Annotated in this window: 51 protein-coding genes and 1 pseudogene (2 of these 52 running past the window's edge); 20 read left to right on the top strand and 32 right to left on the bottom strand. The window is 74.8% G+C overall.

Annotated elements, in window-relative coordinates:
- The 3 genes from ACIF8T_RS09695 to ACIF8T_RS09705 all read left to right on the top strand — a co-directional run.
- Nucleotides 1-545: the 3' end of a tetratricopeptide repeat protein gene (locus ACIF8T_RS09695; protein ID WP_400032956.1), read on the top strand. The gene continues 1021 nt to the left of window position 1, outside the view; only the last 545 of its 1566 coding nucleotides appear in the window; its start codon lies beyond the left edge, outside the window; its stop codon occupies nucleotides 543-545.
- Entirely contained in the window at nucleotides 542-2026 is a 1485-nt protein-coding gene (locus ACIF8T_RS09700; protein WP_400032958.1) for a nickel transporter, read from the top strand. Before ACIF8T_RS09695 ends, ACIF8T_RS09700 begins: the two co-directional genes overlap by 4 nt.
- 88 nt (nucleotides 2027-2114) lie before the next feature.
- Complete coding sequence (locus tag ACIF8T_RS09705; RefSeq protein WP_400032960.1) at nucleotides 2115-3749, top strand: protein kinase; 1635 nt, start codon at nucleotides 2115-2117, stop codon at nucleotides 3747-3749.
- Between the two features lie 45 nt (nucleotides 3750-3794).
- Here ACIF8T_RS09705 and ACIF8T_RS09710 read toward each other — a convergent pair whose 3' ends face one another.
- Nucleotides 3795-4601, bottom strand: coding sequence for an SGNH/GDSL hydrolase family protein (locus ACIF8T_RS09710; protein ID WP_400032962.1), 807 nt, complete (start codon nucleotides 4599-4601; stop codon nucleotides 3795-3797).
- A 315-nt stretch (nucleotides 4602-4916) separates the two neighbouring features.
- Here ACIF8T_RS09710 and ACIF8T_RS09715 point away from each other — a divergent pair, with 315 nt between their 5' ends.
- From ACIF8T_RS09715 to ACIF8T_RS09740, 6 genes are all read left to right on the top strand, one after another.
- Nucleotides 4917-6122, top strand: a complete 1206-nt coding sequence (locus ACIF8T_RS09715; protein WP_400032964.1) for a S8 family peptidase — start codon at nucleotides 4917-4919, stop codon at nucleotides 6120-6122.
- A gap of 660 nt (nucleotides 6123-6782) precedes the next feature.
- A complete protein-coding gene (locus tag ACIF8T_RS09720) occupies nucleotides 6783-7634 on the top strand; it encodes a glycosyltransferase family 2 protein (RefSeq protein WP_400032966.1) in 852 nt (283 codons plus the stop codon).
- Complete coding sequence (locus tag ACIF8T_RS09725; protein WP_400032967.1) at nucleotides 7631-8662, top strand: glycosyltransferase family 2 protein; 1032 nt, start codon at nucleotides 7631-7633, stop codon at nucleotides 8660-8662. Before ACIF8T_RS09720 ends, ACIF8T_RS09725 begins: the two co-directional genes overlap by 4 nt.
- Nucleotides 8655-9452 carry a polysaccharide deacetylase family protein gene (locus ACIF8T_RS09730; RefSeq protein ID WP_400032969.1) on the top strand — a complete coding sequence of 266 codons (798 nt, stop codon included), beginning with the start codon at nucleotides 8655-8657 and terminating at the stop codon, nucleotides 9450-9452. The genes ACIF8T_RS09725 and ACIF8T_RS09730 overlap by 8 nt, the downstream gene beginning before the upstream one ends.
- Nucleotides 9453-9520: 68 nt before the next feature.
- The gene (locus tag ACIF8T_RS09735; protein WP_400032971.1) at nucleotides 9521-10615 is read left to right on the top strand and encodes a DUF5925 domain-containing protein; all 1095 of its coding nucleotides are present in this window, start codon (nucleotides 9521-9523) and stop codon (nucleotides 10613-10615) included.
- 30 nt (nucleotides 10616-10645) lie between these two features.
- Nucleotides 10646-11488 carry a DUF72 domain-containing protein gene (locus tag ACIF8T_RS09740; RefSeq protein WP_400032973.1) on the top strand — a complete coding sequence of 281 codons (843 nt, stop codon included), beginning with the start codon at nucleotides 10646-10648 and terminating at the stop codon, nucleotides 11486-11488.
- A 183-nt stretch (nucleotides 11489-11671) separates the two neighbouring features.
- Here the strand turns inward: ACIF8T_RS09740 and ACIF8T_RS09745 are convergent, their stop codons facing one another.
- Nucleotides 11672-12040 (bottom strand): GntR family transcriptional regulator, encoded by a 369-nt coding sequence (locus ACIF8T_RS09745; RefSeq protein ID WP_400032975.1) that lies wholly within the window; start codon nucleotides 12038-12040, stop codon nucleotides 11672-11674.
- 94 nt (nucleotides 12041-12134) lie between these two features.
- Here ACIF8T_RS09745 and ACIF8T_RS09750 point away from each other — a divergent pair, with 94 nt between their 5' ends.
- Both ACIF8T_RS09750 and ACIF8T_RS09755 read left to right on the top strand, forming a co-directional pair.
- On the top strand, nucleotides 12135-13064 hold the full coding sequence (locus tag ACIF8T_RS09750) for a GNAT family N-acetyltransferase (protein WP_400032977.1): 930 nt from the start codon (nucleotides 12135-12137) through the stop codon (nucleotides 13062-13064).
- The gene (locus ACIF8T_RS09755) at nucleotides 13045-13545 is read left to right on the top strand and encodes a DUF402 domain-containing protein (protein ID WP_400032979.1); all 501 of its coding nucleotides are present in this window, start codon (nucleotides 13045-13047) and stop codon (nucleotides 13543-13545) included. Before ACIF8T_RS09750 ends, ACIF8T_RS09755 begins: the two co-directional genes overlap by 20 nt.
- Nucleotides 13546-13549: 4 nt before the next feature.
- On the opposite strand, the gene ACIF8T_RS09760 is transcribed toward ACIF8T_RS09755, so the two are convergent.
- Nucleotides 13550-14167, bottom strand: coding sequence for a class I SAM-dependent methyltransferase (locus ACIF8T_RS09760; protein WP_400032981.1), 618 nt, complete (start codon nucleotides 14165-14167; stop codon nucleotides 13550-13552).
- A gap of 139 nt (nucleotides 14168-14306) precedes the next feature.
- Between ACIF8T_RS09760 and ACIF8T_RS09765 the strand changes: the two genes are divergently transcribed.
- Both ACIF8T_RS09765 and ACIF8T_RS09770 read left to right on the top strand, forming a co-directional pair.
- Entirely contained in the window at nucleotides 14307-14441 is a 135-nt protein-coding gene (locus tag ACIF8T_RS09765) for a hypothetical protein (protein WP_400032983.1), read from the top strand.
- Nucleotides 14442-14634: 193 nt separating this feature from the next.
- On the top strand, nucleotides 14635-15690 hold the full coding sequence (locus ACIF8T_RS09770) for a lytic polysaccharide monooxygenase (RefSeq protein ID WP_400032985.1): 1056 nt from the start codon (nucleotides 14635-14637) through the stop codon (nucleotides 15688-15690).
- Nucleotides 15691-16077: 387 nt separating this feature from the next.
- Here the strand turns inward: ACIF8T_RS09770 and ACIF8T_RS09775 are convergent.
- The 6 genes and pseudogenes from ACIF8T_RS09775 to ACIF8T_RS09800 all read right to left on the bottom strand — a co-directional run bounded on the left by ACIF8T_RS09775 (nucleotide 16078) and on the right by ACIF8T_RS09800 (nucleotide 25501).
- Nucleotides 16078-17252 (bottom strand): annotated as a pseudogene (locus ACIF8T_RS09775) (S1 family peptidase).
- Nucleotides 17253-17570: 318 nt separating this feature from the next.
- Nucleotides 17571-18476 carry a S1 family peptidase gene (locus tag ACIF8T_RS09780; protein WP_400032987.1) on the bottom strand — a complete coding sequence of 302 codons (906 nt, stop codon included), beginning with the start codon at nucleotides 18474-18476 and terminating at the stop codon, nucleotides 17571-17573.
- A gap of 954 nt (nucleotides 18477-19430) precedes the next feature.
- A complete protein-coding gene (locus tag ACIF8T_RS09785; protein WP_400032989.1) occupies nucleotides 19431-20741 on the bottom strand; it encodes an NtaA/DmoA family FMN-dependent monooxygenase in 1311 nt (436 codons plus the stop codon).
- Entirely contained in the window at nucleotides 20738-21880 is a 1143-nt protein-coding gene (locus tag ACIF8T_RS09790) for an LLM class flavin-dependent oxidoreductase (RefSeq protein ID WP_400032991.1), read from the bottom strand. Before ACIF8T_RS09790 ends, ACIF8T_RS09785 begins: the two co-directional genes overlap by 4 nt.
- A gap of 73 nt (nucleotides 21881-21953) precedes the next feature.
- Nucleotides 21954-23765 carry an FAD/NAD(P)-binding protein gene (locus tag ACIF8T_RS09795; protein WP_400032993.1) on the bottom strand — a complete coding sequence of 604 codons (1812 nt, stop codon included), beginning with the start codon at nucleotides 23763-23765 and terminating at the stop codon, nucleotides 21954-21956.
- Nucleotides 23766-24193: 428 nt separating this feature from the next.
- Nucleotides 24194-25501, bottom strand: coding sequence for a DUF5685 family protein (locus ACIF8T_RS09800; RefSeq protein WP_400032995.1), 1308 nt, complete (start codon nucleotides 25499-25501; stop codon nucleotides 24194-24196).
- A 291-nt stretch (nucleotides 25502-25792) separates the two neighbouring features.
- On the opposite strand from ACIF8T_RS09800, the gene ACIF8T_RS09805 reads away from it, so the two are divergent.
- Nucleotides 25793-26230, top strand: a complete 438-nt coding sequence (locus ACIF8T_RS09805) for a cell division protein SepF (RefSeq protein ID WP_400032997.1) — start codon at nucleotides 25793-25795, stop codon at nucleotides 26228-26230.
- A gap of 37 nt (nucleotides 26231-26267) precedes the next feature.
- On the opposite strand, the gene ACIF8T_RS09810 is transcribed toward ACIF8T_RS09805, so the two are convergent.
- On the bottom strand, nucleotides 26268-27458 hold the full coding sequence (locus tag ACIF8T_RS09810; RefSeq protein ID WP_400032999.1) for an acyl-CoA dehydrogenase family protein: 1191 nt from the start codon (nucleotides 27456-27458) through the stop codon (nucleotides 26268-26270).
- A gap of 117 nt (nucleotides 27459-27575) precedes the next feature.
- Complete coding sequence (locus tag ACIF8T_RS09815) at nucleotides 27576-29171, bottom strand: MFS transporter (protein WP_400033001.1); 1596 nt, start codon at nucleotides 29169-29171, stop codon at nucleotides 27576-27578.
- 261 nt (nucleotides 29172-29432) lie between these two features.
- Between ACIF8T_RS09815 and ACIF8T_RS09820 the strand changes: the two genes are divergently transcribed.
- Nucleotides 29433-30677, top strand: coding sequence for a hypothetical protein (locus tag ACIF8T_RS09820; protein WP_400033003.1), 1245 nt, complete (start codon nucleotides 29433-29435; stop codon nucleotides 30675-30677).
- A gap of 227 nt (nucleotides 30678-30904) precedes the next feature.
- Complete coding sequence (locus ACIF8T_RS09825; protein ID WP_400033005.1) at nucleotides 30905-31933, top strand: phosphatase PAP2 family protein; 1029 nt, start codon at nucleotides 30905-30907, stop codon at nucleotides 31931-31933.
- A gap of 85 nt (nucleotides 31934-32018) precedes the next feature.
- On the opposite strand, the gene ACIF8T_RS09830 is transcribed toward ACIF8T_RS09825, so the two are convergent.
- On the bottom strand, nucleotides 32019-32234 hold the full coding sequence (locus ACIF8T_RS09830) for an I78 family peptidase inhibitor (protein WP_400033007.1): 216 nt from the start codon (nucleotides 32232-32234) through the stop codon (nucleotides 32019-32021).
- Nucleotides 32235-32660: 426 nt separating this feature from the next.
- Between ACIF8T_RS09830 and ctaD the strand changes: the two genes are divergently transcribed.
- Nucleotides 32661-34352 (top strand): cytochrome c oxidase subunit I, encoded by a 1692-nt coding sequence (gene ctaD / locus ACIF8T_RS09835; RefSeq protein WP_400033009.1) that lies wholly within the window; start codon nucleotides 32661-32663, stop codon nucleotides 34350-34352.
- 57 nt (nucleotides 34353-34409) lie between these two features.
- Here the strand turns inward: ctaD and ACIF8T_RS09840 are convergent, their stop codons facing one another.
- The 3 genes from ACIF8T_RS09840 to ACIF8T_RS09850 form a co-directional block, all read right to left on the bottom strand.
- Nucleotides 34410-34943: a WYL domain-containing protein gene (locus ACIF8T_RS09840; RefSeq protein ID WP_400033011.1), complete on the bottom strand. Its 534-nt coding sequence runs from the start codon at nucleotides 34941-34943 to the stop codon at nucleotides 34410-34412.
- Between the two features lie 136 nt (nucleotides 34944-35079).
- Nucleotides 35080-35253, bottom strand: coding sequence for a hypothetical protein (locus tag ACIF8T_RS09845; RefSeq protein WP_400033013.1), 174 nt, complete (start codon nucleotides 35251-35253; stop codon nucleotides 35080-35082).
- 494 nt (nucleotides 35254-35747) lie between these two features.
- Nucleotides 35748-36422 carry a transglycosylase family protein gene (locus ACIF8T_RS09850; protein ID WP_400033015.1) on the bottom strand — a complete coding sequence of 225 codons (675 nt, stop codon included), beginning with the start codon at nucleotides 36420-36422 and terminating at the stop codon, nucleotides 35748-35750.
- A 540-nt stretch (nucleotides 36423-36962) separates the two neighbouring features.
- Between ACIF8T_RS09850 and ACIF8T_RS09855 the strand changes: the two genes are divergently transcribed.
- Together ACIF8T_RS09855 and ACIF8T_RS09860 are read left to right on the top strand one after the other, a co-directional pair.
- On the top strand, nucleotides 36963-37745 hold the full coding sequence (locus ACIF8T_RS09855; RefSeq protein ID WP_400033017.1) for a hypothetical protein: 783 nt from the start codon (nucleotides 36963-36965) through the stop codon (nucleotides 37743-37745).
- 135 nt (nucleotides 37746-37880) lie between these two features.
- A complete protein-coding gene (locus ACIF8T_RS09860) occupies nucleotides 37881-38375 on the top strand; it encodes a hypothetical protein (protein ID WP_400033019.1) in 495 nt (164 codons plus the stop codon).
- Nucleotides 38376-38437: 62 nt separating this feature from the next.
- Here ACIF8T_RS09860 and der read toward each other — a convergent pair whose 3' ends face one another.
- The 5 genes from der to aroH form a co-directional block, all read right to left on the bottom strand.
- Nucleotides 38438-39934, bottom strand: coding sequence for a ribosome biogenesis GTPase Der (gene der / locus ACIF8T_RS09865; RefSeq protein ID WP_400033021.1), 1497 nt, complete (start codon nucleotides 39932-39934; stop codon nucleotides 38438-38440).
- A gap of 111 nt (nucleotides 39935-40045) precedes the next feature.
- On the bottom strand, nucleotides 40046-40717 hold the full coding sequence (locus ACIF8T_RS09870) for a lysophospholipid acyltransferase family protein (RefSeq protein ID WP_400033023.1): 672 nt from the start codon (nucleotides 40715-40717) through the stop codon (nucleotides 40046-40048).
- A complete protein-coding gene (gene cmk, locus ACIF8T_RS09875; RefSeq protein WP_400033025.1) occupies nucleotides 40714-41376 on the bottom strand; it encodes a (d)CMP kinase in 663 nt (220 codons plus the stop codon). Before cmk ends, ACIF8T_RS09870 begins: the two co-directional genes overlap by 4 nt.
- A 324-nt stretch (nucleotides 41377-41700) precedes the next feature.
- Complete coding sequence (locus ACIF8T_RS09880; RefSeq protein WP_400033027.1) at nucleotides 41701-42786, bottom strand: prephenate dehydrogenase; 1086 nt, start codon at nucleotides 42784-42786, stop codon at nucleotides 41701-41703.
- Complete coding sequence (gene aroH / locus ACIF8T_RS09885; RefSeq protein ID WP_400033029.1) at nucleotides 42783-43145, bottom strand: chorismate mutase; 363 nt, start codon at nucleotides 43143-43145, stop codon at nucleotides 42783-42785. The genes ACIF8T_RS09880 and aroH overlap by 4 nt, the downstream gene beginning before the upstream one ends.
- 227 nt (nucleotides 43146-43372) lie before the next feature.
- On the opposite strand from aroH, the gene ACIF8T_RS09890 reads away from it, so the two are divergent.
- Nucleotides 43373-44149, top strand: coding sequence for a DNA polymerase beta superfamily protein (locus ACIF8T_RS09890; RefSeq protein WP_400033031.1), 777 nt, complete (start codon nucleotides 43373-43375; stop codon nucleotides 44147-44149).
- Here the strand turns inward: ACIF8T_RS09890 and ACIF8T_RS09895 are convergent.
- From ACIF8T_RS09895 to ACIF8T_RS09950, 12 genes are all read right to left on the bottom strand, one after another.
- Nucleotides 44075-44824 (bottom strand): DNA polymerase beta superfamily protein, encoded by a 750-nt coding sequence (locus ACIF8T_RS09895; RefSeq protein ID WP_400033033.1) that lies wholly within the window; start codon nucleotides 44822-44824, stop codon nucleotides 44075-44077. The two genes, ACIF8T_RS09890 and ACIF8T_RS09895, sit on opposite strands and share 75 nt — an antisense overlap.
- 3 nt (nucleotides 44825-44827) lie before the next feature.
- Entirely contained in the window at nucleotides 44828-45847 is a 1020-nt protein-coding gene (locus tag ACIF8T_RS09900) for an ADP-ribosylglycohydrolase family protein (protein WP_400033035.1), read from the bottom strand.
- Entirely contained in the window at nucleotides 45844-46563 is a 720-nt protein-coding gene (locus ACIF8T_RS09905; protein WP_400033037.1) for an NUDIX hydrolase, read from the bottom strand. Before ACIF8T_RS09905 ends, ACIF8T_RS09900 begins: the two co-directional genes overlap by 4 nt.
- A 62-nt stretch (nucleotides 46564-46625) precedes the next feature.
- Nucleotides 46626-47741: a pseudouridine synthase gene (locus ACIF8T_RS09910; protein WP_400033039.1), complete on the bottom strand. Its 1116-nt coding sequence runs from the start codon at nucleotides 47739-47741 to the stop codon at nucleotides 46626-46628.
- Entirely contained in the window at nucleotides 47741-48394 is a 654-nt protein-coding gene (scpB, locus tag ACIF8T_RS09915; RefSeq protein WP_400033041.1) for an SMC-Scp complex subunit ScpB, read from the bottom strand. Before scpB ends, ACIF8T_RS09910 begins: the two co-directional genes overlap by 1 nt.
- On the bottom strand, nucleotides 48391-49476 hold the full coding sequence (locus tag ACIF8T_RS09920; protein WP_400033043.1) for a segregation and condensation protein A: 1086 nt from the start codon (nucleotides 49474-49476) through the stop codon (nucleotides 48391-48393). The genes scpB and ACIF8T_RS09920 overlap by 4 nt, the downstream gene beginning before the upstream one ends.
- A gap of 18 nt (nucleotides 49477-49494) precedes the next feature.
- The gene (locus tag ACIF8T_RS09925; RefSeq protein ID WP_400033045.1) at nucleotides 49495-50049 is read right to left on the bottom strand and encodes a hypothetical protein; all 555 of its coding nucleotides are present in this window, start codon (nucleotides 50047-50049) and stop codon (nucleotides 49495-49497) included.
- A complete protein-coding gene (locus ACIF8T_RS09930; RefSeq protein WP_400033118.1) occupies nucleotides 50034-51026 on the bottom strand; it encodes a ParA family protein in 993 nt (330 codons plus the stop codon). Before ACIF8T_RS09930 ends, ACIF8T_RS09925 begins: the two co-directional genes overlap by 16 nt.
- A gap of 556 nt (nucleotides 51027-51582) precedes the next feature.
- On the bottom strand, nucleotides 51583-52707 hold the full coding sequence (gene ald / locus ACIF8T_RS09935; RefSeq protein WP_400033047.1) for an alanine dehydrogenase: 1125 nt from the start codon (nucleotides 52705-52707) through the stop codon (nucleotides 51583-51585).
- 136 nt (nucleotides 52708-52843) lie between these two features.
- Nucleotides 52844-54922, bottom strand: a complete 2079-nt coding sequence (locus tag ACIF8T_RS09940; protein WP_400033049.1) for a tetratricopeptide repeat protein — start codon at nucleotides 54920-54922, stop codon at nucleotides 52844-52846.
- Nucleotides 54923-55093: 171 nt separating this feature from the next.
- Complete coding sequence (locus tag ACIF8T_RS09945) at nucleotides 55094-55720, bottom strand: NUDIX domain-containing protein (RefSeq protein ID WP_400033051.1); 627 nt, start codon at nucleotides 55718-55720, stop codon at nucleotides 55094-55096.
- Between the two features lie 83 nt (nucleotides 55721-55803).
- Nucleotides 55804-56568: the 3' end of a CTP synthase gene (locus ACIF8T_RS09950; protein WP_400033053.1), read on the bottom strand. It continues 900 nt past the right edge of the window; the window shows 765 of its 1665 coding nt (coding positions 901-1665); its start codon lies off the right edge, out of view; it ends in the stop codon at nucleotides 55804-55806.

Here is a 56568-nt window from a genome sequence, read left to right on the forward strand (position 1 = left end):
GGGCCGCGAGCGGCGACCGCGACGCGGCCGTCGAGGACCTGGAGCGGATCGTCGCCCGTTCCCCGCTGCCCGGGCCGCTGGTCGCGCTCGGCGAGCTGTACGAGGCCCGGGGCGACCGGGCCCGGGCCCGCGACCAGTACGCCCTCGTCGGCGCGTGGACCGCGCTCGCCCGCGCCGGTGGGGTCGACGCCGACCTCGACACCGCCTTGGCCGCCGCCGACCACGGCGACGCCGAGGAGGCCCTGCGCGCGGCCCGCGCCGCGTGGGACCGGCGGCACAGCGTGCACACCGCCGACGCCCTGGCCTGGGCCCTGCACGCCGCCGGCCGCGACGAGGAGGCCCTGCCGTACGCCCGCCGGGCCACGGCCACCGGCTACCGCAACGCGGTGTTCCTCCACCACCGCGGCATGATCGCGCGCGCCGCCGGCCACCGCGCCGAGGCGCGTACCTTCCTCACGGCGGCGCTGGAACTGGACCCCGGCTTCTCGCCGCTGGGCGCGCGCGAGGCCCGTGCGGCGCTGAAGGACCTGGCGGCGTCCCGGTGAGCGCGCGCCGCCCGCTCGCCCGCGCCGCGGCCGTCCTCACGGCCGCCTGCGCGCTCGTGCTGCTCCCCGCCGTCCCCGCGGGCGCCCACCCGCTGGGCAACTTCACCGTCAACCGCTACGACGGCCTCGTCGCCGCGCCCGGCCGCCTCCGGGTCCACCACGTCGAGGACCTCGCCGAGATCCCGGCGACCCAGGCCCGGCCGGACATCGAGCGCCAGGGCATGGCCGCGTGGGCCCGGCAGCGGTGCGCGTCGGCCGCGCGGGACAGCGAGGTCACGGCCGACGGACGGCCGGCCGCGCTCGCCGTGGACCGCGCGCACGCGCGCGTGCGGCCCGGGCAGGCCGGGCTCGACACGCTCCGCGTGGAGTGCCGGCTGACCGCCGCCCTCCCGGACGACGGCCCGGTGGCCCTCGGCTTCCGGAGCGCCGGTGCCTCCTCCGGGCCGGGCTGGCGGGAGATCACCGCGCGCGGCGACCGGACGACGCTCACCGCGTCGGACGTGCCGGAGGAGTCGGTGTCGCGGGAACTGACCCGTTACCCGGCGGAGTTGCTGTCCTCCCCCGCCGACACCGCGTCCGCCGCGCTGCGCGTGCGCCCGGGCGGACCGGCCCTGGCGGAGGAGGGGACCGGCGCGCCCGCCGCGTCCGTGCTGCCGCGCGGCGCCGACCGCTGGACGCGCGCCCTGGACGGCCTGGTCGCCCGGCACGACCTCACCGCCGGCTTCGCCGCGCTCGCCCTGCTCGTCGCCGTCGGCCTGGGCGCGATGCACGCGCTCGCCCCGGGCCACGGCAAGACGCTGATGGCCGCGACCGCCGCCGCGCGGGGCGGCCGGGCCCGGCTGGGGGACGTCCTGCCGCTGGCCGCCTCGGTGACGGTGACGCACACCCTGGGCGTGGTCGCCCTCGGCCTCCTGGTCACGGCCGGTTCGGCCGCCGCGCCCTCGGTGATCGCCTGGCTCGGCGTCGCGAGCGGCGTCCTGGTGACCCTGGCGGGCGCGAGCCTCGTCCGCCGCGCCCTGCGCGACCGGGCCCGCCCGCACGCCCACGCCCACGGGCACGCCCACGGTCACATCCACGCCCACGCCCACGCCGTCGAGCACACCCACGGCGGGTCCACCCACACGCACCCCGCCGCCCCCACCCTCCGCGGCACGATCCTGCTCGGTTTCGCGGGCGGGCTGGTGCCCAGCCCGTCGGCCGTGGTGGTGCTGGTCGGCGCCGCCGCGCTCGGGCAGGCCTGGTTCGGGCTGCTGCTCGTGGTCGCGTACGGCGTGGGGCTGGCGCTGACCCTCACCGCGGCCGGGTACGCCGTCGTCAGGGCGGGCAGCGGCGTGGCGCGGCTGCTGGACCGGCGGCCCCGCCGGACGGCCGGGCCGGTGGCGGCGCTGGTGCGCAGGGCCGTGCCCCTCGGGTCGGCGTGCGTCGTCGTGGCCCTGGGGGCCGGACTGGTGTTCAAGGGGGTGGCATCCGCACTCGGCTGAGCCGCTTTCACGGGGAACTCTCCTGGGGAACTTTCCTGGGAGAGGGAGCGAACCCCGGAATTCGCCCGACTGCGCGGAAGGGGCGCCCGTGTCCGAGGAACCGGGCCGTGAGCGTGTGATCGCCGGTCGCTACCGGCTCCTGTCCCCGCTCGGCGAGGGCGGCATGGGCACGGTGTGGCGCGCCCGCGACGAGGTGCTGCGCCGCGAGGTCGCCGTCAAGGAGGTGCGCGCCCCGGCCGGACTGCCGGTCCACGACGTGGAGCGGATGTACGCCCGGCTGGAACGGGAGGCGTGGGCGGCGGCCCGGATCGCCCACCCCGGCGTCGTCACGGTGTACGACGTGGCCACCGACGGCGGGCGGCCCTGGATCGTCATGGAACTGGTCCGCGGCCTGTCCCTGGCCGAGGTCCTGGACGCCGAGGGCCCGTTGCCGCCGCGGCGCGCCGCGCGGGTCGGCGCGGAGGTGCTGGCCGCGCTGCGCGCCGCGCACGCCGCCGGGGTGCTGCACCGGGACGTGAAACCGGGCAACGTGCTCGTCGCGAACGACGGCCGGGTCGTGCTGACCGACTTCGGGATCGCCACGGTCGAGGGCAGCCCGGCGCTGACCATGACCGGCGAGGTCGTCGGCTCCCCCGAGTTCCTCGCGCCGGAGCGCGCGCTGGGGCGCACCCCCGGTCCCGAGTCGGACCTGTGGTCGCTCGGCGTGCTGCTGTACGCGGCCGTCGAGGGCGCCTCCCCGTTCCGCCGCAGCACGCCGCTGAGCACCCTGCACGCGATCGTCGACGAGGAGCTGCCGCCGCCGCGCCGGGCCGGTGCGCTCGCCCCGGTGATCGAGGGACTGCTGCGCAAGGACCCGGCCGAACGGCTGCCCGCCGGGCGGGCGGAGCGGGAGCTGCGGGCGGTCGGCGCGGGGGGCGCGCCCCGGGCGGACGGCGGCCGGGCGGTGCCGTGTCCGCCGGCGGTCACGGCCCGTCCGCGGCCGCCGGGCGCCTCCCCGGTGCCGGGCCCCGGCGGGCCGGCGCGGTCCGGGCCCGCCGCGGCGCCGGACACCGCGGCGTCCGGCGCACGGCCGGGGCGCGACCGGCGCACGGTCGCGGTGCTGCTCGCGGGGGTGGCCGCGCTGGCGGTGGCGGTGGGCGGGCTGACGTACGCGCTGCTGGACCGCGAGGACGGGAAGGGCGGGCAGGGCGGGCAGGAGGGCCGCGGCACCGCCGGGCAGGAGGCGGTGCTGTCGCCCTCGCCGGGCCGGGACGCGGGCACCGCGGACTCCGGGGAGCCGAAGCCGACGCCCGGCACGGGCGGTGCGGAGACGGGGAGCGGGGCCCCGGCGCCGCAGTCGGTGCGGGTGACCGTGACGGGGGCGCGCACGGAGTACTCCGGGAGCTGTCCGCTGCCGGAGGAGGAGGCGCCCGCTTTTACGGCGACGTTCACGGTGGGGAGGCTGCCCGCGGAGGTCAGCTACCGCTGGGTGACGCGGGACGGCTCGGTGGCCGGCCAGGGCTGGAGGACGCTGTCGTTCCCGGCGGGCGACGGCCGTACGCGGCAGGACACGGTGGTGCTGAGGACGTACGCGCAGACCGGGACGTTCGCGAGCGGGATCGGCGTCGAGGTGCGGGAGCCGGTGCGCACGGCGTCCGGCTCGGTGCCGTTCTCGGTGACGTGCGAGGGGGAGACCCCGGCGGACGGGGCCTCCCCCTCGGCTTCCGGTCCGGCGTCCGGCTGACCGGCCGCGGGGCCGGGGCCGGGCCGTTCCGGCCGGTGCGGACGGTCAGTCGTTGCTGTTGAGGACCGGCAGGTAGCCGCCCGACTGGCCGGCGGCGGTCGGGTGGTAGGAGTCGCCGATGCTGAGCCAGTTGACGCTGTGCAGCCAGGAGTTGCCGGAGCAGATCTCGTGGCCGGTGAAGGTCGGGCGCACGTCGCCCCAGACGAAGCCGTGGGCGGCGACGCGCCGGGCGATCGCGGTGTTCAGGTGGTCGGAGCCGTCGTTGATGGCCTTCCGCTTGGTTTCGGACATGCCGAGGCAGGTGGTGCCGAGCTGGTAGAAGCGGGGGTAGCCGAGGACGACGACGCGGGCGTTCGGGGCCTTGGAGCGGATCGCCGAGTAGACGCTGTCGAGCTTGCCGGGGAGCGTCGAGTCGATGTAGGCGCGGGCCGTGTTGATGCGGGAGATGCAGGCGCTGTCGGACTGGAGCACACAGGTCGTCATGACGTCGGCGAACCCGGCGTCGTTGCCGCCGATGGTGACGGAGACGAGCGTGGTGGCGGAGCTGAGCGGGGCGAGTTGATTCGCCAGAACATCACCCGTTCGGGCGCCCGAGCAGGCGGTGAAATTGAAGGACGAGGGGGCGTTCGCGGTGGCCCACAGCCGCGGGAAGGCCTTCGTGCTGCGCTTGCAGTCGCCGCTGGCGCTGTCGTAGCTGCCGGCGCCGACCCCCGAGGAGTAGGAGTCTCCGAGCGCCACGTACCCGCCTGCGGCGGCGAGTTGGGACGCTTGGGCGGTCGCGGCCCCCGTGAGGGCGGTGGCGGCGGTGAGGAACAGCGAGCTCAGGAAGAGCACAAGTCGGGAACGTCTCATGGAACCTCCCTTTAGCAGGATCTCTGCCGTAACCGTGGTACCAACTACGCGTGTTGACGGGAAGTGTTCATGCCAAGACTTTCGAGGGCGTCACGGGACGTGCCCGGCGCGTTCATCGCCCGTTCTGTTTCATGCCCATGACAGATTTGTTGACACGTGCTCAACTCCCTTGATCTACGCCCGTAGCCGGTCGAGTCTTTACTCCGGCCCGGGGCGGAACGCGACGCTCCCGACCGTGTGCGCGAGCCCGCGCGCATCCCCCACTCCGCGTGCGCCCCACCCGGGCGCGCGCCGCCTGAGGAGGACTCCCTCGTAATGGCACCACTGCGTAGCAAGAGATTCCGGTTCGCCGCCCTCACGTCCGCGGCGGCCGCCGCCCTCGTGGGCGGGCTCACCGCGCTGCCCGCCCAGGCGGCCCCCGCCGAGGGGACGGTGCTCGCCGCCGGCTCCCCCACCGCCGTCAAGGACAGCTACATCGTCACGCTCAAGAAGAGCGCGGGCCTCAAGGCGTCCTCGGCCGCCGGCAAGGACCTCGTCGAGGAGTACGGCGGCACGGTGCGCAAGACGTTCGGCACGGCGCTGAACGGCTACACGGCGACCCTCTCCGCGACCGAGGCGAAGCGGCTCGCCGCCGACCCGGCGGTGGCCTCCGTCGAGCAGAACCAGCGCGTGCGGCTCGCCGCCACCCAGTCCAGCGCGCCCTGGGGCCTGGACCGGATCGACCAGACCTCGCTCCCGCTCTCCGGCACCTACACCTATCCGGACACCGCGGGCAGCGGCGTGACCGTCTACGTCATCGACACCGGCGTGCGCATCACGCACCAGCAGATCAGCGGGCGGGCCTCCTACGGCTACGACGCCGTCGACGGCGACACCACCGCCTCCGACGGCAACGGCCACGGCACCCACGTGGCCACCACGGTCGCGGGCACGACGTACGGCGTCGCCAAGAAGGCGAAGATCGTGGCGGTGCGGGTGCTGGACAACAACGGCTCCGGCACCACGGCGGGCGTGATCGCCGGCATCGACTGGGTGACGAAGAACCACTCGGGCCCCTCGGTCGCCAACCTGTCGCTGGGCGGCGGCGCCTCCACGGCCCTGGACACGGCCGTGCGCACCTCCATAGCCAGCGGCGTGACGTACGCCGTCGCGGCGGGCAACAGCAACGCCAACGCCTCCTCGTACTCCCCGGCCCGGGTCACCGAGGCGATCACCGTGGGCGCCACCACCAGCACCGACGCCCGGGCGAGCTACTCGAACTACGGCTCGGTCCTGGACATCTTCGCGCCCGGCTCCTCCATCACGGCCGGCTGGCACACCGGCGACACCGCGACCAGCACCATCTCGGGCACGTCGATGGCGACCCCGCACGTGGCCGGCGCGGCCGCGGTCTACCTGGCGGGCCACACCTCCTCGACCCCGGCCCAGGTCGCCTCGGCCCTGGTCGCCGGCGCCACCACCGGCAAGGTGACCGGTCCGGGCACCGGCTCCCCGAACCGCCTGCTGAAGATCGTGCAGTGATCCCGGCGGCCCACTGACCGCGAACACCCGTTCCCCGGAGGCGTGTTGAGCCTCCGGGGAACGTCCGTCAAATCCCGGACGAATTTCGGCACCAGGGCCTTTCGGCCCTTGACGTCCCCTTTGCGCTGCGCCAGATTGAAGCCCGGCATCCGACGCTTCGGGGGGCAAAGTCGGCCATGCGGACCATCCGTGCGCACGAGGCGCTCGCCCCCACCCGGCCGGAACCGATCGGTCCGGCCCGAGGCGCGGTTGCGGACGCCCGCGTCACCGCCATCCTGGTGACCCGGGTGCGGCACGCAACGGCCAAACCGACAAAAACGTGAGACCTCATCAGGTCTTGCCATACGGGTTCAATCGTCAATACCGTCATACATCTCACTCGCACCGGTCCGTCAGTACGCGGCTCCAGGGGAGGGCTCAGGACCGCGACGGCCCGGCGCGGGGCGCGGTAGGGGGGTGCCGTGCTCGGTGACCGCACAGGTGACCGAGCCGTGCCGCGCGGCCGGCCGCCGTTCCGCGGACCGGCCAGTTCAGCCAGCTCATCCGGCGTACCGAGGTGCCGCCTCGGCGTGCCCGGGTGACACCAACCCCCCTTTCGAACCGGACGAAGAGCCGGGCCGCCCGGGGGTGGGCGGCCCACCGGACGAGAGGGACCGACTCATGAGCTCAGTTCTGCAGCCCGCGGCCACGGAGCAGGATCCGCCGGCCGACGGGACGCCGGCCGCGGCGGCACCGACCGCCGGGACCTACCGGCCCGTCTCCTCGCACCTGGCCATCGCGCCGCCGGTGAGCGTGGTGATCCCGGCCATGAACGAGGCCGAGAACCTGCCGTACGTCTTCAAGACCCTGCCCGACTGGATCCACGAAGTGGTCCTGGTCGACGGCAACTCCACCGACGGCACCGTCGAGGTGGCCCGCGCGCTGTGGCCCGGGGTGAAGGTCGTCGAGCAGCGCGGCCGGGGCAAGGGCGACGCCCTGATCACCGGGTTCCAGGCCTGCACCGGCGACATCATCGTGATGGTCGACGCGGACGGCTCGGCCGACGGCAACGAGATCGTGTCGTACGTCTCCGCCCTGGTCTCGGGCGCGGACTTCGCCAAGGGCTCGCGCTTCGCCAACGGCGGCGGCACCGACGACATGACCTTCGTCCGCAAGCTCGGCAACCGGGCGCTGTGCGCCGTCGTCAACCGGAAGTTCGGCGCCCGCTACACCGACCTGTGCTACGGCTACAACGCGTTCTGGCGGCACTGCCTCGACAAGATCGACCTCGACTGCACCGGCTTCGAGGTGGAGACCCTGATGAACATCCGGGTGGTCAAGGCCGGGCTGAGAGTCCAGGAGATACCGAGCCACGAGTACCTGCGCATCCACGGCACCAGCAACCTGCGGGCCGTGCGGGACGGGTTCCGGGTGCTCAACGTGATCCTCAGGGAGCGCTCCAACCGGCGTGCGCTGCGCCGCCGCGCGCAGCACTCGCCGCTGCTCGACGCGGTCCGGGGAGAGGTCTCTTGAGCGACGCCGGGGACCGCGCTCCGGCGATCTCCGTCGTGATCTGCGTCTACACCGAGGACCGCTGGGAGGACATCCTCGCGGCGGTCGCCTCGGTGCGGGCGCAGTCGCGGCCGGCCCTGGAGACGCTGCTGGTCGTCGACCACAACCAGCCGCTCCTGGACCGCCTGGGCACGGAGTACGAGGAGTGCGCCGGGGAGGTGCGGGTGCTCGCCAACGCGGGCCCCCGCGGCCTGTCCGCCGGCCGCAACACCGGAATCGCCGCCGCGCGCGGCGAGGTCGTCGCCTTCCTCGACGACGACGCCGTGGCCGAGCGCGACTGGCTGGCGCGCTTCGCCGAGGCGTACGCCGACCCGCGGGTCATGGCGGTCGGCGGGCGCACGGAGCCGGTCTGGGCGTCGGGCCGGCGGCCCGCCTGGTTCCCGGAGGAGTTCGACTGGGTGGTGGGGTGCTCGTACCGGGGGCTGCCGCCCGGCCGGGTGCGGGTGCGCAACGTCCTGGGCGGCAACGCCTCGTTCCGCCGGGCCGCCTTCGACGCGGCGGGCGGTTTCGCCACCGGCATCGGACGCGACGGGGACAAGCGCCCGCTGGGCTGCGAGGAGACGGAGCTGTGCATCCGCCTCGGCCGGGCCCGGCCGGACGCGGTCCTGCTGCTCGACGACCGGGCGGTCATCCACCACCGGGTGCCCGAGGCGCGCGAGCGCTTCCGCTACTTCCGCACCCGCACGTACGCCGAGGGCCTGTCGAAGGCCCTGGTGGCGCGGAGCGTGGGCGCCGCCAAGGGGCTGGAGTCCGAACGCCGGTACACCGCCCGGGTGCTGCCCGCCGGGGTGGCGCGCGGGCTGCGCGACGCCCTGCTGGCCCGGCCGGGCGGCGCGGGACGCGCGGGCGCGATCGTCGCCGGGGTGCTCACGGCGGCGGGCGGCTACCTGGTGGGCAGCGTCCGGGCGCGGCGCGGCGCGGCCGCGTTCTCCGTGCCGGCCGTGCCCGCCGCACCCGCCGTCGCGGTGGAGGAGGCGGGCGGTGGCTGACACGGCCGTGCCGATCCTCATGTACCACGCGGTCGCCGCCGAGCCGAACGACGCCACCCGCGCCCTGTCCGTGACGCCGGAGGCGTTCGCGCGGCAGATGGCGGTGCTCGCCGGCCTGGGGTTCACCCCGCTCGGCACGGCCGACCTGGCGGCGCGCTGGCGCGCGGGGCGGCCGCTGCCCGGGCGGCCCGTCCTGATCACCTTCGACGACGGCTACGAGGGCGTGCACCGCCACGCCCTGCCCGTCCTGGCCGAGCACGGCTTCCCGGCCACGCTCTTCGTCACCACGGGCTGGCTGCGCGGCCCGTACGACACCGGGGGCGCCCCGGACACCATGCTCGACTGGGACCAGGTGCGCGAACTGGCCGGTGCGGGCGTGGAGATCGGCGGGCACAGCCACAGCCACCCGCAGCTCGACCAGGTCTCCGACGAGGTGCTGCGCTTCGAGCTGATCCACGGCAGGGAGATCGTCGGCGACCGGCTGGGCACCCCGCCCGCCTCGTTCGCGTATCCCTACGGCTACTCCAGCCGCCGGGTGCGCCGGGCGGTGCGCGAGACGGGGTACGCCCAGGCCCTCGCCGTCGGCAACGACCTGGCGCGGCGCCGGCAGGGGCCGTACGCGCTGCGGCGGGTCACCGTGCGGCGCGGTACCGGCATCGAGGCCTTCGAGCGGATGGTGCAGGGCCGCGCGATCGCCCGCACGTTCGCCGGGGACCGCGCGCTCACCAAGGGGTACGCCGTGGTGCGCCGGGCGCGGCGGGCGGGGCGGATCGCGGCCGGGGCCATGTGAGGGGAGCGGTGGGCGTGTGCCCCGGAAACGGGGTGCACGCGGCGCCCCCGTGCCGGATCATGGGCGGCATGTCTGCGCACCCGCACGAAGCACTGCCGATCCGGCTCACCGTCGACGACAGCGACTCCCCGGCCGACGTCGTCGACGCGCTGTTCCTCGGCCGCTTCGCGACGGGCGAGCAGCCGTACGCGCACGCGGTGAACATCGACCGGGTCCGGTCCGGGGCGACGCTGCTGCCGGCGGACGCGCGGGTGCTGCGCGCCGTCCGGGACGACGACCGCAGCGCCACGCTGGCGGAGGGCGACGGCTGGACGGTGCTGGTCTCGCGCTGGAACCGGGGCGCCGACGTCACGGTCACGGCGACCAGCGCCGAGCTGGCCCAGCGGGTCCTGGACCAGGCCACGGACGGCGCGGCGGACGAACCCGAGCCGCAGCCGGAGAACGTGACGATGGGCTTCTGGTACGTCTCCCCGCGCCGCGGCCCGCACCGCACCACCCGCCAGATCGCGGCGGGCACCTGGGAGGAGGTGCGGGCCAACTACACCGCGCCGGTGGCGGACGCGATGGACCGGCTGATGAGGACGGGACCGGAGGACATCGCGGGCCGGCTGCTCCTGCTGCACGGCCCGCCGGGCACCGGCAAGACCTCCGCGCTGCGCACGCTGGCCCGCTCCTGGCGGGACTGGTGCCAGGTGGACTGCGTCCTGGACCCCGAGCGGCTGTTCTCCGACGTGGGCTACCTGATGGACATCGCGATCGGCGAGGACGACGCGGGCGGCAAGGGCCGCTGGCGGCTGCTGCTGCTGGAGGACTGCGACGAGCTGATCCGCGGCGAGGCGAAGCACACGGCGGGCCAGGCGCTGTCGCGGCTGCTGAACCTGACCGACGGCCTGCTCGGCCAGGGCCGCAACGTGCTGGTCGGCGTCACCACCAACGAGGACCTGGAGCGCCTGCACCCGGCCGTCGTCCGCCCCGGGCGCTGTCTGGCCCGCATCGAGGTCGGGCCGCTGACCCGCCAGGAGGCGGTGGCCTGGCTGGGCCGGGAGGAGGGCGTCGGCCGCGAGGGCGCGACGCTGGCCGAGCTGTACGCGCTGCGCCGGGGCACAGCCCCGACCGCCCTGCCGGACCAGCGGGACGGCGTGGACGCGGGCCTGTACCTGTAGGGGCGCCGCCGGTGGTGTTCTCACGGTCCCGTGACCCTGTTCGTCGGGACGTCGGGCTGGCAGTACGAGGACTGGCGTGACGTGCTGTACCCGCCCGGGCTGCCGATGCGGCTGTGGCTGGAGGAGTACACGGCGCACTTCGCGACGGTGGAGGTCGACAACGCCTTCTACCGGCTGCCGTCGCGCGGGACCTTCGAGGCGTGGCGGGAGCGGGTGCCCGCGGACTGCGTCGTCGCCGTCAAGGCGAGCCGCTACCTGACCCACGTCAAGCGGCTGCGCGACCCCGGGGAGCCGGTCGACCGGCTGATGAGCCGCGCGACGGGGCTGGGCGACCGCCTCGGCCCGGTCCTCCTCCAGCTGCCGCCCACCCTGCGCGCCGACCCGGACCTGCTGGACGCCTGTCTGGCCTGCTTCCCGGCCCCGGCCCGGGTGGCGGTCGAACCGCGCCACGCGTCCTGGTGGACGCCGGAGGTCCGCGCGGTCCTCGCCGCCCGGGGCGCCGCCCTGTGCCGGGCCGACGTGCGGGCCCGCCCGGTGACCCGGCTGTGGCGCACCACCGGCTGGGGATACGTCCGCTTCCACCAGGCCCGCGCCCGCCCGTGGCCGCACTACGGCCGGCGGTCGCTGCGCACCTGGGTCGGGCGGATCGCCTCGGCCTTCCCCGGCGGCGAGGACGTGTACGCGTACTTCGACAACGACCCGCACGCGGCGGCCGTGGGGGACGCGACGGCCTTCGCGCGCCTGGCGCGGGCGGCGGGGCCGGCCGTGAGCCGGACGCCGGCCCGGCCGACGGGGGCGGAGCGGGTCCCGCGCGGCCGGGACGCCGCGAGACCGCCCTCCGGGCGACGACGGGAACGGCCAGACAGCCCCTAGGGGCTGTCGTTCGGATCAGGTCGCGGGGAATCGACTGTGTGTTGTCAGCGCCGGTGAGCGGGGCCCGGTGCGTGCGGCCGCAAGGCGGAGGAGGGCGGCGATGCGGAGCATCGGCAACCGACGACAACGCCGCGGACGCGCGTGCCGGGCCCCGCGTCCGCGGCGTGATCCGAACGACAGCCCCTAGCCGCCGTAGGCCGCCCGCAGGGCGTCCCGCGCGGCCGCCAGCGCGTCGTCCCGCGTGATCCCCAGGCGCCGGGCCCGGTCGGCGTAGGCCTGGGCGGCCGCCGCCAGTTCACGCTCGGCCGCCGCGCCGGCGGCGGCCACGAACGTGCCGTTGCGTCCCCGGGTCTCGATCACCCCGTCCGCCTCCAGCGCCCGGTACGCCTTGGCGACCGTGTTCGCCGCGAGGCCCAGCGACTCGGCCAGTCCCCGGACGGTCGGCAGCCGGTAGCCCACCGGCAGGGCCCCGGACCGCGCCTGCTCGGAGATCTGCGCGCGCACCTGCTCGAACGGCGGGGCGGTGTCGTCGATGTGGATCGTCAAGGTCACCGGGCGATTGTCCCGTACCGGCCGGTCCGCACGCGCGGGAGCCGGCCGGAAAATCGGAGGCACCCCGGACGCGTCCCGCGTAGCGTGCGCCTCCATGACCGTGACCGTACGCGACCTGCGTCCCGGGGTGCGGGCCGACGCCGAGGGCTTCTCCCTCGTCCGCCGTCTCGCCGTCCCCTTCATGCTCTCCACCCCCGAGTCGGTGCTGCACCACCTCGCGCACACGCACCCGGACGCCCGTTTCCGGCAGCTGGTCGCCGAGGAGGACGGGGAGATCGTCGGTACGGCCCAGACCGGTCTCGCCCACGACAGCCCGGAGCCCGGCCAGGGGTACCTCAACGTCTACGTGCACCCGGAGCGGACGGGGCGGGGCGCCGGGGCGCTGCTGGTGCGCGCCGCCGAGGAGCGGCTGGCCGGGCTGGGCGCCCGCAAGCTGTTCGCGTGGGTCATGGACGAGCCGCACAACCGCGCGTTCGCCGAGCGGCACGGCTACCGGGCCAGCCGCTCCGCCTACTTCCTGCGCCTGGACCTGGCGCGGGGCACGCTGCCGCCCCGCCAGGACCCGCCGCCGGGCGTGGAGCTGCGCACCGCCGCCGACTACGCGGACGACCCCCGTCCGGTGTTCGCGCTGGACGCGGAGACGACGTCGGACGAACCGAGCGACATCGCCGCCGAGTTCACGGACTACGAGGCCTGGCTGGAGGAGACCTGGCGGCACCCGCTGCTGGACCGCGAGCTGACCTCGGTCGCGGTCGTCGACGGCCGGCCCGCCGCGTTCAGCGTGGCCTACACCGACGGCACCGGCCGCTACGCCACCGCCATGACCGGCACCGCCCGCGCGTACCGCGGCCGGGGCCTGGCCAAGCTCGCCAAGAACGACTCCCTGCACCGCGCCCGCGCCGCCGGGTGCACGGAGGCGTTCACCGGCAACGACACCGGCAACGAGCCGATGATCGCCATCAACACGTGGTTCGGGTACGAGGTCTGCGCGACGGAGGTGCGCTATGTCAGGGAACTCGGCTGACGGGACGGTCCCGGTGGAGGTCGTGCTGGTCAAGGCGGGCCGGACGAAGATCCGCTACCCCGCCGGGCTGCTCGCCGACGACGGCACCCGGCTGGTGGTGCGCGCCCCGTGGGCGGGCGACGGCGTGCGCGACTTCGGCTTCGTGCGCTTCGAGCCCGGTGACGTCTTCACGGAGTACTACTGGCGGGACCGCTGGTACGCCGTGAAGGAGGTCCGGGCCGCCTCGGGGGACGTCAAGGGCTGGTACTGCGACGTGACGCGTCCGGCCGTGCGCCGCGGTGACGAGCTGGTGGTCGAGGACCTCGACCTGGACCTGTGGCGGTCCGCGGACGGCACGGACGTGCGGCGGCTGGACGAGGACGAGTTCGCGGCGAGCGGGCTGGCGAAGACGGATCCCGCGGCCGCGGCCGCCGCCGGGGCGGCGCTCGACGAGCTGGAGGCGCTGGCCCGGGGCGACGGCTTCGCCGCGCTGCTGGCCTGACGGCTCACCCCGTCCGCGCCACCACGGCGTACCGCTCGTCGGTCACCTCCCCGCCCCACAGCAGCGGATCACCGGACAGGTGCTCCACGTCGACCCGCGCGGCGAGCGGGGCGAGCAGCCCGGTGAGCCGCCGCGCCGGTATGCCGACCGGGGCGACCGTGCCCCACACGCCCTCGACCAGCACCAGCCGCCCGCCCGGCCGCAGCAGTCCCCGCCAGTGCCGCAGGACGCGGGCGGGGTCGGGCAGCGTCCACAGGACGTGCCGTGCGAGGACGGCGTCGAAGCGCCGCTCCCCGACCGGCGGCGCCGCCGCGTCACCGAGCAGGAACACCGCGTCGCGGCCGGCGAGCTTCTCCCGGGCCAGCGCCACCATCGCCGGGGAGAGGTCCACGCCCGTCACGCGGTGTCCCTGCTCGGCCGCGAGCAGCGACAGGCTGCCCGTGCCGCAGCCGAGGTCGAGGACGTCGCCCGCCCGCGGGGGCAGCCAGGCGCGCAGCCGGCCGGCCCAGGCCCGGCGCACCCGCGGATCGCGCAGCCCGTGGTCGGGTGCGTCGTCGAAGGCGGTGGCGGCCGCGTCCCAGTCGATGTCCGCCGAGGTCACGGCGTCACTCCCGTTCGTCATGTGCTCCAGAGTGACACCCGCCACCGACATCCCGATCGTGACGGGGGCCACTGACATCCCGGGAGCGATGAGGAACTCTCACCCGAAAGGTCTACCTCCGTGAGAACACGGAACCCGGTAGGGCCTGAAGGAGGCAGCCATGCGCCGTGTCACCGTGCAGAAGCCCCTGAAGAAGTCCGAGGCCCGCCGGGTCCGCGAGAAAGCCGACGAGCGCCCCTCCGGGCGACCGGAGATCCGCCGGGACATCGCCCGCACCTGGTGGCCCGAGGGCTGACGCGGGCCGGCCGCGCCGCGCCGGCCGGGCCGCCGCGGTTCCTACCTGAGCGCAGTCTGAGCGCTCCCTTAACGCGACCATAAGGATCTCCTCCACCCGCCCTCAGCAGGCGATTTCACGGTGCGCCGGGGCTAGGTTCGGATCACCCCCACGGATCCGCCACCCCTGTCGCACCGTTTCGAGGAGTTCCCGCATGCCTGCACGCCGCACGGTCGCCGCTGCCACCGCCCTCGGCATCGCCCCGCTCGCCCTGACCGCGCTGACCGCCGCTCCGGCGGCCGCGCACGGTTCGATGGGCGACCCGGTCAGCCGGGTCTCGCAGTGCTACGCCGAGGGGCCGGAGAGCCCGAGGTCGGACGCCTGCAAGGCGGCGGTCGCGGCGGGCGGCACCCAGGCGCTCTACGACTGGAACGGCATCCGCATCGGTGACGCGGGCGGCCGCCACCAGGAGCTCGTCCCGGACGGGAAGCTGTGCAGCGCGGGCAACGAGGCGTTCAAGGGGCTCGACCTGGCCCGCGCCGACTGGCCGGCGACGAGCGTGACGAGCGGCTCGTACACCTTCAAGTACCGCGTGACCGCCCCGCACAAGGGGACCTTCAAGGTCTACATCACCAAGCCGGGTCACGACCCCGCGAAGCCGCTGGGCTGGGGCGACCTGGACCTCGGCAACCCGGTGGCCACGGTCACCGACCCGGTGGCCTCGGGCGGTTTCTACACCTTCACGGGCACGCTCCCGGAGCGGTCCGGCAAGCACCTGCTGTACGCGGTCTGGCAGCGCTCGGACAGCCCGGAGGCGTTCTACTCCTGCTCGGACGTGGTCTTCGGCGGTGCGGGCGGCAGCGGTGCCGCCCCGGCCGGCGGTGCCACCCCGGCCCCGGCGGCCTCGGCCCCCACCGAGGAGCAGATCGAGGAGGGCAACGACAAGTCGACCGTCGAGCACGGCGGCCACGGCGACGACGACCCCAGCACGTCGGCGGAGCCGGCCGCGGCCGCCGACGACACCCCGGACCGGCCGGACACCGCCCCCGGCGCGTCTGCCTCCGACGGGGCCGCCCCCGCACCGAGCGCCCCGAACGCGCCGAACGCGCCGAAGGCGGCCGGCGCCGCGCAGAGCCTCGCCGAGACCGGCGGCGACGACAGCACCGCCTACGTCGCGGTCGGCGGGGCCGCCGCCCTGGCCCTCGGCTCGGCGGCCCTGTTCCTGTCGGTCCGGCGGCGCGCGGCCGGTGCCGGCCGCCACGGCCGCTGACAGCGCGGCCGGCCGACCCGGTGCCCGTCCGGCGGCTCAGGCCGGACGGGCACCGCACCCCGCGCCCCGCGGCCGTGTGCGACCCGCTCTCACCGGGCGGGCCGCACGGGGCCGCGGGGCACGACGCCTCCCTCCCGCCCGCAGGGCACGTGTCCCCGGCGGGCGGAGGCGTCGGGCAGCGGCACGCCGCAGGAGTGCGCGGCGACCCCGCGCGGCAGGGCGTCGGGGGCCTCGACCGGCTCCCGGGGCCTGCCGCGCTTCTCCCGTTCCCCGGCCGGCGCCTTCGGCCCGGGCGGTTCGCCGGGAGCGGCGCAGGCGTCCCCGGCACGGTGAGGGCCCCCGCCCGGACGGGGACGGGACCTCACGGAGCGACGGGGCGACGGCCGGTCAGCCGATCCGCGTCCCCGAGGCCGCCGGCGCCTCGGTCACCGGCTGGAAGAAATGTCTCCCCGCCGCAGGAGCAGTCACCGCTCCCGCCGGACGTCAGCCCGACCGCGCTGCCGCCCGGGAAGAGCGCGCCGCCGCTGTCCCCGGGCTCGGCGCAGACGTCGGTCCGGATCAGCCCGTCGACGACGTCGCCGTTGCCGTAGGTGACGGCGGCGTCCAGGCCGGTGACCGTGCCGGAGTGCACCCGGGTCGTGGACCCGCTGCGGGTGACCCGCAGGCCCGCGGTCGCCCCGGCCGCGCCCGTGATCTGCCGCGCGGACCCGTCGCGGAGGTCGGCCTCGCCGGGGTGGGCGACGCCGGCCGTGTGCTCGACCAGGCCGTGGTCGTCGCCCGGGAAGCCGGACGCCTCGGTGGTGCCGGTCGTGGTGCCGCCGGTGTCCGACCAGGGGGTGACGGACCCGGTGCAGTGACCGGCCGTCAGGAAGCGCGGCTCGCCGCCCTTGACGACGGTGAAGCCGAGCGAGCAGCGCCCGCCGCCGGTGATCGCGTCACCGCCGGCGAGGAAGGGCCGGTGCTCCCCCTTCGTCCGGCGGAGTCAGGCCGCGGGGACGAGCCCGTCGACGGCCTCGGCCGGCCCGGCCCACTCCGCCTTCGACACCGTGCGGCCGGCGGTGACGACGACCGTGCCGGTCCGCGGGTCGGTGACCCGGGCGGTGCCCGGGACGGCGGCGTCCCGCCGCAGCGCGGCACGGGCGCTCTTCGGCTCGGCGAGGGAGTTCTCGACGGCTCCGGCCCGCGCGACGGTCTCCTCGGCGGTCCGCGCGGCGGCCTCGTCGAGCACGTTCACGACGAGGCTCCGGGCCCGGGCGTCGTGGTACGTGCCCGCCGCGTCGGCGCCGGGGTCCCGGGCGAGCGTGGAGGCGAGCTTTCCGGCCGCCGTGACGGACAGGGTCCGGGGCTCGGGGGCCCGCGGTGTTTCGCCGGCGTTCGCGGTCCGGAAGGTGATTCCGGTGGCGACCAGGGCGGCGGCGCCCGCACCTGCCCCGGCCGCACGCCGTCCGGGTGTGCGTCGGTGCTTCGAGTCGCGTCCTCCTGCGGGGTCGTTCCGGGAGGTTGCGGGGACCCCGCGAACCGGAAGGCCGGCTGATGAGCGCCCACTCTTCCGAAGCCCGCAGGGAGCACACAAGGTCGACTTCAGGGCGCGCGCGGAACAGCGGTCGTGCGCCCCGCGCGTCGTCACCTGACCCGGCCGCCCGGGAGCGGCGCGCGCTTCTTCGCAGTGCAAACACCGCGTGCGGGCAACCGTCACCGGTCCGTGAGGTACGGCCCTGTCCTGAAACCTCCCCTAGCACAACGGCGTTGGGAGACGTCCGTCCCGGGGGCCGGACAAGGGCGAGCCCCCGCACGCTGGTTGCGTGCGGGGGCTCGCCGTGCTGCCGGCTGCCGGCCGGACCGGGCGGTCCGGCCTTCTGGTGCCTGGTGGCTCCGTCGGCCTAGTAGACGCTGACGCCGTAGGCGCTCAGGGCCTCGGTGACGGGCTGGAAGAAGGTCGTGCCGCCGGAGGAGCAGTTGCCGCTGCCGCCGGAGGTCAGACCGTAGGCCGTGCCGTTGCTGCCGTAGAGCGAGCCGCCGGAGTCGCCGGGCTCGGCGCAGACCGTGGTCTGGATCAGCCCGGAGACGATGTCGCCGCCGCCGTAGTTCACGGTGGCGTTGAGGGCGGTGACCCGGCCGCTGTGCGTGCCGGTGGTGGAACCGTCACGGATGACGGTGGTGCCGACGGCCGGGGTGGCGGCGCGGGTGATGTCCACGCCGTTGGCGGTGCCCGGCCGGCTGACGGACCCGGTGTAGCGCACGATGCCGTAGTCGTTGCCCGGGAAGCTGGAGCCGGTGGTCGTGCCGATGGCCGTGGTGCGGGCGGAGTTGGAGTACCAGGTGCCCGCGCCGTCGGTGCAGTGACCGGCGGTCAGGAAGTACTGGGTGCCGCTGCTGTCCTGGACGTTGAAGCCCAGGGAGCAGCGCCAGCTGCTCGCGTAGATCGCGTCGCCGCCCTGGATCAGCTTGGTGAACTTGCCCGGGGTGCGCTTGATGGTGAGCGCGCCCGCGTTCTCCCCGGCCTCCCGCTTGATCTTGGCGATCTCGGCCTGGGAGACCGTGCTGTCCACGGTGACGACCACGCGGTCGGTCTTGCTGTCGACGGCCCAGGCGGTGCCCGGGACGTCGGCCTTCAGCACCGAGGCACCGGCGCTCTTGAGGGCGGTGGCGCTGAAGGTGCTGGGCGTGTCGGACGCGTTCGCGCTGGGGACCGCGATCGCTGCGGCGGCCACGAGGCCGGTGGAAACGGCGATCAGCCGGGTCCGTCTCGAAATGCCGCTGCGGGGGGTGGTGCGCTTGATCCTCACTTTGCGTTCCTCCGAAGGGGAAGTCGGGGGCCCTCGTGGGGTTACGGGCCCGTGAGGCGCAGCCGGGGGGACGGGTGTCCGGATTCCGAACACGCCGTGCTCCTGACAAGCGCTGAGGGGGAGTATTCGGCCGAACGGACGGTCGGCGCAAGGGTGCCTTTCGGCCGTCGCCCCGGTGAACGATCTGTGCGCCTTGCCCCCGGAATCGGCGACGGCGCACCGTCCGTTCCCCCTTCCGCCGCGCCGGCCGGCGCGTTCCCCGGCGTCGGACAGGGGCGCGGGAAGGGGCCGGCGCGGGCGCACGGCGGCGACGGCGCGCGACGGGGGCCGGCCGCCGCACGGCCCTCGGCGTCCGGTGCGGCCGGGCGCGGGAGTCGGAGGCGGTGACCGCCGTTTCCGCTGGTGGCGTCGGTGGGCGCGGTCCGGCGGGGACCCGTCCTGCCGGGTCGTCACCCGCCGTGCGTGCCACCGCCCGTGCGGTCCGGAGGCCGGCTCCCCGCCGGGTTCCGGGCCGTGCTCCCGCCCGTCCGCGCCGGGCGCCCGGACCGCGCGGCCGGCACCGCACGGCGTGGAGCGTCCGGGCAGGGCCGGGGATGCGCGCGGCGCCCCCGGGGCGGGGCGTCCGCGTCGCGGCGCCGCACCCCTCGACACCCCTCGCGGACCGGCGTGATCAGCCGCCGCCCCGCCGCGGGCCGCCCGGGAGCGGCTCGCGGCGCCGGGGCCGGCCGCGAACCGGACCCCGCCGGCGCACGACCGCCCGACGACGGCCGGCCCACCGGCCCGCCGCGCCCCGCGGATGTCCGGAATTCGACCCTCCGGATCGTTCCCGTACCGGAACGGCCCGGGAATCCCGGACCGTTCAGGAGGGGTGTGCCCGTCGGCGCGAGCGGCCCGCGGGCCGCCGGCACCGCGGAACCCGCTGCTCGCGCCACCGCTCCCCCGGCCGCGCCGGACTCACTCCTTCTGCACGGGGACGGCGAGCCCCAGGTGGGAGCGCAGGGTCGTGCCCTCGTACTCCGTACGGAACACGCCACGCTCCTGGAGCAGCGGAACCACCCGGTCCACGAACTCGTCGAGCCCGCCCGGGGTGAGGTGCGGTACGAGGATGAAGCCGTCGGCGGCGTCCTGCCGCACGAACGCCTCCATCTCGGCGGCGACCGCCTCCGGGGTGCCGATGAACGACTGCCGGCCGCTCGCCTCGATCACGGTCTGCCGGAGGGACAGCCCCTTCTCCCGGGACAGCGCCCGCCACTTCCCGGCGGTCGCGAGCCGGTCGCCGTGCCGGACCCGGCCCTGGGTGATCTCCGAGTCGGCCACCGGGTCGACGTCGGGCAGCGGCCCGTCCGGGTCGTAGCCGGAGAGGTCCATGCCCCAGACCTGCTCCACCATCAGGAGGGCCGTCTGCGGGGAGACCTGCTGCTGCCGGATCTCCGCGGCCCGCTCCTGCGCCTCGGCGGCGGTGTCGCCGAGGACGACCGTGACCCCGGGCATGATCTTCAGCTGGTCGGGCGTGCGCCCGTACCTCGCCAGCCGTCCCTTGACGTCGGCGCAGAAGGCCCGCCCGGCCTCCTGCGTGCCGTGCCGGGTGAAGACCACGTCGGCGGCGGCGGCCGCGAACTCGCGGCCCTCGTCGGAGTCCCCCGCCTGGATCACGACCGGGTGCCCTTGCGGCGGGCGCGGCACGGTGAACTCCCCCGCGATGTCGAAGTGGAGCCCCCGGTGCGCGAACGGCCGGGGCGTGCCGCCCGGCGGCCAGGAGTCCCACAGCTCCCGTGCCGTGGCGACGAACTCCGCCGCCCGCGTGTACCGCTCGGACCGGTCGAGGAAGCCGCCGCGCCGGAAGTTGGCACCGGTGAAGGCGTCCGGGGAGGTCACCACGTTCCAGGCGGCCCGTCCGCCGCTGAGGTGGTCCAGCGTGGCGAGCCTGCGCGCCAGGTCGTAGGGCTCGTTGAAGGTGGCGCTGACGGTGGCGGCGAGGCCGAGCCGGTCGGTGACGGCGGCGAGCGCGTTGAGGACGGTGAGGGACTCCGGGCGGCCCACCACGTCCAGGTCGTGGATGCGGCCCTTGTGCTCGCGCAGCCGCAGCCCCTCGGCGAGGAAGAAGAAGTCGAACAGGCCGCGTTCGGCGGTGCGGGCCAGGTGCTCGAAGGAGGAGAACTCGATCTGGGAACCGGAGCGCGGATCGGCCCAGACGGTGGTGTTGTTGACGCCGGGGAAGTGCGCGGCGAGGTGGATGCGCAGGCCGGCGGTCCGTCGTACGGTCATGACGCTCCCCCTGTCACGGCGTGTCGGACGGCGTACCGGCTCGCGGGCCGGGCCAGGCCCAGATGCTCCCGGAGCGTGCTGCCCGGGTAGAACGTGCGGAACAGGCCCCGGTGCTGGAGCAGCGCGACCGTGCCGTTGACGAACCGCTCCAGGTCACGGCGCGGTTCGGCCGGGGTGACGTGGAAGCCGTCGACGGCGCCCTCCCGGTGCCAGGAGCCGATCAGCTCCGCGAGGTCGACGGGGCCGCCCCGGTACAGCGGGCCCGGCGCGGCGGTCCGGGAGCCGCCTCCCCTGCCCCCGAGGCGCCGGCCCGGCGCGGCCCCGGGGGATCCCCACCCGGGCTCGGCCACGTGCTCGCCGTCGCCGAGGTCCACGGTGAGGCTGGCCAGGACCAGCGGGCCGTCGGTGTCCCGGCCGGCCCGCACCGCCAGGTCGCGCAGTTCGGACCGCACGGCGGCGGCCTGCCCGGGGCTCGCGGCCCGCACCAGGGCCACGTCCGCGTACCGCGCGGCGGCCGGCCGGGCCTCCTCCTCGGTGGCGTCGACGAGCCGCACGGGATGCCCCTGCGGAGGGCGCGGCACGATCGAGGGGCCCTTGACGGAGAACGCGGACCCGGTGAAGTCGACGGGGTGCAGCTTGTCCCGGTCGACGAAGCGGCCGGTCGCCGCGTCCCGGATCTCGGCGTCGTCCTCCCAGCTGTCCCACAGCCGCGCCGCCACGTCGGCCACCTCGCCGGCCTCCTGCCACAGGGCGGCGGCGGACGGTGCCTCCCCCCGGTCGTGGCGGCGGCCGAAGAGGCGTGCCTCGCGCTCGGTGGCCGACACCGCGATCCGCCAGCCGGCCCGGCCGCGGCTGACCCAGTCGAGGGTGGCGACGGCGGCCTGGACGTGGAACGGCTCGGTGTGCGTGGTGGTGACGGTGGGCACCAGGCCCACGCGGTGCGTGGCGGGCGCCACCCGGGACAGCACGGCGAGCGCGTCGGGGCCCGGGCGGGCGAAGCCGTCGTCGAGCGTGACGAAGTCGAGCGCGCCCCGTTCGGCGAGCCGCGCCGACTCCAGGTAGGGGGCGGCGTCGTACGCCGAGCGCTGGTCGACGGCTGCGGCCAGGTGCAGCAGCCCCCGGCCGGACGAGGAGGTCATGTGGGAAACCCTTTCTTCACAGCGGTCGCGGAGGTCGCGGTGTGGGCGCGGTGGGGCACGGGCACCGCCCGTCTCAGGCGGTGGACCGGGGAGCGAGCGCGCGCAGGAAGGCCAGCGCGGCCCGTGCGGTGGCGTCGTTCTGCCGGAACGCCGGCCCGCCGGTGCGCGGCCGGGTGAAGGCGCCCGAGCCGCGGGCGTCGGTGTGCGGCCCGAGCGCGAACCGGCGCGGGTGCGGCCGTCCGGACCGGTCCAGCACCCGCCCGTCCGCGGGGTCGACGGCCAGCAGCCCGTCGGGGGTCGCGGCGGCCCCGTCGGCGTGCAGCTCCCGCAGCAGCGGGCCGGCGGACCGCTGGACGGTGGCGTGCGGCAGCCGCGCCTCCACCAGCGCCCGGGCCTCGACGGACGCCCCGGGCACGGTGCTGCTCGACGCCCGGAACACCCCGTCCTCGGCGCGGACGGTCATGTCCGCGCCGACGAACCTGAGCACCCCCGCCCGGGACAGCGCGAGCATCTGCCGCAGCCGGGGCGCGGGCGGCCCGGAGGCGAGGTAGCTGAAGAAGCCGTGCCACCAGGGCCCGACGTCGCCGAGGCGGACCAGTTGGCCGTAGACGGACAGCAGGGCGAGGAAGACGGCCAGGTCGGGGCTGTGACGGGGGTCGTGCCGCCGGTCCAGGTCCGCCCGGACGTACCCGCGCAGGGCTTCCTGCAACTCCTCGGGCGAGGCGTGCCGCACCCCCTCCAGCGGGCGGTCCAGGGCGGCCAGGTCCAGCCGGTCGGCGGGGTCGGGGACGGCACCGGCCACCAGGGCCGCGCGGTCCGCCGCGTCCGCGACCGCGTACCGCTCCTCGAAGGCGGCCCAGGCGAGGGCCGTCCGCTCGGGGTGGGCGGTGAACAGCCGGTGGTAGTGGGCGAAGCCCAGCTCCTTCTCCACCAGCGGCCACACGTCGCGCCGGAAGTCGAAGCCCTCCGGCCGGGCGAGCAGCGCGTCGACCTCGGCGGGGCCGAAGAACCTGGGCAGCGGCGGTCGCGGCCCGCTCCAGTCGTAGCCGATCTTCGCGTGGTAGGGGACGCCGCGCCGCGAGCCGACGTACAGGACCGGTTCCCGGCCCGAGGGCAGGTAGGTGTCGCCGTCGTACCGCCCGCCGCGGCCCTCCGTCAGCAGCACCATCAGGTCGACGAAGGCCAGCCCGAAGCCGCGGACGAGGACGGGTTCGCCGGGCCCGAGCCGGGACAGGTCGCTGTCGGCGGTGAAGTCCGGCGGGAGGTGGGTCAGGCCGTGGGCCCGGGCGTACGCGGCCAACTCGCTTTGTTCGGCGTCTGGTTCGGCGTCGAGGTGCCCCAGGGTGAGGACGACCAGGTCGGCGGCGAGCGGGTGCGGGCGGCCCTCCAGCCACACCTGCTGGCGGCCGTCGCGGGGGCCGGTGACGCGCAGGGCGCGCCGGGGGTGGTGGTGCACGGTGATGCCCGGGGGCAGCTCGGCCACCGCCCGCTCGTACACCCAGCGCAGGTAGGCGCCCTGCAGGCGCCGGTCGGCGAAGGTGCGGCCGTCGATGCCGGCCCACTCGTGCAGGGTGGGCCCGGGGCGCACGGGCCCGGCCATGTCGACCGTCTCGTCGGTGAACATGGTGACGTCCTGGGCGTGCGAGTTCATCCACAGCAGCGGCGACTGCGCCTGCCGCCAGACCCGTCCGGCGCCCGGCGGGTACGGGTCGACGAGATGGATGTCGAGTCCCGGACCGGCGTACAGCTCGGGGGCGTTGGCGGCGATCCGCTCGATCAGTCCGGTGCCGCGCGGCCCGGCGCCGACGACGACCAGGGCGGGCCGGACCGGCGGGGTGGGCGGGCGCTGCGCGGCGGGGGTCGCGGCGAGGGTGTCGGAGGACATGCGAAGGCTCCGTGATGCGTCGGGTGGAACGCGGGCGGAATGCCCTCACACGGAGCGGGCGCCGAACGGCGCGGTACGGCCGAGCCCCTCAGCAGGGCCGTCCGACGAGACTACGGGACCAATTCCGCGCCCTGTCAAGGCTGTCCGGACTGTGAGCAGTACGTCTCACGTCGGTTGACGCGGAACCGCAAGCCTGTTCCACTTGGCCCATGCATCCGCAGCAGTGGCTGGTCTCCCGCTCCCACATCGACTTCGGTCGCGTGTGGTCCTGTTCCTGTTGAGCCGACCCCGCTGCGCGCCCTGATCCCGCCGGGCGCCCTCCGCGTTCCTCCTTCTTCGCCCTCACACGCGCACCCCTCCCCTCAGTCAGCGCCACCGTCCGCCGTCCAGGAGGCCGCACCCCGTGCGTCCGCCGCGCCCGCCCCCGCTCAGCAGCCGTCGCAGGGGCAGCAGTCGCAGTCGCAGTTGTCGCAGTCGCGGCAGCAGCCCTCGCGCTTCTTGCGGGACCACGGGCCCTCGTACTCCTTGGCACAGCACAGCTTGCAGGTGCAGCACAGCAGCCAGAACATCCCGCAGCCCGCCCAGAACCCGCGCCGGCCCCGCGGCGGCTGGGGCGCCGGCGCACCGCCGCCGAAGCCACCGCCGCCGAACCCGCCGCCGTGCGCGCCGCCGCCGTACGGATTCCCGCCGCCGTAGGGGTTCCCGCCGCCGTAGGGGTTCCCGCCGCCGTAGGGGTTCCCGCCGCCGTAGGGGTTCCCGCCGCCCGCGTACGGGTTGCCTCCCCCGGTGTGCGGCGCGCCGTACGGGCCCTGCGGGGGCTGCTGCCCGTGGGGGCCGGGCCGGTGGGACGCGCAGGCGGGGACGGTGCCGAACGCCCGGTCGACCGAGCGCCGCAGTTCGTGGACCAGCAGCAGGTGCGCGAGTCCCCCGCCCATGCCGCCGTGCCCGGCGCCCCAGGTCACCTCGCGCAGCGCGAGCCGGATGCCGTGCACGGCGTCGTCGGCCAGCCGGCGGGCCTCCGCGAGGGAGGTGCCGGTGGCGGTGAGCGGGTTCCAGGCGCCCGACGCGGCGTCGGCCGCCCGGTCCTCCACGGCGTCCAGCAGGTGCGCCAGCCGCCCGAACAGCCGCCCCGCCTCGGCGAGCGGCACGGCGTTGCCCGGCTTCCCGGCGAGGACGGCGGTGTGCGCGAAGGCCGCCGCGGTCGCGGTCTCGGTCGGCTCGGTGACGGTGAGGATCGGCGTGCCGGGCCCGGCGAGCACCTCCAGGCCGGCCTGCCGGTCCACGGCGTCGACCAGGAGGGCGGTGTCGAATCCGATCGCGGAGCCGGTCCGGGCGCCCGCCCGGTCCCAGCCCGCGGCGACCCGGCGCGCGGCGAGCGCCACCGGCCGGCGGGCCAGCAGGCCGTCGCCGTCGGCGACGTGGTCGCGCACCTTGGCCGAGGCGAGCACCAGCGACACCGCCGCGGCGAGCCGCGCGCCCTCGCCCTGCGCGACGGACGCGGTGCGCATCCCGCGCAGCGGACACGGTCCGGCGGTGCGCCGTCCCGCCGCGCCGCCCGGCTCGGCCTGAGCCTCCGTCAGGACGGAGACGAGCAGCCCGTCGTAGTTCGTCACGATGCGCGCGAGCTGCCCGTGGTCCCCGCGCAACGCGAGGCACAGCCCGCACAGATGCGCCGTCCACTCGGCCGTGAGGCTCTCACCGAGCCGGTGCCGACAGGGCCTGACCATTCCGAACACGACGTTCCCCCCGTGGTGCGACTGCTCTTGAGCCGCCGCATCGTATCGGTCGCGGCGTTCACCCGTACGCACCGCCCGTCACTCGTCCGCAGGGAAGAGTCATATTTCACTCCCGGTCAGGTGCCGTTTACGGCAGGACCCTTGGGAAACACGGACTCTCGACGGATTCGCTGTGCACCAGTACCGTCACAAACCCCCCGCGCGGCGTCTATCCACTTGGCGCACCATCCGCATCATGGACGACCATAGGGATGCGGAAAGCAAGAAAGACCGCTGTGAGAGGAGGCGTCCATGGGATCGGTACGCAAGGCAAGTGCCTGGCTTGGCCTCGTCGACGACAACGAAGACGAGCGTTACTACGACGACGACTACTCCGACGGGACCGAGCCCGGGGAGGCCTGGGTCACCGATCCGCGGGTCAAGGTGGCCTCGGACGTCGCCGAGGAGAGAGGCCGTCGCATCGGCACGGTCACCCCGGACAGCTTCCGCGACGCCCGGGCCATCGGCGAGATGTTCCGCGAGGGCGTCCCGGTCATCATGAACCTCACGGCCATGGACCCCGGCGACGCCAAGCGCGTGGTCGACTTCGCGGCCGGGCTGATCTTCGGTCTGCGCGGCTCCATCGAGCGCGTGTCCAACCGCGTCTTCCTGCTGAGCCCGGCCGACACCGAGGTCGTCAGCGGCGAGCCGGCCTCGCACCGCTCGGACGGCTTCTTCAACCAGAGCTGAGGCAGGGCCGCCCACCGGCCCTGCCCGTCCGCGGGGTCTACCGGAACGCGTCGAGTCCGGTGAGCGCCTTGCCCAGCACGAGCTGGTGCATTTCGACGGTGCCCTCGTAGGTGAGCACCGATTCCAGGTTGGTCGCGTGCCGCATGACGGGGTACTCCAGGGAGATCCCGTTGGCGCCCAGGACGGTCCGGGCCGTGCGGCAGATCTCGATCGCCTCCCGCACGTTGTTGAGTTTGCCGAAGCTGACCTGCTCGGGACGCAGGCGGCCGGCGTCCATGCGGCGCCCCAGGTGATGGGCGAGCAGCATCCCCTTGTGCAGTTCCACCGCCATGTCGGCGAGTTTGGCCTGCGTCAGCTGGAAACCCCCGATGGGCCGCCCGAACTGCTCCCGGGACTTCGCGTAGTCGACGGCGGCCTCGAAGCACGAGCGGGCCGCGCCCATCGCCCCCCACACGATGCCGTACCGGGCATGGGACAGACAGCTGAGCGGGCCGCGCAGCCCGGTCACCTCCGGCAGCACGGCGTCGGCGGGCAGCCGTACGTCGTCCAGCACGAGTTCGCTGGTGACGGAGGCCCGCAACGACCACTTGTGCCTGATCTCCGGCGCGGAGAAGCCGGGGCTGCCGGCCGGCACGACGAAGCCGCGGATGCCCTCGTCGGTCTGCGCCCACACGACGGCGACACCGGCGACCGACCCGTTGGTGATCCACATCTTGCGCCCGTTGAGCACCCAGTCGCCGCCGTCGCGCTTGGCGTACGTCCGCATGGAGGCGGGGTCGGAGCCGTGGTCGGGCTCGGTGAGCCCGAAACAGCCGATGACCTCGCCGGCGGCCATGCGCGGCAGCCACCGCTGCTTCTGCTCCTCGCTGCCGAACCGGTGGATCGCGTACATGGCGAGCGAGCCCTGCACGGAGACCAGGGAGCGGATCCCGGAGTCGGCGGCCTCCAGTTCCAGGCAGGCCAGGCCGTACTGCACGGCGGTGGCCCCGGCGCACCCGTACCCGTCGAGCGACATCCCGAGCGCGCCGATCCCGCCGAGCTCCCGGGCCAGGTCCCGGACGACGGGCAGCTCGCCCTTCTCGTACCACTCGGCGACGTACGGCAGGACGCGGTCGGCGGCCCAGGTCCGCACGGTGTCCCGGACGGCCCGGTCCTCCGGGTCCAGCAGGTCGTCGAGGCCGAGCGGGTCGGCGGGGTCGAACGGGGGCAGCTTCGGGGACGCGGACATGGGACACCCTCCGGGGCAGTAAAACTAGCGCCGCTAGTCGGGACTCCGGGCAGACGTTACGACGCAGTGTCGCTCACGTCCAGGGTGATCCCACCCACGCACCGCCGGCCGGCGGGGTCAGACGGAGACCCGGTCCTCCACGGACTCCCTCGGCGAGGGGACCTCCACCGGACCGCACTGCATCATCTGCGGCAGCCGCAGCGCCATCGCGGCCCCCAGCAGCAACAACCCCGCGCTGACCAGCAGCGTCACGTGCAGCCCGTGCACGAAGGCGTCCCGCGCGGCGTACCGCAGGGCGGCTCCGGCCGGCCCGCCCAGCTGCGCGGCGACCTCGTACGCCTCGCCCAGCGAGTGGGCGGCCGCCCCCGACGCCGAGGCGGGGACCCCGGGCACGCCCGCCAGCCCCGGCGCGTACGCCGCGTTCATCACCGTGCCCAGCAGCGCGATGCCGATGCCCGCGCCCAGCTGGTAGGAGGTCTCGCCGATCGCCGCCGCGCCACCGGCCTGTGCCGGCGGGGCCTCGCTGAGCATCGACTCGTACGCCCCGAACAGCGTGGTCTCCAGCCCGAAGCCGAGCAGCACGAACCCGGACAGCATCAGGGCGCACTGGTCCGTGCGGCCCAGCCCCGTCAGCAGCACCACGGCCGCCGCCGTCAGGCAGAACCCGGAGCAGACCATGCGCCGCGGCCCGAACCGCCGCAGCATCCGCGCGCCCGCGAGCCCCGCCGCCATCGCCGCGAAGGTCAGCGGCAGCAGCCGCAGCCCCGTCTGCAGCGGGGACAGCCCCAGCACCAGCTGGAGGTACTGCGCCGCGATGAGCTCCAGCCCGACCAGGGCCAGCATCGCCAGCACGATGCACCCCACGGACGTGCTGAACGCCGGCCGCGCGAACATCCGCAGGTCGACCAGCGGGTGGGTCCGGCGCCGCTGCCGGCGGACGAAGAGGGCCAGCAGCACCGCGCCCACGGCCAGGGGCGCCACGGTGAACAGGCCGCCGGCCGGCTCGCCGGTCCCGAGCCGCTTCACGCCGAGCACCACCCCGAACAGCCCGGCCGCCGCCATCAGCGCGCCGACCACGTCCCACGGCCCGTCGCGCTCCCCCTTGGACTCGGGCAGCAGCAGCCTGCCCACCGGCAGGCTGACCAGCATCAGCGGGATGTTCACGAGGAAGACCGCGCCCCACCAGAAGTGCTCCAGCAGGAAGCCGCCGAGCAGCGGGCCGACCGCCGCGCCCACCGCGGCCACCGCGCTCCACACGCCGATCGCGAGCGCCCGCTCGCGCCGGTCGGGGAAGACCTGCCGCAGGATCGACAGCGTGGCGGGCATGATCATCGCGCCGCCGACGCCGAGCAGCGCACGCGCCGCGATCAGCACCTGGGCGCTGTCCGCCAGGGCCGCCAGCGCGGAGGCGACGCCGAACAGCGCGTACCCCAGGAGGAGGACCCTCCTGCGGCCGACGCGGTCGCCCAGCGTGCCGAACAGGATCAGCAGCGAGGCGCAGACGAGCGGATAGGCGTCGACGATCCAGAGCAGTTCGATCCCGCCGGGCCTGAGGTCCTCGGACACGGCGGGGATCGCCACGTGCAGCACGGTCGCGTCGACGGCGACGAGCAGCAGGCTGACGCAGAGGACGAAGAGGACGACCCAGCGGTTGGCACCGGCCCCGGCCGCCCGACGGCGCAGCGCGGCGCCGGCCGTGGTCGTCCCGGACATGTACGTACCTCCCAGATGTTCCCTCGCGTTCGGCGGGCTCACGGGGCGGGGTCCCCGTGACTCGGCCGGAGAGGAGCGGTGGTCTCCGGCCCGCGCAACGAAGGGCGAGTGACACGTCAGAGTACGCGAGTCCGCACGGGAGCCGAGTGGCGGAGCTCTCACCGTTCCGGCGGATCGGGTGTGGCGTACGCCACTCGGCCATCCGGCGCGCGCTGCCGCGACGGAGCCCCCCGGCTGCCGCTCCGGTCGATAATCGGGCCCGTGATCGAATGCGCGACGCGGGGCGCACCCGCCCGTTCCGGGGCACTGCGCCGGGCCGCCCCGGCGCTCCTCGGGTACGCGGCGGTGCGCGCCCTGGGCCTGCTGGTGCTGGCCCTGTGGAGCACGGCGCGCGACAAGAGCGCGTACACCCTGCTGACCGCCCGCTGGGACGCCCTCTGGTACGCGCGGGTCGCCGAGCGGGGCTACGGCCACGAGGTGCGCCTGCCGAACGGCGACGTCCACTCGGACCTGGCGTTCTTCCCGCTGCTGCCGTGGCTGGAGCGGCTGGTCGCGGCGGTGTCGCCGCTGTCGCACGCCGACGGGGGCTTCGTCGTCGGCCTGCTCGCCTCGCTCGCCGCGGCCTGGGGGATCTTCGCGGTGGCCGACCTGGTGTACGGCCGCCGGGCGGGGGTGTGCGCCGTGCTGCTGTGGGCGGTCCTGCCGGTCGGGATCGTGCAGTCGATGGCGTACAGCGAGTCGCTGTTCACGGCGCTCGCCGCCTGGGCGCTGTACGCGGTGCTCACCGGCCGCTGGGCGACGGCGGGCGGTCTCGCCCTGCTGGCGGGGCTGACCCGCCCGGTGGGGATCGCGGTCGTCGCGGCGGTGTGGGCCGCCGGGGCCGCCTCGTTCGTGCGGGACCGCAGCGCGGCCGCGCCGCACGGCGCGCGCACCGGGGAACGCGCCCCCGTCCCGGCCGGCGCCGGGCCGGCCCGGCGCGCACCGGCGGCGCCGGGCGCGTACGGCGCACCCGTGCGCCGCGCCCTCGGTCTGCTGCTCGCCCCGCTCGGCGCCGCCGGGTACGTCCTGTGGGTCGGCCACCGTACCGGCCGGGGCCCGCTCGGCTACCTCGACGTGCAGGCCGGCTGGCGCAACGGCTTCGACGGCGGCTACGCCTTCGCCCGCTTCGTCGCCGCCAAGTTCACGTCGTTCCCGTCCGCCCTCGCGGGCCTCGCGCTGCTCGCCGGCGTCGGCCTGGTGGTGTGGCTGTACGCCGTCTGCGTACGGCAGGGCCAGCCGCTGCCGCTGCTGGTGTACGCGGGGGTCGTCACCGCGCTCGCGCTGTGCGCGTCGAGCTACTTCGGCTCGAAACCGCGTCTGCTGCTGCCCGCCTTCCCGCTGCTGCTGCCCCTCGCCCTGGCCCTGGCCCGGCTGCGGACCCGCAGGTCGGCGGCGGTCGTGGCCGCGGTGGCGGCGGTGTCGGCGGCGTACGGGGCGTTCTGGCTGAACGGCTCCGGTCCGCCGTGACCCACGGTGAGCGGCGGGAGAATAGCGCGCCATGGCCCGGTGAATGAATTCAAAAGCGCGATGAAACGCGCCGCCGGGCTGATCAAAGGAATTGAAGTCCGCAGCCGCCGCCGATAGCGGATAACGTGGAAATAAACATCCTCCTGAGAGCAATCCCACATCACATCGTCATCACAAAGCCGCTGAATCGACGGGGTTGAGAGCTCACTCGCTGTAACGTCGATTGGGTGCGTACCGAACGGAAGCTCACCCGTCTGGACCGGGTGTTCGCCAGGCTGGATCGTGAGCCGGAACGGCCGGCCCACATCGACGTGCCCAGGATGAGCCGGCACCGCATCGTGCTCTTCGCGGCGACCCTGGCCTTCTACGGGGCGATCGTGTGGGCCGTGCTGATCACCTCCTGGCTGGTCCGGCTGGACTGGCAGGTCATGTTCTTCCGGCCGTACCAGCAGTGGTCGGAGATCCACTGGTTCGTCGACTACTACGTGGTGGTCGGCCAGCGCGGCCCGACCGCCGTGATGGTCGCGGCCTGGCTGGGCTGGCGCTCCTGGCGGCAGCACACGCTGCGGCCGCTGCTCGCGCTCGGCGTCTCCCTGCTGCTGCTGAACGTCACGGTCGGCGCCGCCAAGTACGGCATGGGCCGGCTGGGACCGCACTACGCGACCGAGATCGGCTCGAACGAGATGTGGCTCGGCGGCGATATATTTCCGAGCGGTCACACCGCCAACGCAGTCGTGACCTGGGGGATCCTGGCCTACCTGGCCTCCACCCCGAGAGCGCGGCGCTGGCTGTCCGCCGTGTCCGCGGTGACCTCCCTCGGCGTCGGCATGGCCACGGTCTACCTCGGTACGCACTGGCTGAGCGACGTGCTCCTCGGCTGGGCCGCGGGCCTGCTGATCCTGCTCGCCCTGCCGTGGTTCGAGCCGCTGATCACCCGCGCGGAGGCCTGGATCCTCGACCGGCGCGACCGCCTGAGCAGCCGCCTGGGCGCGCGACGCGCGGCTCCGGGGGCGGTGCCCCCGGGGCCGCCGGTCACGGTGACGCCGTACGGCACCGCCGGCCGGCAGGACCCCGCGGCCCGCGAGCCGGTCTCCGCGGCCCGCCCGTCCCGCGCGCCCGTCTACCTGGCCCCGGGCCCGCACACGGCCCGCTCCGAGCGCACCCCGGTCACCCCGGCCGGCAGCCGGCGTCCCCCGCACCCGGAGCGCCACCCGCGCGGCACCGGCTCGTCGGCCCGTCCGTTCGCGGGCGGCTGACCGGCCGGCGGACGCGGTACGCACGGCCCCCGTCACGGCGACGGCCCCGGCTCCCTCGTGAGGGAGCCGGGGCCGTCGCCGTGCGTCAGCCCTTCCAGGCCCGCTTGACCCGGCCGTCCTCGACCTCGAAGTTCAGCCGGCCCACCCGGTACTCCATGGTGATGATCGCCCCCGGCGGCAGCGAGCGCACCGCCGACCAGCCGCGCTCGCGCGCGCGGCGCTCGGCGCCGTCGGCGTCGAGGCCGACGTACGCGTCGGGGCTGTCGTGGGGTTCGGCGGGGGGTGTCGGAATGGATGCCATGCGGCCACGCTATGTCCTGCCCGGCGGGCGGGGAAGGAGCGCCCGGGAACGTCCGGGCCCGGTCCCTCCCCCGTCACACTTCTGTCACAAGATCACGACAGCGGTTTCGACTGCGGTCCGTCACACGGAAGGACGGTTCCGTACGCCTTCCGCAGGCATTCGATCGTAATTCCCGCGTGTCACACGGACGCGCCCGAAAGCCGGGCCGAAAGTGCCGGGAGAAGTGTTCCCCGGCGCCATTCCATTCCGCCGCCGCACCGCGCCGCGGGAACCGCCGGCCGGACGGGAAATGCACCGTCGCGGCGCAGCGGCCGTGGCGGGCCCCCTGTCGCGGCGCACGGCGGCGCGCGCATCATGGCGGGAGCTCGCGGGTACGTGTGGCGCGGGCTGGGCGGGCCCGGGACGCGGAGAGCGAAGGGGCGAGCGATGGGGACGCACACCGCACGGACACCGGCGCGGCCCGTGCCGAGGTCGCGGCACGGGCGGGTGGTGGTCGACTGGCTCACCACCACCGACCACAAGAAGATCGGGCACCTCTACCTGATCACGTCGTTCGCGTTCTTCCTGATCGGCGGCGCGATGGCGCTGGTGATGCGCGCCGAGCTGGCCCGGCCCGGGCTGCAGATCATCGACAACCAGCAGTTCAACCAGCTGTTCACGATGCACGGCACGATCATGCTGCTGCTGTTTGCGACCCCGAGCTTCGCGGGCTTCGCCAACGAGCTGATGCCGCTGCAGATCGGCGCGCCCGACGTCGCCTTCCCGCGGCTGAACATGCTCTCGTACTGGCTGTTCCTGTTCGGCGGGCTGATCGTGCTCGGCTCGCTGCTGGTGCCCTCGGGGCCGGCCGCCTTCGGCTGGTTCGCCTACGCGCCGCTGAACGACTCGGCGCACTCCCCCGGCATCGGCCCCGACCTGTGGATCATGGGCCTGGCGCTGTCCGGGTTCGGCACGATCCTCGGCGCGGTCAACTTCGTCACCACCATCATCGGGATGCGCGCGCCGGGCATGACGATGTTCCGGATGCCGATCTTCACCTGGAACACGCTGTTCACGTCGATCCTGATCCTCATCGCGTTCCCGGTGCTGGCGGCGGCGCTGCTGGTGCTGGAGGCGGACCGGCGGTTCGGCTCGCAGGTCTTCGACGCGGCCAACGGCGGGGCGATCCTGTGGCAGCACCTGTTCTGGTTCTTCGGCCATCCCGAGGTCTACATCATCGCGCTGCCGTTCTTCGGGATCATCACGGAGATCATCCCGGTCTTCAGCCGCAAGCCGATGTTCGGCTACCTGACGCTGGTCGGCGCGACCATGGCGATCACCGGGCTGTCGGTGGTGGTGTGGGCGCACCACATGTTCGCCACGGGCGCGGTGCTGCTGCCGTTCTTCTCCTTCATGAGCTTCCTGATCGCGGTGCCGACGGGCGTGAAGTTCTTCAACTGGACCGGCACCATGATCAAGGGCTCGCTGTCCTTCGAGACGCCGATGCTGTGGGCGACGGGCTTCCTGGTGACGTTCCTGTTCGGCGGGCTGACCGGGGTGATCCTGGCGTCGCCGCCGCTGGACTTCCACGTCACGGACTCGTACTTCGTCGTCGCCCACTTCCACTACGTGGTGTTCGGCACGGTCGTCTTCGCGATCTTCGCCGGCTTCTTCTTCTGGTGGCCGAAGTTCACCGGCAAGCTGCTCGACGAGCGGCTCGGCAAGATCCAGTTCTGGACGCTGTTCGTCGGCTTCCACCTGACGTTCCTGGTGCAGCACTGGCTGGGCGCGGAGGGCATGCCCCGCCGGTACGCCGACTACCTCGCCGCGGACGGCTTCACCGCGCTGAACACCGTCTCGACGATCGGCGCGTTCCTGCTCGGTTTCTCGACGCTGCCGTTCCTCTACAACGTCTGGAAGACCGCGAAGTACGGCGAGGAGGTCGGCGTCGACGACCCGTGGGGCTTCGGCCGGTCCCTGGAGTGGGCGACCTCCTGCCCGCCGCCCCGGCACAACTTCACGGAGCTGCCCCGGATCCGCTCGGAGGCCCCGGCGTTCGACCTGCACTACCCGCAGTACGCGGCGGAGATCCCTCAGCCCGAACCGGAGAGCGAGCAGGCCGGTCCCGAACGGTCCTGACCGCGTCGACCGGCTCGACGGGCTCCACAGCGCCCCGGAGCCGAAGCCGGGCATTCATCACGCGGACGACCATCGCGTCGAGGCCGGCGGCCCGGTGCGCGGCAGGAGGCCGTCCGGCCCCTCCACCCCCGGCACCCCGTCGGTGGGCGAGCCCCCTCGGCGGCCTCCGCCACGGGCACCGGGGCCGGACGAGGCCGTGCGTGGCGTACACGCGCGTGGAGACGCCCGGGAGACGTACGCGGCGAGGTCCTCGGCGGGCGGCCCGCGCGGGACGGAGCGCGGGCCGTGCGGCGGCCTCGGGGTGACGCGGTCGACGCGGAAGGTGTGCCGGGCCTCCCGGCCGGGGTCCCGGGCGGCCCGGTACCGGCGGCGCTCGCAGCACGCCGGGCGGTGCGGTCCGACGGTGCGGCGCGTGGCGGTGCCATGGTGGCTCCGGTACGCGAAGTGCAGCCGCTCGACGTGGCGGCACAGGCGGACGGGCTCGGTGAGCACGACCGGGCCGACGACGCCCGGCCACGGACCGCGCGGCCCCGGCACGGTGAAACGCAGCCGCTCGGCGTCCCGGCACAGGCGGACGGGCTCGGTGAGCACGACCGGGCCGACGACGCCCGGCCACGGACCGCGCGGCCCCGGCACGGTAAGCGTTCAGCGCGCTCAACCGGCGGCGCAGCCGGTCCGGCAGTATCTGCTCCGGCAGCACCTGCTCCGGCTCGGCCGGGGCCCGCACCTAGGTCTCGCCGATGCCCTCGACGCCCTGGCCGGCGGCGGTGCGCGGGCCGACGACGACGGCCTCCTCGTTCCCCGGCAGCGGCGGCGGTTCGGCGCCCGCGCCGAGCCGGTACCCGCCGCCGGTGCCGGGGCCGGCGGCGGCGGGGTGGCCGGGTCCGCGCGGCCGGGCCACGTCCGGCGCAGGGTGCGTGCGCCGACCTCCGGGCGCTCGGCCAGACCGGGGCCCGCCCACTCCCGGCGGGCCCGGAGGAGGGACAGCAGACGTGCCGAGGCCTCCACCACGGGGGCGGGGCCGCCGGCCGTCGCGGACAGCCCCTGCCCCCGACGGCCGTGCCGTCGCCTCCGGCGGGGCGGCCGCGGGAACGAGGTCAGCGGCGACCGCCCGCCGGAACCGCCCCCCGGCCGCTCGGCCCCGGAGCTGTGCCCCAGACCGCTCCCGGACGGTCCCGGCACCGGGCCGCCCGGAAGGGACCGGGCCGGGGTTCCCGCCCGGCTCGGACGGCCGGACGGGCCCCGGGCCCGGGCGGGAGGGCGCGGCTCAGACGTCCAGGCGCTGGCCGCTCCCGGACGGTCCCGGCACCCGGCCGCCCGGAAGGGCCGGGAGCACAGCTCCGGGGATCCCGCCCGGCCCGGACGGGGCCCCGGGCCCGGGCGGGAGGGTACGGCTCAGACGTCCAGGCGCTGGCCGGGCACGATCACGTCGGGATTCCCGCCGATGACCGCCCTGTTGGCGGCGTACAGGCGCTGCCAGGTCGTGCCGTGCCGGGCGGCGATGCCGCTGAGGGTCTCGCCCTCGCGGACGGTGTGGTCGCCCCGGGACGAGCCGCGGCCGGAATGGCCCGACGCGCGTACCGGCGCCTTCGCCGGCGGGGCCGGGGCCGCCCGCTCCGGAGCCGCCTCGGCGGCGGGCGCCGCGGGTGCGCCGCCGTACGCCCCGGCCCGTGCCGAGCAGGTCGGCCAGGCGCCCCACCCCTGGGCGCGCTGGACCCGGGTGGCGACGGCGATCTGCTGGTCCTTGGTCGCCCGGTCGGCGGTCGGCGCGTAGGCCGTCCCGCCGTACGCGCGCCAGGTGGAGGCGGAGAACTGGAGTCCGCCGTAGTAGCCGTTGCCGGTGTTGATGTGCCAGTTTCCGCCGCTCTCGCACCGGGCGATGCGGTCCCACACGCCGCCGTCCGCCGCGACGGCGTTGCCGGTCGCGGCCAGCAGTCCCAGCGGCGCGAGCAGTGCCGCGCCGGCGAGGACCGCCGTCGTCCGGGCCTGCGTCGCACGCGGCCGCGTCTCCTGCGGCCGCGTCGGCGTCTTCCGGGCGTCGTCACGGGTGGTATCGGCACATTCGGACATGTAGGTCCCTCTCGGAACGACCCGGATCCCGCAAGGCGGAACGCCACCGGCCGCGCGGGGGCGCGGCGGTCGCGCTCGCCCCGTCCGCCGGAGGTGGTGCGGTGAGCCGTGCGGTGCTGCGGCCGGCGGACGGACCCGAGCGGTGCTCTCTGCACACGGCGGAGGAATGTAAGGAGCCCGTCCGGGTGACATCAACCAACTCCTCGTTGTCGCTGGCCAGTTCGACGTTACTGGCGGTAGCGGCGATTTCCGGTCACCCACTTCATTCACCGATTTCGGGATTTGTCGACCAGCGCGGACGGCGATCTGTGACCCACTTCACCTCGTCAACGCCGTTGACGCGGCCCGGAGTTGACGATGAGTGCCCGGTTCCGCGCAGCCCGTCACCGTGCGCGCAGGATGGTTCGATTCCGTTCGCCGTAGGGCGTGACTCCCGCCACAGATCACCCGTTGTCTTCTTCATGAGCCGGGGACCCACCCCGGACCACGGGCCGGGAGCCACCCGGCCTCGCCATGTACCGCATCCCGAGGGAGCCACCCGTGCCGCGCATGCTCGACGTCAGCGACGAGGTACGCGCCGAGATCGGCGACGAAGAAGCCGACCGCCTGCTCGCCGGGGAGTCCGCCCCGGGCAGTTACGACTGCACGTCCTGCCGCACTCCGGGCGATTCCCAGCAGGAGCGCACCAGCACCGTGCTGTTCATCGGGGACGAGACCGCCGTCCTCGCCTTCGCCCACGCGGGCTGCCTGCCCTCGCAGGTCGTCAGGGTCACCGAGGAGCAGCTCCGGGGCGCCGTGAAGTCCATCGCCGGCGACACCGTCGACCTGGAGCCCGACAAGGTCGCGCCCGAGCAGGCCGTGCTCGGGGTGACCAGCGGACTGGTCCTGATCGCCGGGGAGTTGCACCCCGCCCTGGTCGTCGAGCCGACCGCGCCCATCGCCCGGCCCGGCGCGACCGGCAGCGGCGACGACTTCCTGCCGCTCCTCATCGAGCAGGGCTTCCTGCCCGTGACCGAGCTGTCCGCCGTGCCGTCCGTCCTGCACGGCTGGTCCGTGCTGCTCGCCATGGGCCGGCTGCACGCGGTGCTCCAGCCCTCGCCCGTGGGCGGCCGGCCGGTGGCCTGGTGGCAGGCGCACCATCCCCTCCAGGTCACGGAGGGCTGGCGCACGGCCGCCAACAAGCACCAGCAGGTGCTGATGTTCGCGGCGCCGGTGGGGGCGATCGGCCGCCAGCCGCGCGAGGACCTGCTGCGCGACGCCCTGGACAAGGCCGCGGCGAACGGGCAGCTGGTCGCGGCGGCGCTGCCGCTCGCCGGGACCTGACCGGCTCCCGGTCCGGCACCCGGCCGGCGCCGGACCGGGAGCGGCCGCCGCCCCGCGGGCCGGGACGACAGCCGCCGCCGGCCCGAACGCCGCAGCGAGCCGCATCCCTTGGACCGCGGGGTCGTTTGGAACTGCGTGCACGCATACGAGGTTCCCCGCCGCCAGTCCCTCTCGCCGATCCCCGCCCCCGGCTCCCGGCTCCGCCCGGGCAGGGAAGTGCCCCCGCCCCGGCCGGCGCAGGACTGCCAGGGCGGTCCGTCGGCCACGCCGATCTACGACGCGCTCTACGCCGAGTACGTCAAGTCCTTCCGCTCGCTGCCGGGCGACCGCAGCGGCGAGGAGAAGCTCGGCTTCACCGCCTTCGGGACCCTCCCGCACAGCTCGGACACGGCGTCGTACGGCGGCACGGGGTCGTACGGGAGCACGGGGTCGTACACGGGGTCGGGGGCGTACACGACCACGGGGTCGTACGGCGGCTCGTACAGCGCCTACAGCGCGGGTGCGCAGAGCGCCCGGCAGGGCAGCGGGCACCAGCCGCAGTGGCAGCGCGTCGGGACGATCGGCGGGCAGGGCGCCGGGGGGCAGCAGGCGCCGGCCGCACTGCCGCCCGCCCGGCGGGGCGGCAACTGACGGACAGCGCGCAGGGGCGGCCCCGGTCGGGGCCGCCCCTGCGCGCTGTCCGCCTACCGGCGCTACTTCTTCTTCGCGCCGCGCTTCTCGCGCACCCGCACCGAGATGTGGATCGGGGTCCCCTCGAAGCCGAACTCCTCGCGCAGCCGGCGCTCGATGAAGCGCCGGTAGCCCGCCTCGATGAAGCCGGAGGCGAACAGCACGAACCGCGGCGGCTTGGTGCCCGCCTGCGTGCCGAACAGGATGCGCGGCTGCTTGCCGCCCCGGACCGGGTGCGGGTGGGCGGCGACCAGCTCGCCGAGGAAGGCGTTCAGCCGGCCCGTGGGAACACGGGTCTCCCAGCCGGCCAGCGCCGTCTCGATCGCCGGGACCAGCTTCTCCATGTGCCGGCCGGTGCGCGCCGAGACGTTCACCCGGGGCGCCCAGGACACCTGGCCGAGCTCGGTCTCGATCTCCCGCTCCAGGTAGTAGCGGCGCTCCTCGTCGAGGGTGTCCCACTTGTTGAACGCGAGCACCAGCGCGCGGCCCGCCTCGACGGCCATGGTGAGGATGCGCTGGTCCTGCACCGAGATCGACTCGGAGGCGTCGAGGAGGACGACGGCGACCTCCGCCTTCTCGACGGCGGCGGCGGTGCGCAGCGAGGCGTAGTAGTCGGCGCCCTGCTGGAGGTGGACGCGCTTGCGGATGCCGGCCGTGTCGACGAACTTCCAGGTCACGCCGCCGAGTTCGATCAGCTCGTCGACCGGGTCGCGGGTGGTGCCGGCCAGCTCGTTGACGACGACGCGCTCCTCGCCGGCCACCTTGTTCAGCAGCGAGGACTTGCCGACGTTGGGGCGGCCGATGAGGGCCACCCGGCGCGGGCCGCCGATGCCGCCCCCGCCGAACGTCTCGCGCGGCGCCTCGGGCAGCACCTCCAGGACCTGGTCGAGCATGTCGCCGGTGCCGCGGCCGTGCAGCGCGGAGACCGGGTGGGGCTCGCCGAGGCCCAGCGACCACAGGTACGCCGCGTCGGCCTCGCCGCTGGGGCCGTCCACCTTGTTGGCGCACAGCACCACCGGCTTGCCGGCCTTGCGCAGCAGGCGGACGACCGCCTCGTCGGTGTCGGTGGCGCCGACCTTGGCGTCGACGACGAAGACGACCGCGTCGGCGGCCTCGATCGCGTACTCGGCCTGCGCGGCCACGGAGGCGTCGATGCCGAGGACGTCCTGCTCCCAGCCCCCGGTGTCGACGACCTTGAAGCGGCGGCCCGCCCACTCGGCCTCGTAGGTGACGCGGTCGCGGGTGACGCCCGGCTTGTCCTCGACGACCGCCTCGCGGCGGCCGATGATGCGGTTCACCAGGGTCGACTTGCCGACATTGGGGCGGCCGACGACGGCGAGGACGGGCAGCGGGCCGTGGCCGGCCGCCTCGATCGCGCCCTCGACGTCCTCGACGTCGAAGCCCTCTTCCGCGGCGAGCTCCATGAACTCCGCGAACTCGGCGTCGCCGAGAGCCCCGTGGTCGTGCTCGTGCGCGCCCTCGTACGCGTCCGAGCCGTCGGGCTGGATGTGGTCGTTCATGAAGTCGGTACCTCGTCGTTCGGTGTGGTGGTCGGTGGGCCGCCCGGTCCGGGGCGGCCCACTACTCAGTGTCGCCCGGCGCCCGGTCGGCCGCCCGGCGTTTTCCGGGCGTCAGACGCCCGGGCCCGGCCGGCGGCCGGTCTGCCGCCGGGCGTGCTCCAGGTGCGCGGTGAGCTGCTTCTGGATCCGCTCGGTCGCCTCGTCCAGCGCCTTGCGGGTGCGCCGTCCGCTGCCGTCGCCCGCCTCGAAGGGCTCGCCGAAGACGACGTCGACGCGGGAGCGCAGCGGAGGCAGCCCCTTCATCAACCGTCCGCGCCGCTCGGAACTTCCCAGGACGGCGACCGGGACGATCGGCGCGCCGCTGCGGAGCGCGAAGTAGGCGAGCCCGGCGCGCAGCGCGGCGAAGTCGCCCTCGCCGCGGGTGCCCTCGGGGAAGATGCCGAGGACGCCGCCGGCCTCCAGGACGCCCAGCGCCCGGCCGATGGCCGTGCGGTCGGTGGTGTCCCGGTCCACCTTCACCTGGCCGATGGCGGTCAGGAAGGGGTCGAGCGGGCCGACGAACGCCTCCTTCTTGATCAGGAAGTGCGTCGGCCGGGGCGCGACGCCCATGACCATCGGGCCGTCGATGTTGTGGGAGTGGTTGACGGCGAAGATCAGCGGGCCCGTCGCGGGCACCTTCCAGGCACCGAGCACGCGCGGCTTCCACAGCCCGTACATCAGGCCGACGCCGATGCGCCGCCCGACTTCGGCGCCCTTCTCGGACGGGACGGACGGCGAGGTCACTTCCCGGCCCGCTTCTCCTCGACGAGGGTGACGACACACTCGATGACCTGCGCCAGCGTGAGCTCGGTGGTGTCCACCTCGACGGCGTCGTCCGCCTTGGCCAGCGGCGAGGTCTTGCGGCTGGAGTCGGCGGCGTCCCGCTTGATCAGGGCCTCGCGGGTGGCGTTGACGTCGGCGCCCTTCAGCTCCCCGCTGCGGCGGGCGGCGCGGGCCTCGGCCGAGGCGGTGAGGAAGATTTTCAGGTCGGCGTCGGGCAGCACGGTGGTGCCGATGTCGCGGCCCTCGACGACGATCCCGGTGACGGCGGAGGCCGCGATGGAACGCTGGAGCTCGGTGATCCGGGCCCGCACCTCCGGCACCGCGCTGACGGCGCTGACCCGGGAGGTGACCTCCTGGGTGCGGATCGGTCCGGCGACGTCCACGCCGTCGACCGTGATGGCCGGGTGGTGCGGGTCGGTGCCGGAGACGATCTCCGGCTTGCCGGCCGCGGCCGCGACCGCGGCGGGGTCGTCGACGTCGATGCCGTTGTTCACCATCCACCAGGTGATCGCCCGGTACTGGGCGCCGGTGTCCAGGTAGCTCAGGCCGAGCTGGGCCGCCACGGCCTTCGACGTGCTCGACTTGCCCGTGCCTGAGGGGCCGTCGATGGCGACAATCACTGGCGTGGCGCTTTCCACAGTGGGAGACCTTCCTGGACCTGACGGGCGGGGAGCGGGGCGCGACTGCCCTGCACAAGGTTACTGGGTGTGCGTCACTCGTCCGGCCGCGGGGGGGGGGGGGGGGGGGCCCGCCCCCCCCCCGGCCGCGGGGCGGGGGGGGGGCCCCCCCCCCCCCGCCCCCCCGCGGGGGGGCCCCCCGCCCCCCCGGGCGCCCCCAGCCGCGGGGGGGGGGGGGGGGGCCGGCCCCCCCCGGGGGGGGGGGGGGGGGCGCCCCCCCCCCGCCGGGGGGGGGGGGGGGGGGGGCCCCGCCCCCCGCGCGGTCCGCTACTGCCGGATCGCCCAGCCGCGCTCGCGCAGCGCGGCGGTCAGCACCGGCGCCGCCTTCGGCTCCACGAGGAGCTGGACGAGGCCGGCCTGCTGCCCGGTCGCGTGCTCGATGCGGACGTCCTCGACGTTGACCCCGGCCCTCTCCGCGTCCGCGAAGATGCGGGCCAGCTGCCCGGGCTGGTCGTCGATGAGGACGGCGACCGTCTCGTACGCCCGCGGGGCGGTGCCGTGCTTGCCGGGGACGCGGACCTGGCCCGCGTTGCCGCGGCGCAGCACGTCCTCGACGCCGGCGGTGCCCTCGCGGCGCTTGTCCTCGTCGGAGGACTGCAGGGCGCGCAGGGCCCGCACGGTCTCCTCCAGGTCGGCGGCGACGTCGCTGAGCAGGTCGGCGACCGGCCCGGGGTTGGCGGAGAGGATGTCGATCCACATCCGCGGGTCCGAGGCGGCGATCCGGGTGACGTCCCGGATGCCCTGCCCGCACAGCCGCACGGCCGCCTCCTCGGCGTGCTCCAGGCGGGCGGCGACCAGGCTGGAGACCAGGTGGGGCATGTGGGAGACGAGTGCCACGGCGCGGTCGTGGGCGTCGGCGTCCATGACGACCGGCACGGCGCGGCAGTGCGAGACCAGTTCGAGGGCGAGGTTCAGCACCTCGGTGTCGGTGTCCCGGGTCGGTGTCAGCACCCAGGGGCGGCCCTCGAACAGGTCGGCGGTGGCGGCCAGCGGGCCGGACTTCTCCCGGCCGGACATGGGGTGCGTGCCGATGTACGACGTCAGGTCCAGGCCGCGGGCCTGGAGCTCGCGGCGCGGGCCGCCCTTGACGCTGGCGACGTCGGCGTAGCCGCGGGCCACGCCCCGGCGCATGGCGTCGGCGAGCACGTCCGCCACGTGCGCCGGGGGCGCGGCGACGAGCGCGAGGTCGACGGGTCCGTCGGGGGCCTCGTCGGTGCCGGCGCCGAGCGCGGCGGCCGTCCGGGCCTGCTCCGGGTCGTGGTCGGCGAGGTGCACGGCGACGCCCCGCCGGGTGAGGGCGAGGGCGGCGGAGGTGCCGATGAGGCCGGTGCCGATGACGAGTGCGGTCCTCACTGGGCGATGTCCTTGCGCAGGGCGGCCGCGGCGCCGAGGTAGACGTGCGCGATCTCGGCGCGGGGCCGGTCGGACTCGACGTGCGCGAGGAGCCGGACGACGCGGGGCATGGCGCCCTCGATGTCGAGTTCCTGGGCGCAGATCAGCGGCACGTCGATGATGCCGAGCTTGCGGGCGGCGGCCGCGGGGAAGTCGCTGTGCAGGTCGGGGGTGGCCGTGAACCAGATGCTGATCAGGTCGTCCGCCGTCAGGCCGTTGCGTTCCAGGACGGCTGTCAGGAGGGCTCCGACCTGCTCGTCCATGTGGCCGGCCTCGTCCCGCTCGAGTTGGACGGCGCCCCGGACCGCTCGTACCGCCACGGCGATGCTCCTCGCTGACGTGCCTGTTCGCTGCTTGCCCGTACAGCCTAGCCAGCACGGGCCGTGCGGGTGCAGGGCACCCGCCGGGTGAGACGGGTGTCCGCGCCGCGCACGCACGTGTTCCCCCGGACGTCCCGGGGCGGCGGCCGCCGGGCGGTCCGCAGGGCGGATCACCGTGGAGGGGAACGGCGGTCCGCCGGGCGTGCGGATCCGCGTACGCTCCCGGCATGCGCCCCCAGCCCTCGACGCCGCCGGCCCCTCCGTCCCCCCTGGCCCTGGTCCGCGACCACACGGTCTACGCCTGCGTCATGGGGTCGCGCGCCTTCGGGCTGGCGACGGACGCCAGCGACACCGACCGCCGGGGCGTGTTCCTGGCGCCCACGCCCCTGTTCTGGCGGTTCGACAAGCCCCCGACGCACGTCGAGGGCCCGGCCGAGGAGCAGTTCAGCTGGGAGCTGGAACGCTTCTGCGAGCTGGCGCTGCGCGCCAACCCGAACATCCTGGAGTGCCTGCACTCCCCGCTCGTGGAGTACGCCGACGCCACCGGCCGCGAACTCCTGGACCTGCGCGGGGCGTTCCTGTCCCGCCGGGTCCGGGAGACGTTCGTCCGCTACGCCCGCGGCCAGCACCGCAAGCTGGCGGCCGACGTCCGCACGCACGGCGCCCCGCGCTGGAAGCACGCGATGCACCTGCTGCGGCTGCTGACGAGCGTCCGCGACCTGCTGCGCACGGGCACGCTGACCGTCGACGTCGGCGACCTGCGCGAGCCGCTGCTGGCGGTGAAGCGCGGCGAGGTGCCCTGGGCGGAGGTGGAGGCCCGGATGACGCGCCTGGCGGCGGAGGCCGAGGAGGCCGCCCGCCGCAGTCCCCTCCCGGAGGAGCCGGACCGGCGCCGCGTGGAGGACTTCCTGGTCCGCACCCGCCGCGCCTCAGCCCGCCAGGCGGACCCGTACGACGAGGTCGTGCAGGGCGTCGTGGGCACCGGGGGCGTCGGGCAGGTCTGAGACGGCCTGCGCCTCGTCCAGGGCGCCGTGCAGCTTCTCCACGTCGGCCCGCACGCGCGCGTGCTCGACGGCGGCCGCCCCGTGCTCCCGCTCCGCCTTCGCGGCGATCAGCTCCGGCAGGTAGGCGGGCGCGGCGGCCTCGCCGAGCAGGGTCGGCAGGTGGGCCTGCACCTCGCCGCTGCGCATCAGGTGGATGCCGGTCAGCAGTACCCGGAAGGTGTACAGCAGGGGCTTGAGCTCGCCGGTCCTCTCGAACAGCCGCCACTGGGTGGCGGCGAAGCCGCGGTAGTGGTGGGCGTGGTGCCGGGTGAGGACGCCGGGCGCGAGGGCGGCCAGTTCCCGGTGGGCGTCGGTGGTGTGCACGACCAGCGGCGAGAGCAGCTGCTCCAGCACGTAGCCGTTGCGGCGCAGCATCAGCCGGACGAACTTGCGCAGGTCGTGGGTGACGAGGTCCATCTCCACGCCGTCGCGGTCCCACATCCGCGACCGCGTCTCCTCCGGCTCGCGCAGTCCGACGAGGTCGGCGGCGGGCAGCAGGTGGACGCCCCGCAGGTCCACGTCCGAGTCGCGGGACGGGAAGCCGTAGAGGTGGGCGCCGGAGACGGTGGCGAACAGCACGGGGTCGGGCTGCTCGGCCACCACCGGGCCCAGGTCGATGTCGAGGGTGTCGATCATCGCTCAAGCGTCCCAGAGCGCCCCGAGCGTCACCAGGTCGCCGCGGTACTCGATCCGGTCGGCCCACTCGGCCGGCCAGGCGTCCGCGCCCAGGTGGGCGCCCGCGAAGGCGCCGGCCAGGCAGGCGATCGAGTCGGAGTCGCCGGAGGAGCAGGCGGCGCGGCGCAGGGCGGTGAGCGGCTCGTCGACGAAGAGCAGGAAGCACAGCAGCCCGGTGGCCAGCGCCTCCTCGGCGATCCAGCCGGCGCCGGTGGCGAGGCACGGGTCGGTCTCCGGCGAGACGGTCCGGACGGCCTCCCGGAGCCGCTCCAGGGCCGTCAGGCACTCGTCCCAGCCGCGCGCGATGAAGTGCTCGGGGCTCGGGTCCTGGGCGCGGGTCCACAGGTCGCCGAGCCACCGGTGGTGGTAGCGGCCGCGGTTCTCCAGCGCGTAGGAGCGCAGGCGTCCGATCAGCCCGGTCGGCTCGGCGCCCTGCGCGAGCAGCCGTACGGCGTGCGCGGTGAGGTCGGACGCGGCGAGCGCGGTCGGGTGCCCGTGGGTCAGGGCGGACTGCAACTGGGCGGCGCCCGCGCGCTGTTCGTCGCTCAGTCCGGGCACCAGCCCGATCGGCGCCACCCGCATGTCGGCTCCGCAGCCCTTGGAGTGGATCTGGCTGGCGTCCTGCCAGGGCCGGCCGGCGTCCTCCAGGAGTTCGCAGGCCCGGATGCAGGTGGCGCCCGGGGCCCGGTTGTTCTCCGGGGAGCGGTTCCAGGCGACGAACTCCCGCCGGACTGCCTCCGCCATCCCCTCGGGCGCCAGCACCCCCCGGTCCATCGCCGTGCGCAGCCCCCGCCCCAGCGCCAGGGTCATCTGCGTGTCGTCGGTGACGACCGCCGGCGTCGGCAGCGGCATCTCCCGCCAGGGACCGCACTTGGCCAGGATCGACGGGACGTCGTTGAACTCTGTGGGGAAGCCGAGGGCGTCCCCGAGGGCCAGCCCGGTGAGCGCTCCGGTGGCGGCTTGCTTGCGGACGGTGGTGGTCATGCGGGGCGTCCTTCCCGGGTCGGTCGCAGCAGGGGCGGGTGGAGGGCGGCGGCGCTGCCCGCGCGGTACAGCGCGGCCGGCTTGCCGCGGCCGCCGGTCAGTCGCGCGGCACCCGGCACGGGCTCGACGAAGCCCGGGGTGGCGAGCACCTTGCGCCGGAAGTTGGGCCGGTCGAGCGCGGTGCCCCACACGGTCTCGTAGACCCGCCGGAGCTCGCCGAGGGTGAACTCGGGCGGGCAGAAGGCCGTGGCCAGGCAGGTGTACTCCAGCTTGGCGCCGACGCGGTCCCGGGCGTCGGCGAGGATCCGGTCGTGGTCGAAGGCGAGCGGCCCGGCCGTCCCGTACGGCACCCAGCGGGCCTGGGCGGCGTCGCTGCCGCCGTGCGCCTCGGGCGCGTCGGGCAGCAGCGCGGCGAAGGCGACGGAGACCACCCGCATCCGGGGGTCGCGGCCCGGTTCGCTGTAGGTCCGCAGCTGCTCCAGGTGCAGTCCGGAGACGTCCGCCAGGCCGGTCTCCTCGGCGAGTTCGCGCCGGGCGGCCGTCTCCGCGGACTCGTCGGGCCGCACGAACCCGCCGGGCAGCGCCCAGCGGCCCGCGTACGGCTCCTGCCCGCGCTCGACGAGCAGGACGTGCAGCGCGTCCGCGCGGATCGTGAGGACGGCGAGGTCGACGGTGACCGCGAAGGGTTCGTAGGCGTGCTTGTCGTACCCGTCCATGACGAGCGCCCCCTTTTATAGTCACTGCGACTATAAAAGGGGGCGCGAGTGCGTCACAAGCCTCAGAGGTCGACTTCCTTCATCAGCATCCCGACCTCGGTGTTGGACAGCCGCCGCAGCCAGCCCGACTTCTGGTCGCCCAGGGTGATCGGCCCGAACGCGGTGCGCACCAGCTTGTCGACCGGGAACCCGGCCTCGGCGAGCATGCGGCGCACGATGTGCTTGCGGCCCTCGTGGAGGGTGACCTCGACGAGGTAGTTCTTGCCGGTCTGCTCGACGACCCGGAAGTGGTCGGCGCGCGCGTAGCCGTCCTCCAGCTGGATGCCGTCCTTGAGCCGCTTGCCGAGGTCGCGCGGGATCGGGCCGACGATGTGCGCGAGGTAGGTCTTCTTCACGCCGTACTTCGGGTGCGTCAGCCGGTGCGCCAGCTCACCGTGGTTGGTGAGCAGGATGACGCCCTCGGTCTCGGTGTCGAGCCGGCCGACGTGGAAGAGCCGCGTCTCGCGGTTGGTGACGTAGTCGCCGAGGCACTGCCGGCCCTCGGGGTCCTCCATGGTGGAGACGACACCGGCGGGCTTGTTCAGCGAGAAGAACTGGTACGACTGGGTCGCGACCGTCAGGCCGTCGACCTTGACCTCGTCCTTCTCCGGGTCGACCCGCTTGCCCTGCTCCAGCACGATCTCGCCGTTGACCTCGACGCGCGCCTGCTCGATCAGCTCCTCGCAGGCCCGCCGGGAGCCGTAGCCCGCGCGCGCGAGGACCTTCTGCAGCCGCTCGCCCTCCTGCTCGGCGCCCGGGAAGGTCTTGGGCAGCTTGATGTCCTTCTTGCCCGCGTACCGCTCCCGGTTGCGCTCCTCGGCCCGCGTCTCGTACTCGCGCGAAGTGGCCGGGGCCGTCCGGCCGCGCTGCTGGGGCTTCCTGGGGCTGCCCTTGGCGCCACCGCGCGCCGACGGCCCGCGGCCCGACTTCGGGCCGTCCTGGGTCGCGCCGGGGCCGACGTCGTAGCGCCGCTCCTCGGGGCGCGGCTTCTTCGGACGGCCGCCCTGCTTGTCGTCGCGGGTGTTGCCGGCGCCGCGGTAGTTACCGCGGCCACCGCCGCTCCCGCCGCGGCCGCCGCTGTTGCCACCACGGCTCCCGCCGTTGTTTCCGCTGCTGTTCCTGCCGCTGCTGCTTCGCATCAAAGTTCCGTCTTGTCGTCTGCGTCCTCGGAATCCGGGGCGTCCGGATCGAACGACGGGACCCCTTCCAGCGTCTCGGCCTCGATCGCCTCCGCCTCCGGGAGGAAGGGCGCGAGCTCCGGGAGCTCGTCCAGGCCGCGCAGGCCCATCCGCTCCAGGAAGTAGTTCGTCGTCCTGTACAGGATCGCACCTGTTTCGGGTTCCGTGCCCGCCTCCTCGACCAGACCGCGCTGGAGGAGGGTGCGCATCACGCCGTCGCAGTTGACTCCGCGCACGGCGGAGACCCGGCTGCGGCTGACCGGCTGGCGGTAGGCGACCACCGCCAGGGTCTCCAGCGCGGCCTGGGTGAGACGGGCGGTCTGGCCGTCCAGGGCCAGCCGCTCGACGGCGGGCGCGTAGGCGGGGCGGGTGTAGAACCGCCAGCCGCCGGCGACGAACCGCAGCTCGAAGCCGCGTCCCTGCGCGGTGTACTCGTCGGCCAGCTCCCGCAGCGCGTCCGCGACCTGCCGCCGGGGCCGCTCCAGGATCCTCGCCAGGTGCTCCTCGGTCGCGGGTTCGTCCACGACCATGAGCACCGCCTCCAGGGCGGGCTTGAGGTCGAGGTCCGCGACGGCGCGCGGCCCGGCCGGTGCCTCGGTCGTGTCCTCGCTCACGGCTTCCCCTTCTCCTGCGGCCGCTCGGACGGCCGGTCGAACTCGTCGGTGACGGCCGGCGCCTCGTCCCCGTCCCCGCCGGTCCAGCGCACGGTCAGCTCGCCGAGCGCGCTCTCCTGCTCCAGCGCCACGGCCTTCTCGCGGTACAGCTCCAGCAGCGCCAGGAACCGGGCGACGACGGTCAGGGTGTCCCCGGTGTCCGCCACCAGGTCCCGGAAGCTCGCCTCGCCGAGCTCCCGCAGCCGCGCGACGACGATCCCGGCCTGCTCCTGCACGCTGACCAGCGGCGCGTGGATGTGCTCCACGTACACCTGCGGCCTGGGCTTCGGCTGCATCGCCTTGACCGCCAGCCTGGCGAAGCCCTCCGGGCCGATGCGGATGACGACCTCGGGCAGCAGCTCGGCGTGCCGGGGCTCCAGCCCGACGGTGCGCGGACGGCGCCGGGCCTCGTCGTCGAGCCGGCGGCCGAAGATGTCCGCGACCTGCTTGTACGCCCGGTACTGGAGCAGACGGGCGAAGAGCAGGTCCCGGGCCTCCAGCAGGGCCAGGTCGGCCTCGTCCTCGACCTCGGCGGCGGGCAGCAGCCGCGCGGCCTTGAGGTCGAGCAGGGTGGCCGCGACGACCAGGAACTCGGTGGTCCGGTCCAGGTCCCAGTCCGGCCCCCTGGCCCGGATGTACGCCATGAACTCGTCGGTCACCTTCGACAGCGCGACCTCGGTCACGTCCAGCTTGTGCCGGGAGATCAGCTGGAGCAGCAGGTCGAAGGGACCCTCGAAGTTCGCGAGCCGGACCTTGAAGACGCCGTCGGGGACGGACTCGGACTCGGCGGGCCCGGAATCGACGGGCTCCGGCTCGGCGGGCCCGGACTCCACAGGCCCCGGCTCGGGCTCGGGCTCCGGCTCGACGGGCCCCGGCTCGGACTCGGACTCGGACTCGACAGCATCGGGTCCGCCAGGCACCGGCACCGGCACCGGCACCGGCATCGCCGCCTGCTCGGCGGGCGGCACCCCCGGCCCCCTCCCCAGCGCACGCCGTCGGCCGGCCGGGCCGGAGGAGGGGACTGGGGTGCCGTTCGAGGTCATAGCCCTCGCAGGCTACCGCTACCGTCCGCGCAGCCGCCGTACGAGGATGCTGGCGTCCCCGCGGGTCTCCAGGTCGGCGAGGACCACGGCGACCGCCTCGCGGACGATCCGGCCCCGGTCGACGGCCAGCCCGTGCTCGCCGCGCAGCACGAGACGGGCGTGCTCCAGGTCCATGAGCTCTTCGGCGGAGACGTACACGGTGATCTTCTCGTCGTGCCGCTCGCGGCCGCTCGGGCGGCGCGTGGCCGTCCGCCCGCGCTTGCGCGGCGCGGCGGAGGCCCCGGCAGAACCTTCCTGCGCCGCCGGGCGGCGCGCGCCGCGGCTGCGGGACTCGCCGGCCTCGGCCGGGTCCGCGTCCGCCGCGACGTGTTCGGCACCCTCGCCGTCGCCGCCCTGCACGGGCACCGACACCGGCGCGTCCTCGGCGGCCGCCGCGGCGTCGCCCTCCTGGGCGGGGGCGGGCACCCGGACGTCGCCGTTGGCCTGGCGCCTGGGGGTGGACGGCTGCAGCCCCGTTCCCCCTGTCGTACGGAAGAGTTCGTCGGCCCCCGGCAGACTCACTCGGCGTGACACCGGGCGAGCACCTCCCTGGCGAGCTGACGGTAGGCGGCGGCACCGACGGAGTTGGAGGCGTACGTGGTGATCGGCTCGCCGGCGACCGTGGTCTCCGGGAAGCGGACCGTGCGCCCGATGACCGTGTGGTAGACGTGGTCGTCGAACGCCTCGACGACACGGGCGAGCACCTCGCGGCTGTGCACCGTGCGCGAGTCGTACATCGTGGCCAGGATCCCGTCGAGCTCCAGCTCCGGGTTGAGCCGCTCCTGGACCTTCTCGATGGTCTCGGTCAGCAGGGCCACGCCGCGCAGCGCGAAGAACTCGCACTCCAGCGGCACGATCACCTTGTGCGCGGCCGTCAGGGCGTTGACCGTGAGCAGGCCGAGCGAGGGCTGGCAGTCGATGATGACGTAGTCGTAGTCGGGCAGCAGCGGCTTCAGGGCACGGGCCAGCGAGGACTCGCGGGCGACCTCGGAGACCAGCTGGACCTCGGCGGCCGACAGGTCGATGTTGCTGGGCAGCAGGTCCATGTTGGGGACCGCGGTCTTCAGCAGCACCTCGTCGGCGGACAGGCCCCGCTCCATGAGCAGGTTGTAGACGGTGAGGTCCAGCTCCATGGGGTTGACGCCGAGTCCGACCGACAGCGCGCCCTGCGGGTCGAAGTCCACGAGCAGGACACGGCGTCCGTACTCCGCGAGCGCGGCACCCAGGTTGATGGTGGACGTCGTCTTGCCGACGCCGCCCTTCTGGTTGCACATCGCGATGATCGTCGCGGGCCCGTGGTCGGTCAGCGGGCCGGGGATCGGGAAGTACGGCAGCGGGCGCCCGGTCGGGCCGACGCGCTCACGGCGCTGGCGGGCCGCGTCGGGCGCGAGCGTGGCCGCGTACTCGGGGTCGGGCTCGTACTCGGCGTCGGGGTCGTAGAAGTGCCCCTCGGGCAGTTCGTCGTAGTCGGCGAAGTGGTTGTGGGGCGCGCCACTTCCGTCGCCGGCCATGGCGTTCACGTGATGGCCATCCATGCTTCGGTGTGCTGGGTGAGTCACCCCTGGGCTCTGGCGACTCTGGTGGGCTGCGAAGGTGCGCACAGCGACGGAGCCGACAGCCTCGAACCCCGCGGGCCCCTGGCCCCGTGCAGGCGTTCCTGGTTGACCACCCCCGGGAGAAAATGTCGACTCATTCACAAGTCGTCTTACCTCCTTGGTGACCAGGAAACTTCTAGACAGGTCAGCGTGGCACCATGCCGACGATTGGCGACTCTATGGCGTGTCGGCGGTCCGCAGCAACACAATCCGCCGGACCCGGCCCGATGTGTCGGCAATGAAACATCCCGCTGTCAAGGGCGTACGGCCGTCGCACGGCAGGTTTCACCGGTGTGCGAATCGGTCGAAGGGTTGCGTTCGAGGCGAGTTGCCCGAGCGGCGCGAAGTGACCATACACACATCCGGCCGGACCTTGCGGGCAAGGTCCGGCCGGATGCGCGGTGTTGACGAACGTTGTTGACGTATCGCCTTTTACCTGCAGATGACTTGATCCCGTCGGTCGGCCGGACGGTCAGCCGAGCAGGGAGCCGAGCTCCACGTGCTCCAGGCCGTGCGCCTCGGCGACCTCGCGGTAGACGACCTTGCCGTCATGGGTGTTGAGGCCCTTGGCGAGCGCGGGGTCGCGGCGCAGCGCCTCGGCCCAGCCGTTGTTCGCGAGAGAGACGATGTACGGCAGCGTGGCGTTGGTGAGCGCGTTGGTGGAGGTGCTGGGCACCGCGCCCGGCATGTTGGCGACGCAGTAGAAGACCGAGTCGTGCACCGTGAAGGTCGGCTCGGCGTGCGTGGTGGGACGGGAGTCCTCGAAGCAGCCGCCCTGGTCGATCGCGATGTCGACAAGGACACTTCCCGGCTTCATCCGCGACACCAGCTCGTTGGTGACCAGCTTGGGAGCCTTGGCGCCCGGGATGAGCACCGCGCCGATGACGAGGTCGGCGTCCAGGACGGCCTTCTCCAGCTCGAAGGAGTTGGACATGATCGCCTTGACCTTGGTGCCGAAGATCCGGTCGGCCTCGCGCAGCTTGTTGATGTCGCGGTCGAGCAGGGTCACGTCGAAGCCCATGCCGACGGCGATCTGCGTCGCGTTCCAGCCGGAGACGCCGCCGCCGATGACGACCGCCTTGGCCGGGGTCACGCCCGGCACGCCGCCCGGCAGCACGCCGCGGCCGCCGGCCGCGCGCATCAGGTGGTAGGCGCCGACCTGCGGGGCCAGCCGGCCCGCGACCTCGGACATGGGGGCGAGCAGCGGCAGCGCGCGGCTCGGCAGCTCCACCGTCTCGTAGGCGATCGCCGTGGTGCCGGACTCCAGCAGGGCGTCCGTGCACTCCTTGGAGGCGGCCAGGTGCAGGTAGGTGAAGAGCGTCTGGTCCTTGCGGAGGCGGTGGTACTCCTCGGCGATGGGCTCCTTGACCTTCAGCAGCAGGTCGGCGGTGGCCCACACCTCGTCGGCCGTGTCCAGGATCTGCGCACCGGCGGCCACGTACTCGGCGTCCGTGATCGAGGAGCCGACCCCGGCGCCGCGCTCGATGACGACCTGGTGGCCGTGGCGCACCAGCTCGTGCACGCCGGCGGGGGTGATGGCCACCCGGAACTCGTTGTTCTTGACCTCGCGGGGGATGCCGACCTTCACGTCGATCACGGTCCTTGGCTCAGAGGGTATGGGGGGATCACTAGACATACCCGGACGCGCTTGGGCACACCGGGAGAGACCGCAGGAGAAAGTGCGGCAGAGCCAGTCTAATGAAGGTGTTCCCGCTGTCTAGCCTTTCATTGCATCAATCTTCAGTGGGTGCACTGCGGATTTCGCAGGTGTTAGCTCCCTGTTCCAGGGATGAGTCGCCCTCGGGGGGCTCCTGGAGGCCCTCTTCGGCCTCCTCTTCCAGCATCCGCTCGGCCGTGCTCCGGTGCAGCCCGGCCGCCACCGGGTCGCCGAGGTGGTCCAGGGTGTCGGCCACCCGCAGGTGCAGGGCGGCCTGCAGGCGGGTGTCCTCGGCACGCCGCGCCCACTCCACGGCCTCCCGGCAGGTGCGCAGCGACTCCTCGGGCCGCCCCGCGTACTCCTGGACGCGCGCCAGTTCGCTCAACGCCCGGGCGTGGGCGGCCAGATCGCCGTTCTTGCGGTGTCCGGCGGCCGCGGCGCGCCAGTTGCGCAGCGCCTCGCCGTAGCGCCCGGCGAAGGTGTGGGCGGCGGCGATCCGGCCGTAGAGCCGGGCGGCGTCGGCGCGCTCGTCGCGGGCGAGCCGCTCGACCAGGGCGCGGCCGAACCAGTCGGCGGCCCGGTCGTAGTCGCCGAGCTCCAGGTGGGCGCCGCCTACGGATTCCATCGCGCGGCCGGTCGCGTACGGGTCGTTCGCCTCGCGTCCCGCGTCCAGCGCGGCCCGGTAGCGCACCAGTGCCTCGGCGGTGCGTCCGGTCCGGGCGTCGAGGTCGCCGAGGTTCAGCAGGGCGGCGGCCTTCTCGCGCGGCAGGTCGCGGCGCTCGGCCACGTCGAGGACCAGGCCGTGGATGCCGTACAGGTCGGGGGCGGCGGCCTGGGTGCCGACGTGGGCGGCCATCGCCCGCACCAGCTGGGCCATCAGCCGGCGGGCCAGGGTGTCCAGCTCCCCGTCGGCGACCGCCAGCCGGGCGGCGGCCAGCAGGGCGGGCCGGCGGATGCGCAGCCAGTCGGCGGCGGCCCGCGGGCTGGGGAAGCGCAGGGCGTGCGGCATGGCGAGGAGCTTCTCGCGGGCCTGCGGGCTGTCCGTCTCGGTGATCGCGCGGCAGGACTGCAGCAGCCGTACGGTCCGCTCCAGCATGCGGGCGCGGGCCAGCTGGAGCTCGGCCGGCCGGTCCAGGGCCACGGCGAGGGCGTGCAGCAGCGGGTGCAGGCAGCCGGGCACCTCGTACTCCGGCAGCGGCGAGTCCACCGTGCGCAGGAAGCCGAGGGCGGCGAAGTCGTCCAGGGCGGTGCGGGCGCTGTCCACCGAGCACCCGGCGAGCGAGGAGGCGATCTGCGGGTCGACCAGGCCGGCCGGGGCGAGCGAGAGCAGGCGCAGCGTGCGGGCGGCGGACGGGGGCAGGGCGGCGTGGGCGAGCCGGAGGACGCGGCTGAGCGCGGTGCCCTCGCCGTCCTCGGCGCGCAGCTGCTTGGCGAGGTCGGAGACGGCCGCCTGGGGGCGGGCCGCGAGCCAGCCGCCGGCCAGGGTGAGCGCGGCCGGGTGGCCCTCGCAGATCTCGGCGAGGTGCTCGGCGGCCCGGGGGTCGACGGTGATGCGGACCGACCCGGTGTGCCGGGAGAGCAACTCCACCGCGGACTTGGTGTCGAGGCCGCCCAGGGTGCAGGGGCGGACGTCCGCGATGCCGGTCAGCGGGCCCCGGGAGACGGCGACCACCAGGCAGTCCGGGGTCGCCGGCAGCAGGGCGTCGACCTGTCCGGCGTCGGCGGCGTCGTCGAGCAGCAGCAGTGCCCGGCGGTCGGCCAGGGCGGCGCGCAGGTCGGCGGTGAGGTCGTCCTCGGCCGCTCCGGCCGGGGCGGGGTGCCCGAGCGCGGCGAGCAGGTCCCGGGCGGCGCGCTCCACGGGGACGGGCGTGCCGTCGGGCTCGCTCAGCCGGGCGCGCAGCACCCCGTCCGGGTAGCGCCGCGCGACCTGCCGGACGAGTTCCTCGGCGAGCGCGGTGCGGCCGGAGCCCGGGCGGCCCGCGATGAGCAGCACGCGCGCGCGGGGGGCCTTGCGGCCGGCGAGGGTGTCCAGGCCGGTGCGCTCGATGTCGGCGCACAGCTCCTTCAGCTCCCGTGTACGGCCCAGGAACCGGCTCCCCCCGGCCGTCTGCCCGAAGAGCTGCACACCGCCTGTGTCCACCGCCTGGTCCGTCACGGGCCACACTCCCGTCCCACCGCACACCGGGGCCCGCCGGGACTCCGGTTCGGGCGTCTCCAGAGCCTAGTTCACGCTCTGCGACGTTCCCGGTGGAGCGCGGCGGGCACGTCCCCCGATCGGATCAGCAGATCGTCACACCGGGAGGGCGGCAGGGACGGGAGCGGCCGGTCAGGCGTCGAACGGACGCGCCGGCCAGGGCGCCTCGGCCGGGCGGAGCCCGTCGAGCCCGTCGCCGTCACGCGCGGCGACCAGCGAGAGGACGCCGACGACGAGGCAGTTGTTGTGCAGCTCGCCGGCGAGCACGCCCCGCACCAGGTCCGCGACGGGGACGCGCTCGATCTCCATGTCGGCCTCCTCGTGCTCGACCACGAAGCGCTCGCCCTCGGCCTCCGACAGGCCGCGCGCGAGGAAGATCCGCACGGCCTCGTCGCAGCCGCCGGGCGTGGTGTAGACGTCGGTCAGCACCCGCCAGTCCTCGGCCTTGACGTGGGCCTCCTCGTACAGCTCGCGCTGGGCGGCGTGCAGCGGGTTCTCGCCGGGCACGTCGAGCAGGCCGGCCGGGATCTCCCACAGCTTGTGGCGCACCGGGTGGCGGTACTGGCGCAGCACCAGGACGCGGTCCGCCTCGTCGAGGGCGAGGACGGCCACCGAACCGGGGTGGACCTGGTAGTCACGCTTGACGACCGTCCCGTCGGGCATGACCACCTCGTCGGTGCGCACGGAGGTCTTGTTGCCCCGGAACGGGGTCTCCGTGGCCCGGATCTCCCACTCCTCGGGCGAGTCCTTGATCGTCATACCAGTCCTTCCACGTGCCCGAACGAAAACCGGGGTGCCCACCCGTCGCAGGCACGCACCCCGGTCACCGTACAACCGGTGCGTTACTCGGAGGTCTTCCGCTCGACCGCGGCCCTGACCAGGCCCGCGAACAGCGGATGCGGACGCGTCGGCCGGGAGCGCAGCTCCGGGTGCGCCTGGGTGGCGACCAGGTACGGGTGCACCTCGCGCGGGTACTCCACGTACTCGACGAGCTTGCCGTCCGGCGAGGTGCCGGAGAAGACGATGCCCGCCTTCTTCTCCAGCTCGGTGCGGTAGGCGTTGTTCACCTCGTACCGGTGCCGGTGGCGCTCCTCGACGTACTCCTTGCCGTCGTACACCTCGCGCACGATCGAGCCCTCGGCCAGCTTCGCCGGGTACATGCCGAGCCGCATCGTGCCGCCCATGTCGCCCTCGCCGGCGACGATGTCCATCTGCTCGGCCATGGTGGAGATGACCGGGTGCCCGGTGGCGGGGTCGAACTCGGTGGAGTTGGCGTCGGAGATGTCGGCCAGGTTGCGCGCGGCCTCGATCACGATGCACTGCAGGCCGAGGCAGAGGCCGAGCAGCGGCACCTTGTTCTCGCGGGCGTAGCGGATGGCGCCGACCTTGCCGTTCACGCCGCGCTCGCCGAAACCGCCGGGGATGCAGATGCCGTCGACGTCGCCGAGCTGCGCCGCGGCGCCGGCCGGGGTCTTGCAGTCGTCGGAGGTGACCCACTTGATCTTGACGCGGGCGCGGTTGGCGAAGCCGCCGGCGCGCAGCGCCTCGGTGACCGACAGGTAGGCGTCGGGCAGGTCGATGTACTTGCCGACCAGGGCGAGGGTGAC

Origin of the sequence: Streptomyces sp. NPDC085946 (assembly GCF_044540485.1) — a bacterium.
Taxonomy (GTDB): Bacteria; Actinomycetota; Actinomycetes; order Streptomycetales; family Streptomycetaceae; genus Streptomyces.

Bases quoted from the DNA above. Each gene is read 5' to 3' on its own strand.
- ACIF8T_RS09710 (WP_400032962.1), bottom strand. From the start codon at position 4,601: ATGAGACGTTCCCGACTTGTGCTCTTCCTGAGCTCGCTGTTCCTCACC.
- ACIF8T_RS09715 (WP_400032964.1), top strand. From the start codon at position 4,917: ATGGCACCACTGCGTAGCAAGAGATTCCGGTTCGCCGCCCTCACGTCC.
- ACIF8T_RS09720 (WP_400032966.1), top strand. From the start codon at position 6,783: ATGAGCTCAGTTCTGCAGCCCGCGGCCACGGAGCAGGATCCGCCGGCC.
- ACIF8T_RS09735 (WP_400032971.1), top strand. From the start codon at position 9,521: ATGTCTGCGCACCCGCACGAAGCACTGCCGATCCGGCTCACCGTCGAC.
- ACIF8T_RS09750 (WP_400032977.1), top strand. From the start codon at position 12,135: ATGACCGTGACCGTACGCGACCTGCGTCCCGGGGTGCGGGCCGACGCC.
- ACIF8T_RS09755 (WP_400032979.1), top strand. From the start codon at position 13,045: ATGTCAGGGAACTCGGCTGACGGGACGGTCCCGGTGGAGGTCGTGCTG.
- ACIF8T_RS09760 (WP_400032981.1), bottom strand. From the start codon at position 14,167: ATGACGAACGGGAGTGACGCCGTGACCTCGGCGGACATCGACTGGGAC.
- ACIF8T_RS09765 (WP_400032983.1), top strand. From the start codon at position 14,307: ATGCGCCGTGTCACCGTGCAGAAGCCCCTGAAGAAGTCCGAGGCCCGC.
- ACIF8T_RS09770 (WP_400032985.1), top strand. From the start codon at position 14,635: ATGCCTGCACGCCGCACGGTCGCCGCTGCCACCGCCCTCGGCATCGCC.
- ACIF8T_RS09785 (WP_400032989.1), bottom strand. From the start codon at position 20,741: ATGACCGTACGACGGACCGCCGGCCTGCGCATCCACCTCGCCGCGCAC.
- ACIF8T_RS09790 (WP_400032991.1), bottom strand. From the start codon at position 21,880: ATGACCTCCTCGTCCGGCCGGGGGCTGCTGCACCTGGCCGCAGCCGTC.
- ACIF8T_RS09795 (WP_400032993.1), bottom strand. From the start codon at position 23,765: ATGTCCTCCGACACCCTCGCCGCGACCCCCGCCGCGCAGCGCCCGCCC.
- ACIF8T_RS09805 (WP_400032997.1), top strand. From the start codon at position 25,793: ATGGGATCGGTACGCAAGGCAAGTGCCTGGCTTGGCCTCGTCGACGAC.
- ACIF8T_RS09810 (WP_400032999.1), bottom strand. From the start codon at position 27,458: ATGTCCGCGTCCCCGAAGCTGCCCCCGTTCGACCCCGCCGACCCGCTC.
- ACIF8T_RS09815 (WP_400033001.1), bottom strand. From the start codon at position 29,171: ATGTCCGGGACGACCACGGCCGGCGCCGCGCTGCGCCGTCGGGCGGCC.
- ACIF8T_RS09830 (WP_400033007.1), bottom strand. From the start codon at position 32,234: ATGGCATCCATTCCGACACCCCCCGCCGAACCCCACGACAGCCCCGAC.
- ctaD (WP_400033009.1), top strand. From the start codon at position 32,661: ATGGGGACGCACACCGCACGGACACCGGCGCGGCCCGTGCCGAGGTCG.
- ACIF8T_RS09850 (WP_400033015.1), bottom strand. From the start codon at position 36,422: ATGTCCGAATGTGCCGATACCACCCGTGACGACGCCCGGAAGACGCCG.
- der (WP_400033021.1), bottom strand. From the start codon at position 39,934: ATGAACGACCACATCCAGCCCGACGGCTCGGACGCGTACGAGGGCGCG.
- ACIF8T_RS09890 (WP_400033031.1), top strand. From the start codon at position 43,373: ATGCGCCCCCAGCCCTCGACGCCGCCGGCCCCTCCGTCCCCCCTGGCC.
- ACIF8T_RS09895 (WP_400033033.1), bottom strand. From the start codon at position 44,824: ATGATCGACACCCTCGACATCGACCTGGGCCCGGTGGTGGCCGAGCAG.
- ACIF8T_RS09900 (WP_400033035.1), bottom strand. From the start codon at position 45,847: ATGACCACCACCGTCCGCAAGCAAGCCGCCACCGGAGCGCTCACCGGG.
- ACIF8T_RS09905 (WP_400033037.1), bottom strand. From the start codon at position 46,563: ATGGACGGGTACGACAAGCACGCCTACGAACCCTTCGCGGTCACCGTC.
- ACIF8T_RS09910 (WP_400033039.1), bottom strand. From the start codon at position 47,741: ATGCGAAGCAGCAGCGGCAGGAACAGCAGCGGAAACAACGGCGGGAGC.
- ACIF8T_RS09920 (WP_400033043.1), bottom strand. From the start codon at position 49,476: ATGACCTCGAACGGCACCCCAGTCCCCTCCTCCGGCCCGGCCGGCCGA.
- ACIF8T_RS09930 (WP_400033118.1), bottom strand. From the start codon at position 51,026: ATGGCCGGCGACGGAAGTGGCGCGCCCCACAACCACTTCGCCGACTAC.
- ACIF8T_RS09945 (WP_400033051.1), bottom strand. From the start codon at position 55,720: ATGACGATCAAGGACTCGCCCGAGGAGTGGGAGATCCGGGCCACGGAG.